This window comes from Streptomyces sp. NPDC020192, from assembly GCF_044388685.1.
Lineage (GTDB): Bacteria > Actinomycetota > Actinomycetes > Streptomycetales > Streptomycetaceae > Streptomyces.
The window spans coordinates 1-57671 of record NZ_JBIRXG010000009.1 but is presented as its reverse complement, the minus strand read 5'-3'; the positions used below and the strand labels follow the sequence as shown (position 1 = coordinate 57671).

General features: G+C 68.6%; 45 protein-coding genes, 1 tRNA gene and 4 pseudogenes (1 of these 50 running past the window's edge). 19 read left to right on the top strand and 31 right to left on the bottom strand.

Going from position 1 to position 57671, the window contains the following annotated elements; all coding sequences use genetic code 11:
* Together ACH47Z_RS18925 and ACH47Z_RS18920 are read right to left on the bottom strand one after the other, a co-directional pair.
* A protein-coding gene (locus ACH47Z_RS18925) for an acyl carrier protein (protein ID WP_399074937.1) crosses the window boundary here: on the bottom strand, nucleotides 1-146 show its 5' portion. It extends 103 nt beyond the left edge of the window; only the first 146 of its 249 coding nucleotides appear in the window; it begins with the start codon at nucleotides 144-146; the stop codon falls past the left edge of the window.
* 56 nt (nucleotides 147-202) lie between these two features.
* Nucleotides 203-376 (bottom strand): hypothetical protein, encoded by a 174-nt coding sequence (locus ACH47Z_RS18920; protein WP_399074935.1) that lies wholly within the window; start codon nucleotides 374-376, stop codon nucleotides 203-205.
* A gap of 257 nt (nucleotides 377-633) precedes the next feature.
* On the opposite strand from ACH47Z_RS18920, the gene ACH47Z_RS18915 reads away from it, so the two are divergent.
* The gene (locus ACH47Z_RS18915; RefSeq protein WP_399074933.1) at nucleotides 634-1581 is read left to right on the top strand and encodes a LuxR C-terminal-related transcriptional regulator; all 948 of its coding nucleotides are present in this window, start codon (nucleotides 634-636) and stop codon (nucleotides 1579-1581) included.
* 87 nt (nucleotides 1582-1668) lie between these two features.
* Here the strand turns inward: ACH47Z_RS18915 and clpB are convergent, their stop codons facing one another.
* On the bottom strand, nucleotides 1669-4266 hold the full coding sequence (gene clpB, locus ACH47Z_RS18910) for an ATP-dependent chaperone ClpB (protein WP_399074931.1): 2598 nt from the start codon (nucleotides 4264-4266) through the stop codon (nucleotides 1669-1671).
* Nucleotides 4267-4396: 130 nt separating this feature from the next.
* Here clpB and ACH47Z_RS18905 point away from each other — a divergent pair, with 130 nt between their 5' ends.
* Nucleotides 4397-4789, top strand: coding sequence for a pyridoxamine 5'-phosphate oxidase family protein (locus ACH47Z_RS18905; protein ID WP_399074929.1), 393 nt, complete (start codon nucleotides 4397-4399; stop codon nucleotides 4787-4789).
* Nucleotides 4790-4936: 147 nt separating this feature from the next.
* On the opposite strand, the gene ACH47Z_RS18900 is transcribed toward ACH47Z_RS18905, so the two are convergent.
* Together ACH47Z_RS18900 and ACH47Z_RS18895 are read right to left on the bottom strand one after the other, a co-directional pair.
* Nucleotides 4937-5272, bottom strand: a complete 336-nt coding sequence (locus ACH47Z_RS18900; protein ID WP_067042109.1) for a hypothetical protein — start codon at nucleotides 5270-5272, stop codon at nucleotides 4937-4939.
* Nucleotides 5269-5535 (bottom strand): hypothetical protein, encoded by a 267-nt coding sequence (locus ACH47Z_RS18895; protein WP_399074927.1) that lies wholly within the window; start codon nucleotides 5533-5535, stop codon nucleotides 5269-5271. The genes ACH47Z_RS18900 and ACH47Z_RS18895 overlap by 4 nt, the downstream gene beginning before the upstream one ends.
* Nucleotides 5536-5717: 182 nt before the next feature.
* On the opposite strand from ACH47Z_RS18895, the gene ACH47Z_RS18890 reads away from it, so the two are divergent.
* Nucleotides 5718-6662 carry a helix-turn-helix transcriptional regulator gene (locus ACH47Z_RS18890; protein WP_399075367.1) on the top strand — a complete coding sequence of 315 codons (945 nt, stop codon included), beginning with the start codon at nucleotides 5718-5720 and terminating at the stop codon, nucleotides 6660-6662.
* On the opposite strand, the gene ACH47Z_RS18885 is transcribed toward ACH47Z_RS18890, so the two are convergent.
* From ACH47Z_RS18885 to ACH47Z_RS18845, 9 genes are all read right to left on the bottom strand, one after another.
* On the bottom strand, nucleotides 6646-7671 hold the full coding sequence (locus tag ACH47Z_RS18885) for a LuxR C-terminal-related transcriptional regulator (RefSeq protein WP_399074925.1): 1026 nt from the start codon (nucleotides 7669-7671) through the stop codon (nucleotides 6646-6648). The genes ACH47Z_RS18890 and ACH47Z_RS18885 overlap by 17 nt on opposite strands.
* A 151-nt stretch (nucleotides 7672-7822) precedes the next feature.
* A complete protein-coding gene (locus ACH47Z_RS18880) occupies nucleotides 7823-8929 on the bottom strand; it encodes a sugar ABC transporter substrate-binding protein (protein WP_399074923.1) in 1107 nt (368 codons plus the stop codon).
* Between the two features lie 265 nt (nucleotides 8930-9194).
* Nucleotides 9195-9644: a heat shock protein transcriptional repressor HspR gene (locus ACH47Z_RS18875; RefSeq protein WP_225097407.1), complete on the bottom strand. Its 450-nt coding sequence runs from the start codon at nucleotides 9642-9644 to the stop codon at nucleotides 9195-9197.
* Between the two features lie 5 nt (nucleotides 9645-9649).
* Nucleotides 9650-10819, bottom strand: coding sequence for a molecular chaperone DnaJ (gene dnaJ, locus ACH47Z_RS18870; protein WP_399074921.1), 1170 nt, complete (start codon nucleotides 10817-10819; stop codon nucleotides 9650-9652).
* Nucleotides 10820-10855: 36 nt separating this feature from the next.
* Entirely contained in the window at nucleotides 10856-11521 is a 666-nt protein-coding gene (gene grpE / locus ACH47Z_RS18865; RefSeq protein ID WP_399074918.1) for a nucleotide exchange factor GrpE, read from the bottom strand.
* Nucleotides 11518-13368: a molecular chaperone DnaK gene (dnaK, locus tag ACH47Z_RS18860; RefSeq protein WP_399074916.1), complete on the bottom strand. Its 1851-nt coding sequence runs from the start codon at nucleotides 13366-13368 to the stop codon at nucleotides 11518-11520. Before dnaK ends, grpE begins: the two co-directional genes overlap by 4 nt.
* Before the next feature lie 94 nt (nucleotides 13369-13462).
* Nucleotides 13463-14542, bottom strand: a complete 1080-nt coding sequence (locus tag ACH47Z_RS18855) for an MraY family glycosyltransferase (RefSeq protein WP_399074914.1) — start codon at nucleotides 14540-14542, stop codon at nucleotides 13463-13465.
* Between the two features lie 101 nt (nucleotides 14543-14643).
* The gene (locus tag ACH47Z_RS18850; protein ID WP_399074912.1) at nucleotides 14644-15219 is read right to left on the bottom strand and encodes a low molecular weight phosphatase family protein; all 576 of its coding nucleotides are present in this window, start codon (nucleotides 15217-15219) and stop codon (nucleotides 14644-14646) included.
* Nucleotides 15216-16817, bottom strand: a complete 1602-nt coding sequence (locus ACH47Z_RS18845; RefSeq protein WP_399075365.1) for a polysaccharide biosynthesis tyrosine autokinase — start codon at nucleotides 16815-16817, stop codon at nucleotides 15216-15218. Before ACH47Z_RS18845 ends, ACH47Z_RS18850 begins: the two co-directional genes overlap by 4 nt.
* A gap of 299 nt (nucleotides 16818-17116) precedes the next feature.
* Between ACH47Z_RS18845 and ACH47Z_RS18840 the strand changes: the two genes are divergently transcribed.
* From ACH47Z_RS18840 to ACH47Z_RS18820, 5 genes are all read left to right on the top strand, one after another.
* Nucleotides 17117-17752, top strand: coding sequence for an LPXTG cell wall anchor domain-containing protein (locus tag ACH47Z_RS18840; protein WP_399074910.1), 636 nt, complete (start codon nucleotides 17117-17119; stop codon nucleotides 17750-17752).
* Nucleotides 17753-17814: 62 nt separating this feature from the next.
* On the top strand, nucleotides 17815-19644 hold the full coding sequence (locus ACH47Z_RS18835; RefSeq protein WP_399074908.1) for a DUF4012 domain-containing protein: 1830 nt from the start codon (nucleotides 17815-17817) through the stop codon (nucleotides 19642-19644).
* A 424-nt stretch (nucleotides 19645-20068) separates the two neighbouring features.
* Nucleotides 20069-22351, top strand: a complete 2283-nt coding sequence (locus ACH47Z_RS18830; protein ID WP_399074906.1) for a (Fe-S)-binding protein — start codon at nucleotides 20069-20071, stop codon at nucleotides 22349-22351.
* A gap of 372 nt (nucleotides 22352-22723) precedes the next feature.
* Nucleotides 22724-24064, top strand: a complete 1341-nt coding sequence (locus tag ACH47Z_RS18825; protein WP_399074904.1) for a sugar transferase — start codon at nucleotides 22724-22726, stop codon at nucleotides 24062-24064.
* A 14-nt stretch (nucleotides 24065-24078) separates the two neighbouring features.
* Nucleotides 24079-25341: a hypothetical protein gene (locus tag ACH47Z_RS18820; protein ID WP_399074902.1), complete on the top strand. Its 1263-nt coding sequence runs from the start codon at nucleotides 24079-24081 to the stop codon at nucleotides 25339-25341.
* On the opposite strand, the gene ACH47Z_RS18815 is transcribed toward ACH47Z_RS18820, so the two are convergent.
* Together ACH47Z_RS18815 and ACH47Z_RS18810 are read right to left on the bottom strand one after the other, a co-directional pair.
* Nucleotides 25320-27227: an asparagine synthetase B family protein gene (locus ACH47Z_RS18815; protein WP_399074900.1), complete on the bottom strand. Its 1908-nt coding sequence runs from the start codon at nucleotides 27225-27227 to the stop codon at nucleotides 25320-25322. The two genes, ACH47Z_RS18820 and ACH47Z_RS18815, sit on opposite strands and share 22 nt — an antisense overlap.
* Nucleotides 27227-29497 carry a bi-domain-containing oxidoreductase gene (locus ACH47Z_RS18810; RefSeq protein ID WP_399074898.1) on the bottom strand — a complete coding sequence of 757 codons (2271 nt, stop codon included), beginning with the start codon at nucleotides 29495-29497 and terminating at the stop codon, nucleotides 27227-27229. The genes ACH47Z_RS18815 and ACH47Z_RS18810 overlap by 1 nt, the downstream gene beginning before the upstream one ends.
* A gap of 262 nt (nucleotides 29498-29759) precedes the next feature.
* On the opposite strand from ACH47Z_RS18810, the gene wecB reads away from it, so the two are divergent.
* Complete coding sequence (gene wecB / locus ACH47Z_RS18805; protein WP_399074896.1) at nucleotides 29760-31088, top strand: non-hydrolyzing UDP-N-acetylglucosamine 2-epimerase; 1329 nt, start codon at nucleotides 29760-29762, stop codon at nucleotides 31086-31088.
* Here wecB and wecC read toward each other — a convergent pair.
* A pseudogene (gene wecC / locus ACH47Z_RS18800) lies at nucleotides 30990-32168 on the bottom strand (UDP-N-acetyl-D-mannosamine dehydrogenase); the annotation flags it as partial. The gene wecB and the pseudogene wecC sit on opposite strands and share 99 nt — an antisense overlap.
* A gap of 32 nt (nucleotides 32169-32200) precedes the next feature.
* Nucleotides 32201-32908 (bottom strand): class I SAM-dependent methyltransferase, encoded by a 708-nt coding sequence (locus ACH47Z_RS18795; RefSeq protein WP_399074894.1) that lies wholly within the window; start codon nucleotides 32906-32908, stop codon nucleotides 32201-32203.
* A 223-nt stretch (nucleotides 32909-33131) separates the two neighbouring features.
* On the opposite strand from ACH47Z_RS18795, the gene ACH47Z_RS18790 reads away from it, so the two are divergent.
* A complete protein-coding gene (locus ACH47Z_RS18790; RefSeq protein WP_399074892.1) occupies nucleotides 33132-34277 on the top strand; it encodes a glycosyltransferase family 4 protein in 1146 nt (381 codons plus the stop codon).
* 15 nt (nucleotides 34278-34292) lie between these two features.
* Here the strand turns inward: ACH47Z_RS18790 and ACH47Z_RS18785 are convergent, their stop codons facing one another.
* The 3 genes from ACH47Z_RS18785 to ACH47Z_RS18775 are packed head-to-tail and all read right to left on the bottom strand — an operon-like array spanning nucleotide 34293 to nucleotide 37586.
* A complete protein-coding gene (locus ACH47Z_RS18785) occupies nucleotides 34293-35051 on the bottom strand; it encodes a glycosyltransferase (RefSeq protein WP_399074890.1) in 759 nt (252 codons plus the stop codon).
* Nucleotides 35052-35068: 17 nt separating this feature from the next.
* Nucleotides 35069-36394, bottom strand: a complete 1326-nt coding sequence (locus ACH47Z_RS18780; protein ID WP_399074888.1) for a hypothetical protein — start codon at nucleotides 36392-36394, stop codon at nucleotides 35069-35071.
* The gene (locus ACH47Z_RS18775; RefSeq protein ID WP_399074886.1) at nucleotides 36387-37586 is read right to left on the bottom strand and encodes a lipopolysaccharide biosynthesis protein; all 1200 of its coding nucleotides are present in this window, start codon (nucleotides 37584-37586) and stop codon (nucleotides 36387-36389) included. Before ACH47Z_RS18775 ends, ACH47Z_RS18780 begins: the two co-directional genes overlap by 8 nt.
* Before the next feature lie 324 nt (nucleotides 37587-37910).
* On the opposite strand from ACH47Z_RS18775, the gene ACH47Z_RS18770 reads away from it, so the two are divergent.
* Together ACH47Z_RS18770 and ACH47Z_RS18765 are read left to right on the top strand one after the other, a co-directional pair.
* Nucleotides 37911-38975 carry a hypothetical protein gene (locus ACH47Z_RS18770; RefSeq protein ID WP_399074884.1) on the top strand — a complete coding sequence of 355 codons (1065 nt, stop codon included), beginning with the start codon at nucleotides 37911-37913 and terminating at the stop codon, nucleotides 38973-38975.
* A 192-nt stretch (nucleotides 38976-39167) separates the two neighbouring features.
* Nucleotides 39168-40085: a glycosyltransferase gene (locus ACH47Z_RS18765; RefSeq protein WP_399074882.1), complete on the top strand. Its 918-nt coding sequence runs from the start codon at nucleotides 39168-39170 to the stop codon at nucleotides 40083-40085.
* A 48-nt stretch (nucleotides 40086-40133) separates the two neighbouring features.
* On the opposite strand, the pseudogene ACH47Z_RS18760 reads toward ACH47Z_RS18765, so the two are convergent.
* The 5 genes and pseudogenes from ACH47Z_RS18760 to ACH47Z_RS18740 form a co-directional block, all read right to left on the bottom strand.
* A pseudogene (locus ACH47Z_RS18760) lies at nucleotides 40134-40883 on the bottom strand (transposase); the annotation flags it as partial.
* A 113-nt stretch (nucleotides 40884-40996) separates the two neighbouring features.
* Entirely contained in the window at nucleotides 40997-41935 is a 939-nt protein-coding gene (locus ACH47Z_RS18755) for a GDP-L-fucose synthase family protein (protein WP_399074880.1), read from the bottom strand.
* Nucleotides 41936-41968: 33 nt separating this feature from the next.
* Nucleotides 41969-43132, bottom strand: coding sequence for a DegT/DnrJ/EryC1/StrS family aminotransferase (locus ACH47Z_RS18750; RefSeq protein ID WP_399074878.1), 1164 nt, complete (start codon nucleotides 43130-43132; stop codon nucleotides 41969-41971).
* 48 nt (nucleotides 43133-43180) lie between these two features.
* On the bottom strand, nucleotides 43181-44221 hold the full coding sequence (gene gmd, locus ACH47Z_RS18745; protein WP_399074876.1) for a GDP-mannose 4,6-dehydratase: 1041 nt from the start codon (nucleotides 44219-44221) through the stop codon (nucleotides 43181-43183).
* 166 nt (nucleotides 44222-44387) lie between these two features.
* Nucleotides 44388-45257, bottom strand: coding sequence for a class I SAM-dependent methyltransferase (locus tag ACH47Z_RS18740; protein WP_399074874.1), 870 nt, complete (start codon nucleotides 45255-45257; stop codon nucleotides 44388-44390).
* A gap of 260 nt (nucleotides 45258-45517) precedes the next feature.
* Here ACH47Z_RS18740 and ACH47Z_RS18735 point away from each other — a divergent pair, with 260 nt between their 5' ends.
* The gene (locus ACH47Z_RS18735) at nucleotides 45518-46606 is read left to right on the top strand and encodes a glycosyltransferase family 4 protein (RefSeq protein ID WP_399074872.1); all 1089 of its coding nucleotides are present in this window, start codon (nucleotides 45518-45520) and stop codon (nucleotides 46604-46606) included.
* Between the two features lie 17 nt (nucleotides 46607-46623).
* Nucleotides 46624-47439: a WecB/TagA/CpsF family glycosyltransferase gene (locus ACH47Z_RS18730; RefSeq protein WP_399074870.1), complete on the top strand. Its 816-nt coding sequence runs from the start codon at nucleotides 46624-46626 to the stop codon at nucleotides 47437-47439.
* A gap of 406 nt (nucleotides 47440-47845) precedes the next feature.
* Here ACH47Z_RS18730 and ACH47Z_RS18725 read toward each other — a convergent pair whose 3' ends face one another.
* Both ACH47Z_RS18725 and ACH47Z_RS18720 read right to left on the bottom strand, forming a co-directional pair.
* Complete coding sequence (locus ACH47Z_RS18725; RefSeq protein ID WP_399074868.1) at nucleotides 47846-49558, bottom strand: sialidase family protein; 1713 nt, start codon at nucleotides 49556-49558, stop codon at nucleotides 47846-47848.
* Nucleotides 49559-49917: 359 nt separating this feature from the next.
* Nucleotides 49918-51291 (bottom strand): annotated as a pseudogene (locus tag ACH47Z_RS18720) (IS1380 family transposase).
* 247 nt (nucleotides 51292-51538) lie between these two features.
* Here ACH47Z_RS18720 and ACH47Z_RS18715 point away from each other — a divergent pair.
* Nucleotides 51539-51829, top strand: a complete 291-nt coding sequence (locus ACH47Z_RS18715; protein ID WP_399074866.1) for a hypothetical protein — start codon at nucleotides 51539-51541, stop codon at nucleotides 51827-51829.
* A 250-nt stretch (nucleotides 51830-52079) separates the two neighbouring features.
* On the opposite strand, the gene ACH47Z_RS18710 is transcribed toward ACH47Z_RS18715, so the two are convergent.
* Entirely contained in the window at nucleotides 52080-52340 is a 261-nt protein-coding gene (locus tag ACH47Z_RS18710; RefSeq protein ID WP_399074864.1) for a hypothetical protein, read from the bottom strand.
* A 73-nt stretch (nucleotides 52341-52413) separates the two neighbouring features.
* Here ACH47Z_RS18710 and ACH47Z_RS18705 point away from each other — a divergent pair, with 73 nt between their 5' ends.
* Together ACH47Z_RS18705 and ACH47Z_RS18700 are read left to right on the top strand one after the other, a co-directional pair.
* Nucleotides 52414-53433 (top strand): Yip1 family protein, encoded by a 1020-nt coding sequence (locus ACH47Z_RS18705; protein ID WP_399075363.1) that lies wholly within the window; start codon nucleotides 52414-52416, stop codon nucleotides 53431-53433.
* A gap of 574 nt (nucleotides 53434-54007) precedes the next feature.
* A complete protein-coding gene (locus tag ACH47Z_RS18700; protein WP_399074862.1) occupies nucleotides 54008-54223 on the top strand; it encodes a hypothetical protein in 216 nt (71 codons plus the stop codon).
* An 18-nt stretch (nucleotides 54224-54241) separates the two neighbouring features.
* On the opposite strand, the gene ACH47Z_RS18695 is transcribed toward ACH47Z_RS18700, so the two are convergent.
* The gene (locus tag ACH47Z_RS18695) at nucleotides 54242-54739 is read right to left on the bottom strand and encodes a phosphoribosyltransferase (protein WP_399074860.1); all 498 of its coding nucleotides are present in this window, start codon (nucleotides 54737-54739) and stop codon (nucleotides 54242-54244) included.
* Between the two features lie 13 nt (nucleotides 54740-54752).
* Complete coding sequence (dcd, locus tag ACH47Z_RS18690) at nucleotides 54753-55328, bottom strand: dCTP deaminase (RefSeq protein WP_399074858.1); 576 nt, start codon at nucleotides 55326-55328, stop codon at nucleotides 54753-54755.
* 589 nt (nucleotides 55329-55917) lie between these two features.
* Between dcd and ACH47Z_RS18685 the strand changes: the two genes are divergently transcribed.
* Nucleotides 55918-55991: transfer RNA gene (locus ACH47Z_RS18685), tRNA-Gly, on the top strand.
* Nucleotides 55992-56506: 515 nt separating this feature from the next.
* Nucleotides 56507-57298, top strand: a pseudogene (locus tag ACH47Z_RS18680) (ATP-binding SpoIIE family protein phosphatase); the annotation flags it as partial.
* Between the last annotated feature and the right edge of the window lie 373 nt (nucleotides 57299-57671).

The window sequence follows — 57671 nt, the reverse complement described above, 5'->3', positions numbered from 1 at the left end:
CGTTCGACGACGAGCACCGCGTGGAAGGAGTCACCGCCCTGGGCGAGGAAACTCGAGTCGTCGGCGATCTCGGTGTCCAGGATGTCGGCGAGGAGGAGCCGGATGCTTTCCGTGCCGATTTCGGAAGTGACGTCGAGTCGGTTCATGTCGCTTTCTCCAGTGATCCGAAATGATCCACGAGCCGGGCCGGGCGATCGGATTCCTAGCTCCATCCGCTGTCGCCGAGCGGACTGACGACGGAGCCCGCCGCCGCGTCCTTTTCGGCCACCGCGGCTGCCGGTGCACCGTGCGACGGGTGCGCGGCGGCGATGCCGGCGCCTCCGGTGATCCCGGCCACAACCAGAAGGAGAAGGGCGGCGAAACTGGACTTACCCATACAGAACAACCCCCGCTTTGAGACTCTGAGTGATCGAAGAGCGATCGAACGACCGCACGAAAGGCCGTTTCACGATGTTGTAATCCCGTCTCCATGGCCGTCCAGGGACACCGGCGCGCATGATGGTGCAGACAGGAAACTGCAGGGGGGAAGAATTGGACAAAATCCTAGAACCCGGCCCTTCTCTGCTTCTTCAGCGACTGGCGCCGGACCACATCCGGCTTTATCACTGGGGAGCGACCCAGCCCTTTTTCACGGTGCCGGAGGCCACGGCGGAACTAGGCATCCCGGAAGCCGCCGTGGACCAGGCGATCGACACGCTGGCGGAATTCCACCTGGTCGACCAGGTGGACGGCGCGGAAAACCTTCAGGGCCTGTGCAATAGCGGTCCCTGGTGGCGAACCGTCCATCCGCATCTGGCCGCCGCCCGTATGGCGAGCACGGAATCACAGCTGCGCAGACGGCTTTTCGAACTGAACACCCGGCGCGATTCCCTGACGGAACTCGCCTCGGTGTACGCGGCCCGCCCTCAGGAGCGCACCGAGGCCGCCGAGACCGTCGAGGTCGTCGACTCGCTCCGCGATGTGATCACCCTGATCGAGCAGGCCAGCGTCGAGTGCGAGCACGAGATGATCACCTGTCAGCCCGGCGGCGGCCGCCCCACCGAGGAGCTGGAACAGGCGGTCGCCCGGGACACCGCGCTGCTGGACCGGGGCCTGCGGATGCGCACGCTCTACCAGCACTCGGCCCGGCACCACGCCCCCACCCAGGCCTACGTCGAACGGGTCGTCGCCGCGGGCGCCGAAGTCCGCACGCTGACCGATCTGTTCGGGCGCATGATCGTCTTCGACCGCCGGATCGCCTTCCTCCCGCACCCCCAGCGCCGGGGCGGGGCGGTGGTGGTGCGCTCCCCCGCCGCCGTCGCGTTCCTGTGCGGCGCGTTCGACCGCACCTGGGACCTCGCCGTCCCGTTCGGCGCGCCCGAGGCGACCTCGGTCGCCGTCGACGACCTGCGGCAGGGCATCCTGCGGCTGCTGAGCCAGGGCCTCAAGGACGAGGTGATCGCCCGCCGCCTGGGCATCTCGCTGCGCACCTGCCGCAAGCACATCGCGGATCTGTTCCAGGAGCTGAACGCCGAGAGCCGCTTCCAGGCGGGCTATCTCGCGGCCACCCGCGACTTACTGCGGGACACCCCCGAGAACTGACCGCACCCGCAGGACGCGAAACGGCCGGGGAGGTGTACGTCAGTCAGTACGCTCCCCGGCCGTCGTCCCACCCACCTCGTCAGCGGCTCACAGCGTCTTTCCGGTCGCCGGTCCCACCAGCAGCCCCTCGCCGAAGCGGTCCACGCGGACCGTGTCGCCGTCCTTGACCTCACCGGAGAGGATCTCCCGGGCGAGCCGGTCGCCGATGGCGGTCTGCACCAGGCGGCGCAGCGGCCGGGCACCGTAGGCCGGGTCGTTGCCCTCCTCGGCGAGCCAGGCCAGCGCCTCGGGCGTGATCTCCAGGGTGAGCCGGCGCTCGGCCAGCCGCCTGCCCAGCCGGTCGATCTGGAGCTGCGCGATCCGCCCCAGCTCGGCCTTGTCGAGGGCCGAGAAGACCACCAGGTCGTCCAGCCGGTTGAGGAACTCCGGCTTGAAGGAGGTCCGGACGACCTCCAGGACCTGCTCCCTCTTCTCCGTCTCACTGGTGATCGGGTCGACCAGGTACTGGCTGCCCAGGTTGGAGGTGAGCACCAGGATGGCGTTGCGGAAGTCGACCGTACGGCCCTGTCCGTCCGTCAGCCGCCCGTCGTCCAGCACCTGGAGCAGGATGTCGAAGACCTCGGGGTGGGCCTTCTCCACCTCGTCCAGCAGCACGACGCTGTACGGCCGCCGCCGCACGGCCTCGGTCAGCTGACCGCCCTCCTCGTACCCGACGTAACCGGGAGGCGCGCCGACCAGCCGGGCCACGCTGTGCTTCTCGCCGTACTCCGACATGTCGATGCGGACCATGGCCCGCTCGTCGTCGAAGAGGAAGTCGGCGAGCGCCTTGGCGAGTTCGGTCTTGCCGACACCGGTCGGGCCGAGGAAGAGGAACGATCCGGTGGGCCGGTCGGGGTCGGCGATACCGGCGCGGGAACGTCGTACGGCGTCGCTGACGGCCCGCACGGCCTCCCCCTGCCCGATGAGCCGCTTGCCGATCTCCTCCTCCATGCGCAGCAGCTTCTGCGTCTCGCCCTCCATCAGGCGCCCGGCGGGGATACCGGTCCAGGCGGCGACGACGTCCGCGATGTCGTCGGAGCCGACCTCCTCCTTGACCATCGTGTCCTTGGCGACTTCCTCCTCGGCCTCGGAGGCGGCCTCCAGCTCCTTCTCCAGCTGCGGGATCTCGCCGTACAGCAGCTTGGCCGCGCGGTCGAAGTCGCCGTCGCGCTGGGCGCGTTCGGCCTGTCCGCGCAAGGAGTCCAGGCGCTCCTTCAGCTCGCCGACCCGGTTGAGGGACTGCTTCTCCTTCTCCCAGCGGGCGGTCAGGCCCCGCAGTTCCTCCTCCTTGTCGGCGAGGTCGCGGCGCAGCTTCTCCAGGCGGGCGACGGAGGCCGGGTCGGTCTCCTTGGCGATCGCGAGCTCCTCCATCTTCAACCGGTCGACGGCGCGCTGGAGTTCGTCGATCTCGACGGGGGACGAGTCGATCTCCATGCGGAGGCGTGAGGCCGCCTCGTCGACGAGGTCGATGGCCTTGTCGGGCAGGAAGCGGGAGGTGATGTACCGGTCGGAGAGGGTCGCGGCGGCCACCAGCGCGCTGTCCGCGATCTGCACCTTGTGGTGGGCCTCGTAACGCCCCTTGAGCCCGCGCAGGATGGCGATGGTGTCCTCGACGGTCGGCTCGGCGACGAGCACCTGCTGGAAGCGGCGCTCCAGGGCGGGGTCCTTCTCGATCCGCTCGCGGTACTCGTCGAGGGTCGTGGCGCCGACCATACGCAGCTCACCGCGGGCGAGCATGGGCTTGAGCATGTTGCCGGCGTCCATGGCGGAGTCGCCCCCGGCGCCCGCGCCCACCACCGTGTGCAGCTCGTCGATGAAGGTGATGATCTGCCCGTCGGATTCCTTGATCTCGGCGAGCACGGCCTTCAGCCGCTCCTCGAACTCGCCCCGGTACTTGGCTCCGGCGACCATCGCGCCGAGGTCGAGCGAGACGAGCCGCTTGTCCTTGAGCGACTCGGGGACGTCACCCTTGACGATCCGCTGGGCGAGCCCCTCGACGACGGCGGTCTTGCCGACCCCGGGCTCACCGATCAGGACGGGGTTGTTCTTCGTCCGCCGGCTGAGCACCTGCACCACGCGCCGGATCTCCTGGTCCCGGCCGATCACCGGATCCAGCCGCCCCTCGCGGGCGGCGGCGGTGAAGTCGGTGCCGAACTTCTCCAGGGCCTTGTACTGACCCTCGGGGTCGGCGGTGGTCACGCGGCGTCCTCCCCTGGCCTTCCTGAAGGCCTCCAGCAGCTTCTTCGCATCGGCGCCCTGCGCCTGGAGCACCTCGGCGACCCGTCCGCCCTTGGCGGCGACGCCGATGAGGAGATGCTCGGTGGACAGGTACTCGTCGCCGAGTTCCTTCGCCCGCTCGCCGGCGTCGGCGATGACGGCCAGCAGCTCACGGTTGGGCTGCGGCGGCGCGACGGTGGACCCGGTCACGCTGGGCAGCGAGGCCAGGATCTTCTCGGCCCCGGAGCGCACGGCGGCCTGGTCGGCGTCGACGGCCGCGAGCAGGTCGGTGATGTTCTCGTTGTCCTGCCCCTGGAGCAGAGCCAGCAGCAGGTGAGCAGCGGTGAGGTCCGGGTGCCCCTCGGTCACGGCCCGGTTGCTGGCCGCGTTGATCGCGTCCCGGCTCCTGTTGGTCAGCTCGGCGTCCACGTGTCCGTTCTCCTCCTGCGCGACGATCTCTTCTGCGATCTCTCCACTGCTGACTTAGCCAGCGTACACAAAGTTGAGTCTATTCCGCTCAAGGGTGGGCGGGAGGGCTTGCGGGCACTAGGTTGCGGGCATGGCGAACCACTCTGAGGATTACCTGACCTTCTGGCGGGAACGGCACCTGTGCACGCTGACCACGCTGCGGCCCGACGGCAGTCCGCATGTGGTGCCGGTCGGGGTGACGTACGACGCGGAGGCCGGCCTGGCCAGGGTGATCACCAACGGGACCAGCGCGAAGGTACGGCATGTGCGCGCGGCCGGCACCGAGGGCGCCCGGGTGGCGGTGTGCCAGGTGGACGGCCGGCGCTGGGCCACGCTGGAGGGGCGGGCGCGGGTGTCGACGGAACCGGAGCGCGTCGCGGAGGCGGTACGGCGCTACGCCGAGCGCTACGAGCGGACACCGGGCCCGAATCCGGCGCGCGTGGTGATCGAGATCGAGGTCGAGCGAGCGCTGGGACATGGCTGAGACGACCGAAAACTTTCAGCCACGGCGGGAGCGCACCCATACCCGGAAATGTCCCCAGAAACTGCAGCGGCGTCACCGTGTTCAGGTCACGGTGACGCCGCTGCGGGGGGAAGCACCTGAGCGATCTTTTACGACGGGGGAATCGCGTCAGGCACTGCGGGGGGTGGCCGAGATGGTTCGCAGGTCGGAGTCCGTCGGCTCGGCAAGCCGGTGGTCCCGCTGGTCCAGGTTCACAAAGATCATTCCGTACCGGATGGCACAGCGCACCGGCTGGGGGGCGCCGCGCGGCTTGCGCAGACACCGGTACGCCCGCACGTCCCCGTCCTCGTCCCGCGTCACGACGACCGGCTCACCGAACACGGTCACCATCAGCGAGTCACCGCTGTGGGGGATGGCGGTGACCAGGTCGATGAAGTGCCAGCCGGAGCGGTAGGCCGTGGCCATTTCACGACGGAAGGAACGGTCGTCGGGTGGGGTGGTCATGACCGCACGACCCAGCTGCTGTCATGCGGCGCGACCCAGGAGCTGTCGTGCGGGGCGACCCAGGAACTGTCACCCGGGGCGACCCAGGAGCTGTCACCCGGGGCCTCCGACGCCACGATCACCCAGCTGCTGTCACCGGTGCCCGCGGCCTTTACGCTCCAACTGCTGTCCTGTGCGACAGCACCCTTCGCCCCCGCGTTGCCGGTCAGCGCCCCGAAGGCCAGTACGGCGGAGAAGGCGGCGACAAGCGCCGAGCGAAGCATTCTCTTATGCATAGTCGGCTTCGTCCTCATGTGAAGGTCACCTCTCCCCCGTCCGAATACGACGATGGCCCATTCCGGCACGTCATGGCCACACAAACGAGGCATCATGTTCCTGCACGTTCAGGACCCTGGGGGGTGGAGATTTGGCGATAAACGAGATTAAACGGACACATCCCCACGGGCTGACCGACCTGTGCGAGGACGGGCGCCGCCTTTACGGGAACGCTCTCCGGACGGGACGCCTAGCCCGTGCGGATGTGGAACCCGCTCCGTGCTTGATGGAGTTTGCCCTCCTTCATCCCGACCCGGACGACCCCAACTGGCTGCGCCCGGTACCCCCTTCCATCGCTCTGGCCCAGCGGCTGGGACCGCTCGAGCACGAGATCAACCAGCGACGGCGACAGTCAATCGAACTGGCCGATGCTTTCGAGCCGTTCATGAGCATCAGTGCCCAGCCCACGGCGACCACGCACTCCATCACCGTGCTCGAGGGCCTCGACCGGATCAACGCGGCACTGGATCTGGCCACGGCCCAGTGCCAGAACGAGATGCTCACCGTGCAGCCGAGCCGCCGCCGGCTCGAGCACACCCTGAACAAGGCACTGGAGCGCGACCGGCCGCTGATCGAGCGCGGCTGCCGCATCCGCACCCTCTACCAGCACCCGGCCCGCTACAGCCCGGAGACGCTGGCGTACGTGGCCCAGTTCACCGACGGCAAGGTGGAGTACCGCACCATCGACGAACTCGTCGAGCGGCTGATCATCTGCGACGAGACCGTGGCCTTCATCCCGACCCGCGACGACGGGGAGGTCGCCCTCGAACTCCGGCATCCGGGGCTCGTCCGCTACCTGATCAAGGTCTTCGAGTTCATGTGGGCCCGTGCGGTCCCGCTGAGCGCCGGCGCCCCCTACGAGACCGCCCCGGACGGCATCACGGAGATCCAGCACTCCATCGCCAAGCTCCTCGTCGAGGGGCACGTCGACGAGGCGATCGCACGGCGCCTCGGCATGAACGTGCGCACCTGCCGGGCCCATATCGCCAAGCTCGCGACCACCCTGGGCAGCGGCAGCCGGGCCCAGCTCGGCTTCCTCATAGCGCAGTCGGGGCTCCTCAAGCAGGAGCCGTGAAGGCCGGCGGGGGCGGCAGGCCGGGGCGGTGGCCGTCGAGGCCCACCTGGGCTATGCGGACGCCGAGCTGGGTGCGGCTGGCCGCGCCCAGGGTCTCCGAGAGGCGGGCGATGTGGGCGCGGCAGGTACGGACGCTGATGCCGAGGCGTTCGGCGATCACCGCGTCCTGGTGGCCCTCCGCCAGCAGTGCCGCGATGGACTGTTCGCGGTGGGAGATGCCCTCGATGCCGGTGTCGGGCAGGGGCGCGGTCAGGGGGATCGCCAGGCGCCAGAGGCGTTCGAACACCGTCAGCAGGTATTCCACCAGCGCCGGGTGACGTAGTTCCAGGGCCATCGTGCGGTCCGCGTTGGCGGGGATGAACGCCACCGTGCGGTCGAAGAGGATCAGCCGGTCGATGACCTCGTCCAGGGTCCTGGCCTCCACCGTGTCGCCCATCAGCTCCAGGTAGTTCAGCAGGCCCTGGCCGTGGCGGGCCACGTGCGTGTACAGGTCGCGCATGCGCACGCCCCGGCCGCGCAGCGCCAGCGCCCGGTGCAGACCCTCCGTCAGTTCCGCCTCCCGGCGGATGCCGCCCGGCTGCACGGTGAGCACCTCGGCCGTACACGCCTCGGTCGCCTCGTCCATGGCCGCCTGGATCCGGGACAGCCCGTCCAGGACGCGGATCGCGCTGCCCTCGGCCGGGGTCGTCAGCGCGTGCAGCTGGCGGCCGAGGCCCGCGTACCACTCGAAGGCCGCCACCGCCGAGCCCATCCGCCGCTGGCTCGCGCTGACCTCGTCGTAGACCCCGCGCAGCAGCCGGGTCATGACCTCCTGCGGGGAGGTCGGCACCAGCCAGTCCATGTCGTCGGGGTCGGGGTGCAGCAGGGCCAGTTCGAGCAGGCAGGGCACCGTCTCGACGTCAGCGCGGGCGACCCGTCCGCGCCGTACGGCCCGGGAATACAACCGGTCGCCGGCCGCGCACAGTCGGTCGGCGCCGTGTGGATGCTGCTCCGTCCCGCGCCCGGCCATCGCCCATTCCACCCCCGGTGTGCTGCCACTTCCGCAGCGCAACTATGCGCGGCGGCGACCGGGTCCGCAACACGGCTCACCCCAACGGGGCCGCCATAAAGGGCCGTTATGCCCGGATATCGCCCACGGGGTCACCCCTGGGGTGTACGCCTTACTTCAGGCCGACCCGCGCGCACGCCGCCTTGTACGCCGAGGTGCAGATGTCGCCCACCGTGTAGATGCCGTCCGAGATGACCGTGGACCTGATGTTGGTCTTGGTCAGCGCGACCGGCTGGATCAGCCTGGCCGGGATGCTCTTGGTGGTCGGGCTGTCGACCTTGTCCTGGGTGAGGGCGTCGAACTGGATGTCCTTGCCCTGGATCTTGGCGACGGCCATCTGGGCGGCGGCCTGGGCCTCGTCCGGGTAGGACTTGTAGACGCTCATGTACTGCTCGTCGGCCACGACCCGCTGCACGCCCTCCAGTGAGGCGTCCTGACCGGTGATCGGCGGCAGGGTGGTGACGCCGGCCGCCTCCAGGGCCTTGATGACGCCTCCGGCCATGTCGTCGTTGGCCGAGTAGACCGCGGCGATGTTGTTCTTGCCGATCTGGGCGATCGCCTGGGCCATGTTGGCCTGGGCGTTCTCCGGCTTCCATTTGACGGTGTCGTACGACGCCGCGATCGTCACCTTGCCGTTCAGCTCGGAGAGCGCGCCCTCCTTGAACTGCTTGGCGTTGGGGTCGGTGGGCGAGCCGTTCATCATGACGATCTTGTCGGAGGTGTCGGCGTGCGAGCCGAGCGCCTCCAGCAGGGAGCGGCCCTGCACCTCGCCGACCAGCTCGTTGTCGAAGGAGACGTACGCGTCGATGGGGCCCTCGGCGAGCCGGTCGTAGGCGATGACCGGGATGCCCGCGTCCTTGGCCTTCTTCACCTCGCCGGAGATTGCGTGCGCGTCGACCGGGTCGATCAGGATGATGTCGACCTTGTCGTCGATCATCTTCTGCATCTGCGCGTTCTGCTGGGAGACGTCCGCGTCGGCGTTGGCGTACTCGACCTTGCCCCGCTTCTGGGTGAGTTCGGCGACCTGGGACTTGATGATGGGGTAGTCGAACTTGTCGTAGCGGGTGTTCGCCTTCTCCGGCAGCAGCAGACCCACCGTGATGTCGTTGCCCTTGCTCGGGCTCGCGCTCGCGCTGTCCCCCGTCGCTCCCAGTACGCCGCAGCCGGCGAGCGAGAGGGTCATCGTGGTTGCGGCCACGGATATGGCGATACGACGCATGCGAGGGCTCACTTCAGGTGCGTTCCGGACGTGGGGGCTGCTATACGACCCAGGTGTCTGAAAAGCCAACGCGGACGCCGCACCCGGCGTCAAGCGGAACTACTTAACGAGTCCGCAACACCACGCTCAGCTGACCCTGTGAAGGATGAGCGGAATCCCCTTCAAACGCCCTTTACGGACCCTCCATTCAAGGGGAGTCCATGAGGAGGCAAAGAAAGGGGCCCGGAATCCGGACCCCTTTCGGACGTGCCTGCGTACGGCCGGGTCAGTCGTTGTGCTGCCGCTTCGGCCGCCACACCACCAGCGCGCTGGTCTGCTGCACCTCCTGGTACGGCACCAGGTCACGGCGGTACGACGCGTGCACCGCCGCTTCCCGCTGCTGCATCGCCGCGGCCGCCCCGTCCAGCGCGGCCTCCAGCTCCGCGACGCGGGACTGGAGCGCGGCGACCTGGTTCTCCAGCTCGATGATGCGCTTGATTCCGGCCAGGTTGATACCCTCGTCCTGCGACAACTGCTGGACGGTACGCAGCAGTTCGATGTCGCGTGCCGAGTAACGGCGGCCCCGCCCGGCCGTGCGGTCCGGGGAGACCAGGCCCAGGCGGTCGTACTGGCGCAGCGTCTGCGGGTGGAGTCCGGAGAGCTGGGCCGCCACCGAGATGACGTAGACCGGGGTCTCCTCGGTCAGTTCATACGGGTTACGCCGACGGCCGTCCATCACTCTCAGTCTCCCTTCGCGGCCTCGAACAGCTCCGCCCGCGGGTCCTCGTCCGCGGTCGCCTCGCGATACGCCTCGAGCGCGTCACGAGCCTTCCCCGACACGTCCTTCGGGACACGCACCTCGACGGTGACCAGGAGGTCGCCCCGGGTGCCGTCCTTGCGGACCGCGCCCTTGCCCCGGGCGCGCATCGTGCGGCCGTTGGGCGTGCCGGGCGGCAGCTTCAGGGTGACGGGCGGACCGCCGAGCGTCGGCACCCGCACCTCGCCGCCGAGGGCCGCCTCGGCGAACGTGACCGGCACGGTGACCGTCAGGTTGTCGTCCTTGCGGCCGAACACCGGGTGCGCGCCGACGTGCACGACCACGTACAGGTCGCCCGCCGGTCCGCCCCGCTCGCCGGGCGCGCCCTTGCCGCGCAGCCGGATCCGCTGCCCGTCGGTGACGCCCGCCGGGATGCGGACCTGCATCGTGCGCGACGACTTCGCGCGGCCGCTGCCCTTGCACTCCAGGCAGGGGTGCTCGGCGATCAGGCCGCGGCCCTTGCAGTCGGGGCAGGGGTCGGTGAGCGAGAAGCCGCCGCCCGAGCCCCGCGCGACCTGGCCGGTGCCGACACAGGTCGGGCACACGCGCGGTGTGCCGTTCTTGTCGCCGGTGCCCGAACAGGCCTTGCAGGGCGCCTGGGAGGACATCCGCAGGGGCACCGTGGCGCCCTCGATGGCCTCCGTGAAGCTCAGCGTGACCTCGGTGTCGATGTCCTGGCCGCGGCGCGGCTGGGTACGTGTCGTCCCCGTGCCGCCGCGGTTGAACAGGCCCCCGAAGACGTCACCGAGTCCGCCGCCGAAGCCTCCGCCCTGGGTGGTTCCGCCGCCTCCGAAGAGGTCGCCCAGGTCGAAGTTGAAGTTGCCGCCGGCGCCCGGCCCGGGGCGGAAGCCGCCGTTGCCGAACAGGGCGCGCGCCTCGTCGTACTCCTTGCGCTTCTTGGGGTCGCCGAGTATGTCGTTCGCCTCGGAGATCTCCTTGAAGCGCTCCTCGGCCTTGGCGTTGCCCTTGTTGGCGTCCGGGTGGAACTCGCGGGCGAGCTTCCGGTACGCCTTCTTGATCTCGGCCTCGGTGGCGTCCTTGGGGACGCCGAGGACCTTGTAGTAGTCCTTCTCGATGAAGTCCTTGGTGCTCATCCCCGACGTCCCTCCTTCCCCTTGGGTGTCCTCACGTCAGCCCTCGTCCGGGCCACCGCTCTCCTTGTCGTCAGCCTTCTTCGCCTCGGTCTTGTCCTCGGCGCTCTCGGCCTTGACGGTCTGCGCGCCGGGCTGCGGCTCGGCGACGGCCACCCGCGCGGGGCGGATGGTGCGCTCGCCGATGCGATACCCGGGCTGCAGGATCGCCACGCAGGTCGTCTCGGTGACGTCCGGCGCGTAGCTGTGCATCAGGGCCTCGTGGATCGTCGGGTCGAAGGGCTCGCCCTCCTTGCCGAACTGCTGCAGGCCCATCTTGGCCGCGACGGTCTCCAGCGACTCGGCCACCGACTTGAAGCCGCCGACCAGCTCGCCGTGTTCCCTTGCGCGGCCGATGTCGTCGAGCACGGGCAGGAGCTCGGTCAGGAGGTTCGCGACGGCGATCTCCTTGACCGTGACCCGGTCCCGCTCGACCCGGCGGCGGTAGTTCTGGTACTCGGCCTGGAGGCGCTGGAGGTCCGCCGTGCGCTCGTTCAGCGCGGTGCGCACCTGGTCCAGCTGGGCGACCAGACCGGCACTTTCGGTCGCGTCCCCGGCCGGGGCCGCCCCCTCCTTCGAGGAGGCGGCCTTCGGCTCGGCGTCGTCGGAGGTGGCGCCGGAGGGGACGTCGGGCTTCTCCTCGAAGCCCGGGGTCTCCTCCGTCACGCGGCACCGTCCTTGCGCTCGTCGTCCACGATCTCGGCGTCCACGACGTCGTCGTCAGCGGCCTTGGCGCCGCCCGCGGCGGCACCCTCCGGACCGCCGGCGGCCTGCGCGGCCTGGGCGTCGGCGTACATGGCCTGGCCCAGCTTCTGCGAGACGGCGGCGACCTTCTCGGTGGCGGTACGGATCTCGGCGGTGTCCTCGCCCTTGAGCTTCTCCTTCAGCTCGGCGACGGCGGACTCCACCTCGGTCTTGATCTCGCCCGGGACCTTGTCCTCGTTGTCCTTGAGGAACTTCTCGGTCTGGTAGACCAGCTGCTCGCCCTGGTTGCGGGTCTCGGCGGCCTCGCGGCGGCGGTGGTCCTCCTCCGCGTACTGCTCGGCCTCCTGGCGCATCCGGTCGACCTCGTCCTTCGGCAGCGAGGAGCCGCCGGTGACGGTCATCTTCTGCTCCTTGCCCGTGCCAAGGTCCTTGGCCGTGACGTGCATGATGCCGTTGGCGTCGATGTCGAAGGAGACCTCGATCTGCGGGACACCGCGCGGGGCCGGCGGCAGACCGGTCAGCTCGAACATGCCGAGCTTCTTGTTGTACGCCGCGATCTCGCGCTCGCCCTGGTAGACCTGGATCTGCACGGACGGCTGGTTGTCCTCGGCCGTGGTGAAGATCTCGGAGCGCTTGGTCGGGATGGTCGTGTTGCGCTCGATCAGCTTGGTCATGATGCCGCCCTTGGTCTCGATACCGAGGGACAGCGGGGTGACGTCGAGGAGCAGGACGTCCTTGACCTCACCCTTGAGGACACCGGCCTGGAGCGAGGCGCCGATGGCGACGACCTCGTCCGGGTTCACACCCTTGTTGGCCTCCTTGCCGCCGGTCAGCTCCTTGACGAGCTCGGCGACGGCGGGCATACGGGTGGAGCCACCGACGAGCACCACGTGGTCGATCTCGGAGAGGGCGATGCCCGCGTCCTTGATGACGTTGTGGAACGGGGTCTTGGTGCGCTCGAGCAGGTCGGCCGTCAGCTGCTGGAACTGGGCCCGGGTGAGCTTCTCGTCCAGGTGCAGCGGGCCCTCGGCGGACGCCGTGATGTACGGCAGGTTGATCGAGGTCTCGGTGGACGAGGACAGCTCGATCTTCGCCTTCTCGGCAGCCTCACGCAGACGCTGCAGAGCCATCTTGTCCTTGGACAGGTCCACGCCGTGGCCGGACTGGAACTGCTTGACCAGGAAGTCGACGATGCGCTGGTCCCAGTCGTCACCACCGAGGTGGTTGTCACCGTTGGTGGCCTTCACCTCGACGACGCCGTCGCCGATCTCCAGCAGGGACACGTCGAAGGTGCCGCCACCGAGGTCGAAGACGAGGATCGTCTGGTCGTCCTTGTCGAGGCCGTAGGCCAGCGCGGCGGCGGTCGGCTCGTTGACGATGCGCAGGACGTTCAGACCGGCGATCTCACCGGCCTCCTTGGTCGCCTGACGCTCGGAGTCGTTGAAGTACGCCGGGACGGTGATGACCGCGTCGGTCACCTTCTCGCCCAGGTACGCCTCGGCGTCCCGCTTCAGCTTCTGCAGGATGAACGCGGACATCTGCTGCGGGTTGAAGACCTTGCCGTCGAGCTCGATCTTCCAGTCGGTGCCCATGTGGCGCTTCACCGAGCGGATGGTCCGGTCCACGTTCGTGACCGCCTGGCGCTTGGCGACCTCGCCGACGAGCACCTCGCCGTTCTTGGCGAAGGCGACGACGGACGGCGTGGTCCTGGCACCCTCGGCGTTGGTGATGACGGTGGGCTCGCCGCCCTCCAGAACGCTGACGACGGAGTTAGTCGTGCCCAGGTCGATGCCGACCGCACGTGCCATGGTTGATTCCTCCAGCTGACTTGAGTGGAACGGACTCAAGTGTGCACGACGGCTCCCGCTGGGTCAACAGACCTGAGTCGAGTCGACTCAGGTCTTATGCGTTCCTTACATGCGAATGTGTTCTGACCTGCGAAGACGACGTGGGCCGTCGTGGCGGCCGCACGCGGATCTCGGGTTGCCGTCGCGGCCCGTAGACCTGCGCCCGCCGGGACCCGTACGCCGAAATCCGCAGCAGTCCGAGTACGACGGCAAGGGCCCCGCCGACCACCCACACCAGGGCGTTCCGGCCGGCCCAGCCGGTGTGCACGAGGACCCCGACGAGCACTGCGCCGAACGCCCCCGCGCCGAGCACGACCGTCGCGCCCGGCGAGGTGAGCCCGAGGCGCCGCAGCCGGTGGGCGAGATGATCCGGACCCCGCCGCCGCAGCGGGCGTCCGGCCAGCCGCCGCGACAGAAGGACGAGGACGGCGTCGGCGACCGGCACCGCCCCGAGCGCGAACAGCACGCCCGCACTGGAGGCCAGGTCGTACCCAGTGCGGCTGAACACGGCGGCGGATGCCAGCACGAAACCGGTGAAGAGGGAGCCGCAGGAGCCCAGCGCGATCCGCGCGGGATGCCAGTTGTGCATGAGGAAGCCGGTGAGCGCGGCGGCGAGCACGCTCAGCAGTACCGCGAGCCCGTCCATCACCTCGGCCGCCGCACACCCCGCCACCCCGAAAGCGGTCAGCACCCCGACAGTGCCCGCGAGCCCGTCGGCATGGTCGAGCCCCCTGAAGGCCGCGGCGACGAGGGCGATCCAGAGGACAGCGAGGATCCCCGCCGGAACTCCGGTCTCGTCGTACGGCACGACACAGGCCGCCGCGACCGCCGCACCGGCCACCAGAAACCGTGTCTTCAGCCGCCAGACGTCCCCGACCAGCCCGAGCGCGGCCACGGCGACCCCGGCGAGCAGCAGCTCCCCGACCCCCGAACCGAGCGGCGCGGCGCCCGTCCAGTCCCCCGCCCCCGCGACGAGGCAGACGGCGGCCACGACGGCCACGCCGCCGACCACCGGCACGGGTCGCGCCCGCCGCCGCTGGACAAGCCCGAGCCGCAGGGCGGGCGTCCTGAGCAGCGCCGCGAGCACGGCGGCGAGGAGGAGGGCGGTGGTGGCGGCTGTGATCCCGTAAAGCACGACCCCAAGCTAAGCAGAATGTCACGATTTGCGATGAACAGCGGCTGTACTTCGGCGTGCCGTCGCACCGCACCCGGTCACGTCTGGCTCGGCGACGCGGATCACCGGACGGGGCCGGGATCCAACAGCCGGGCGAGCCTGCTCACCTCTGCGTCGATCTCACGAGCACACCCGTACAGCACGTGCTGGGGCATCCCCAAGGGGTCCGCGATGTCGTCCTCGTCCGGCGGGACGGCGGTGACGGCACCCCGGCGGGCGGCCACGGCCATCACCACGCCGTCGAGACCGCCCGCACCCCTCGGTCTCCCGCCGTCCGGCGTGCCCTCGGCTTCCCCTGCGGCGAGACGCACGAACTCCTTCAGCGTGAAGCAGCGCCGCATCGCCGACGGCGCGAGGCGCACGGCCGCTTCCCGGTGCTCGCACGCCAGCCCGAGGACCAGCGCGGCGTCGGCGACGAGCCGCGCGGTGAGCGGGCGCGACACGAAGCCGGAGCCGTCGGCGCCCAGTTCCTCCAGCACCGCTCTGGTGGAACCGTCCACGCCGGAGCCGTGCCACGCCTCTGTTCCGGCGCTCTCCGGCCGCACGGCCGAGCCGGGCGGAAGCCTGGCGGACAGCAGCCGCTCGGCGAAGACCGAGCGGTGCACGTTGCCCGTACAGACGAAAAGGACGCCGGTCATTTCTCGCCCGCTGGTCGCGTCACCGCGGGCGCGACCGCCTCCTCCCGCCGGAGCGCCGTACGAGGAGCGGGCAGTTCGCCGTACTGCCCGTAGGCGCCGTAGCGGCCGTAGCGGCCGTAGCGGCCGTAGCGACCGCCCGTGGAAACCGGAGCCATGCTGAAGACGGTGCCGAGGATGCGGGCGCCCACGCGCTCCAGTGATTCACTGGCGGTGCGTACTTGGTCCCGGCTGGGCTTCGCGGCGCGTACGACGAGCAGCGTGCCCTGAGCGAGCGACGCCAGTCCGAGAGTGTCGGCGACCGGCAGCAGCGGCGCGGTGTCGACGATCACGGTCTCGTAGGTGTCCGCCAGCTCGCGCAGTACCTCTTCCATGCGTGCCGAGGCGAGCAGCTCCGTGGGGTTCGGCGGTACGGCACCGCCGGCGAGTACCGAGAGCCCTCCGGCGACCTGCTGCACCACGTCCTTGATGCGGGCGTGCCCGATGAGCACCGTGGTCAGACCGGCGTCCTGGACCAGGCCGAACGTCGGGGCCACGCACGGGCGGCGCAGGTCGGCGTCCACCAGACAGGTGGAGACACCCGCCTCGGCAAGCGAGAGCGCGAGGTTCACCGCGGTGTTGGTCTTGCCCTCACCGGGCAGCGAACTCGTCACCACGATGATCCGCGGCGGGTCGTCGACCTGGGAGAACTGGAGGTTGGTCCGCAGCTTGCGGAAGGCCTCGGCGCGCCTGGAATGGCCGTCGGCGCTGACGAGCGGCTGCTTGGGGGCGTTCCTGTCGTAGGGGATGGTGCCGAGACCCGGCAGCGCGGTGAACTCGCCCAGTACCTCGCTGGCCTTGAAGGTGGTGTCGAGGGTCTCACGAAGGGCGACGAGCCCGGCACCGAGGAACAGGCCGCCGAGAACTCCCACGGCCAGGTTGAGCATCGGGCGCGGCGAGACCGGAACCGTGGGGGCGACGGCCTCCTGCGTGACCCCCAGGGAGACGGGAGAGATGGTCGCGCCGTTGTCGCCCGTGCGGTTCCCCCTGGACCGCTTCGAGGGGTCCTGCTTGGGCGTCTCCAGTCGCTCGACGACCGAACTGAACCGTTCCGCGACGGCGTTGGCGATGCGCGCCGCACGCCGGGGCACGGTGTCCTTGACCGTGATGTTGATGAGCACGGTGTTGAGCGGGGCAACGGCCTTGATCTGAGAGGCCAGTTTCTCCGGTGTGGTGTGCAGCCCCAGCTCCTTCACCACGGGAGCGGTGACCTGGCGGGTCGTCACGATCTCGGCGTACGACTGCACGCGCGCCTGCGAGAAGCTCTGGCCCTGGTTCATCTGGGCGGTGTCCTCGGCGGTGCGGGTGGCGACGAAGAGCTGTGCTCTTGCCTCGTACATAGGAGTGCTCAAACTCGTCATGGCGACCGCCGCACCGACGGCGAGGACCAGACAGGCCACGACAGTCGGCCAGCGTCTGGCAAGAGCCTTCAGGAATCCGTGGAGATCCAAGCTGCACCCCTCATAGAACGGAGGGAACGGCCCGAAATGGGATGTTCCGTTCCCTATACGTGCAGCTGAAGATAGGGACTCGCACGCCTCAACCGGGGGAGCCACCCTCATGTCGGCCCGCCGAACGACCCTTGCGTCGTACACCGCCCGGCCACTTCGCCGGGGTGACGCCCTGCTCCATCGAAGGCGACCGCTACACCATCCGATGGCTTCTGGGCAACTTCAGGCGATTTGGTGTCGGTATTCCCCATATATTCGATGTATTCCTGATCTTGATTACGGCTGACGCTGCAGCCCGGCCCGGACCGAAGTCGAGGAGAGTGAAGAAGATGACAGCATCGCCCAGGTGGCGAACTGCTCTGGCAGCGGCAGGATCAGCTGCCGTACTTGTCGCCGCACCACTGGTGGGGATGTCGACCGCCCACGCGGATCCCTACCCGCCGACGCCATGCCCGGCGTACCCGCCGCAGCCCCCGCATGTCAAGGTCCACCCCAAGAAGGTGCGCGCCGGAGGCGACCTGGAATTCGAAGGCACCTGCTTCTCCCCCGACCAGAAGGTCATCGCGGAGCTGGACAACAGGCATGAGATCTTCCTGGGCAAGTTCAGGGCGGACGACAACGGAACCGTCAAGGGCCGCGTGGAGATCCCCAAGCGCACCGAGCCCGGGGAGCACGTCTTCGAGCTGGAAGGCAAGGACCCCAGGCTGGAGGCATCCACCGAAATCACGGTGACGCGCAAGGAGGGCCACCACGACGGCGACGACGACGGCGACCACAAGGGCGACCACGACAACGACCACAAGGGCGACCACAGGGGAGACCACGACGGCGACCACAAGGGCGACCACAAGAGCGACCACGACGGCGACCAGAAGGGAGACAAGGGAGACAAGGGAGACAAGGAACACGGCGGACACGACCAGCACCGCCCGAGCCTCGCGAAGACCGGCAACGAGAAGGCCCTGGCGCTGGGCGGCACCGCAGCGGGGCTGCTCGCGGCGGGCACCGGCGCGATGATGGCCGTGCGCCGTCGCCGCAATTCATGACGGAGCGGGACCTGACTACGGCGGTATCACGGCGTCCCGGTCCTGACCGGGACGCCGTCCCCGTGCCCGGCCGCCCCCGCCGCTCCGGCGGCCGGGCGCCGGGCCGCCGTCGTGTGCTCAGGTACGCCCTGCTGGCCGCCGCGGCGCTCCCGCTGGCCGGCGCCGCCTGGATCGGTGTCACCGGACTGCTCGCCCGTTCAGAGCTGATGGCGGCCCAGCGGGACCTCGACGCGCTACGGCAGTCGACGGCGCCCGCGTCGACGCCCGGCTCCGCCGCCGGGGCGCCGCCCCCCGCCACCAGATCCTGGGAACAGGCGGTGCGTTCCGCCGCCGCCCACTCCGCACGGGCGCACCGCCTCACCACCGGCCCGGCCTGGTACTCCGCCGCCGCCCTGCCCTTCCTCGGGGAGCCGGTCAGGACCGTGCGCGGCGCCGCCTACGCGGCGGACCGCCTGGCCGGCGAGGTGTTGGCCCCGCTGGCGCGCGCCTTGCCCCAGACCAGGCCGGACGGCCATGGCGCGGGGATGTCCGAGGCCCTCACGGCGTTGGGGCAGCACGCGCCGGACGTCGCCCGGGCCGCGCGCGTGGCAGCCGAGGTACGGGCCGACGTGCACGGGCTGCCCCGGTCCACGTGGCTGCCGTCGGCCGACCGGGCCCGTGCCGGGCTCGCGAAGCAGCTCGACCGCCTCGCCCCGGTGATGACCGACGCGTCCGTGGCGGCTCGTGTCCTGCCGCCGATGCTCGGCGCAGAGGGGGAACGGCATTACTTCCTCGCCTTCCAGAACCTCGCCGAGGCACGCGGCACCGGCGGCCTGCCGGGGGCCTTCGCCGTGCTGCGGGCCCGGCACGGCCATCTGTCCTTCGAGCGGTTCGGCAACAACACCGAGATGGCCACGGCGAAGGCGGACATCGACCTGGGAGCCGACTTCGACGCCCGCTACCAGCGCGACGATCCGACCCGTACGTGGCCCAACTCCAACATGAGCCCGCACTTCCCCTACGCGGCCCGTATCTGGGCCGCGTACTGGCGCGAGCACACCGGCGAGCGCGTGGACGGCGCGATCGCCATCGACCCCGTGACACTGAGCCGTTTCCTGCGGGTCACCGGCCCGGCCCGGATGGCCGACGGCACCCAGCTCACCGCCGACAACGTCGTGGATCTCACCGAACGGGCCAGCTACGCGATCTACGACGACGTCGCCCGGCGCAAGGCGTTCTTCGTCGACGCGGCCCGCGCCGCCGCCGGGCCCCTGCTCGCGGCTGCCGACGACACACGCCGCCTGCCCCCGCTGCTCGCCGCTGTGAACGACGCCCAGCGGGAGGGACGGCTGAAGGTGTGGAGCGCCCACGCGCAAGAGCAGCGCCTCCTGGAGTCGCGCCCCTACTCGGGCACGCTCCCGGACTCCCCCGGCCCCTTCGCGGGGCTCGTGGTGAACAACGCGGCGGGCTCCAAGCTGGACTACTACCTCGACCGGCGCCTGGTCTGGGAAGCGGGCGGCTGCACCGGCGGCGGCCGCCCCGTCACCGTGACCGTGACCCTGACCAACCGGGCCCCGGCCTCCGGCCTGCCCGGTTACGTCACGCTGCGGGAGGACCACCCGCCCTACCGCACCAGGCCGGGTGACAACCGACTGCTGGTGTCGTACTACGCCGGGGCCGGGGCCACCCTCACCGGCGCCACTCTGGATGGCCGCACGGCGCTGCCCACGTCCGACGAGGAACGCGGCCACCCCGTGTACACGCTGGACCTGGAGCTGCCCGCTGGCTCCAGCCGGACGCTGGTGCTGCACCTTCTGGAACGGCACGCGAACGGCACCCCCACCCTGCTGCAGCAACCCCTGGTGACGCCGCTGCGGGCCACGCTGAAACCCGGAGGCACCTGCCGGGCCTAGAAGGCTCACCAAGATCTTCATGAGCCTTCTAGGCCGTACGGGTCATGACCGGGTGCGTACGCCGCTCGGGGGCGGACGCGCCTGAGCGGGAGGCACGGTGTCCGGGCGACGACGGACTCGTCCCCCGGTCGGCGCTGCACGGCATCGCGGCCCACCCGGAACGGGCCGATTCCGGGTCACCAGGGCGTTCTGGCCAAAATGTATCGTGTGGTATTCGTACTGGCCGGCGCAGTCGAGCGGCTGCGCCGGCCGAGCCGCGAGGACGCCCCCAACAGCGACGCAGATCACCGCTTGCGCCACTACAGTGCGGCGGCATAAGTCGGTAATCTCAGACGCACCGCATAAGTTACCGTCTAGTAATCACACCTTCGTAGTACACCGGAAGTACAACGGAGCAAACCTCGCAGGCCCGAGGAGCCCCCAAATGCAACTCGCCGCGATCATCGTGTCGCTGGTCCTGACCGTGGTCGGCGTTGCGCTGTTCGCACGCGCCATCGGCCAGTTCGTCCGGTATTTCAGGCTCGGCCAGCCCGTGCCCGCCGGCAGCCGGACCGACAACCCCTACCAGCGCAGCGTGACCCTGGTACGGGAGTTCCTCGGCCACACGCGGATGAACCGGTGGGGCATCGTGGGCATCGCCCACTGGTTCGTCGCCATCGGCTTCCTGACGCTGCCGCCGACGATCATCAACGCCTACGGCCAGCTGTTCGAGGCCGACTGGACGCTGCCGATCGTGGGCGACTTCCTGCCGTACGAGATGTACATCGAGTTCATCGGCTCGATGACCACCCTCGGCATCGCCACGCTCATGATCATCCGCCTGCTGAGCCTGCCCTCGTGGCCGGGCCGCAAGTCGCGGTTCGCCGGCTCGAAAATGGGCCAGGCGTACTTCGTCGAGTACGTCATCCTCATCATCGGCCTGGCCATCTACGTCCTGCGCGGCCTGGAAGGCGCCCTGCACCACGTGGGCCACTACGAGGCCGGGTACTTCGCCTCGTACCCGCTGATCCTGGCGTTCAAGGGCCTCAGCCTCTCCACGCTGCAGAACCTCACCTACCTGGCCGCAATGATCAAACTGGGCACGACCATGATCTGGATGATCACGGTCTCGCTCAACACCAACATGGGTGTGGCCTGGCACCGCTTCCTGGCTTTCCCGAACATCTGGTTCAAGCGCAACGCCACCGGCGGGACCGCGCTGGGCGCGCTGCAGCCGATGACGTCCGGCGGCAAGCCGATCGACTTCACCGACCCCGGTGACGACGACGTGTTCGGCGTCTCGCAGGTCGAGCAGTTCTCCTGGAAGGGCCTGCTGGACTTCTCCACCTGCACCGAGTGCGGCCGCTGCCAGTCGCAGTGCCCGGCCTGGAACACGGGCAAGCCCCTGTCCCCCAAGCTGCTCATCATGTCCCTGCGGGACCACGCCCACGCCAAGGCGCCGTACCTACTGGCCGGCGGCGGCAAGACGGCGGAGGGCGAGGAGAAGGCGTCCGAGGAGCAGCTCGCCTCGGTGCCTGCCTCGGCTCTGGCCGAGGTGGAGCGACCGCTGATCGGCACCGCCGAGGAGAACGGCGTCATCGACCCGGACGTGCTGTGGTCCTGTACCACCTGCGGCGCCTGCGTCGAGCAGTGCCCGGTGGACATCGAGCACGTCGACCACATCGTCGACATGCGCCGCTACCAGGTCATGATCGAGTCCGCGTTCCCGTCCGAGGCGGGCACGATGCTCAAGAACCTGGAGAAGAAGGGCAACCCCTGGGGCCTGGCCAAGAAGCAGCGCCTGGAGTGGACCAAGGAGGTCGACTTCGAGATCCCTGTCGTCGGCAAGGACATCGAGGACCTCTCCGAGGTCGAGTACCTGTACTGGGTCGGCTGCGCCGGCGCCCTGGAGGACCGCGCGAAGAAGACCACCAAGGCCTTCGCCGAACTCCTCCACATCGCGGGCGTGAAGTTCGCCATCATGGGCGGCGACGAGAAGTGCACCGGCGACTCGGCGCGGCGGCTGGGCAACGAGCCGCTGTTCCAGGAGCTCGGCATGGAGAACGTGGCCGCGCTGAACATGGCCTTCGGCGAGGAGACCGACGAGGACGGCAACGTCACGCCGGAGTCCAAGAAGCCGAAGTCGGCCAAGAAGATCGTCGCCACCTGCCCGCACTGCCTCAACACCCTCGGCAACGAGTACCCCCAGCTCGGCGGCGACTACGAGGTCATCCACCACACCCAGCTGCTCCAGCACCTGGTCGACGAGGGCAAGCTCGTCCCCGTCACCCCGGTCGAGGGCATCATCACCTACCACGACCCCTGCTACCTCGGCCGCCACAACAAGATCTACACGCCCCCGCGCGAGATCATCGGCAAGGTCCCCGGCCTGCGCAACGAGGAGATGCACCGCCACAAGGAACGCGGCTTCTGCTGCGGCGCCGGCGGCGCGCGGATGTGGATGGAAGAGCGCATCGGCAAGCGCATCAACAACGAACGCGTCGACGAGGCCCTCTCCGTCAACCCGGACATCGTGTCGACGGCCTGTCCGTTCTGCCTGGTCATGCTGACCGACTCGGTCAACGGCAAGAAGAACGAGGGCAAGGCCAAGGAGTCCATCCAGGTCGTGGACGTGGCCCAGCTCCTCCTCGACTCCGTCAAGACCCCGGTCGACCCGGCTGGCGAGGCCGAGACGGAGAGCGAGCCGGAGCCAGAGCCCGTGAAGTAACCGGCGCTCGTACGCCGTCGAGGGGCCGGAGTCGCAGGGTGCGACCCCGGCCCCTCGACTGTGCATCGGCCCCTCCGATTCCGCGTGCTTCGTATATGCGCGGGTCATGAAGCTCTGCTCATCGGGTGAGAGTTGACTCGCGGTCCAGCGTCGCGACGCGCTCCCCCGCGGTCTGCCAGACACACTCAATTAGTCCTTTTTGACCAGCTTGGAGGACTAATGTCGCTGCCTGGGGAGACCATGCCCCACGTACCAGTACCAAGACCGGCGCAGACACAGGTCGTCCGAGAGCGGCGACCAGCCGGGCGCCGCACCGGCAAACCTCCCTGGTACGGGCTTGTATCCGTCCTTGGCGACGGGGCCGGCGCCCTGGTGCCGGTCTATCTGGCCTTCGCGATGTCCGGGAGCACGCGTGCCGTCACCTACGCGTCGGTGGCGGCTGCGGCGTGGATCCTCGTGCGCGGCGCACGAGGACGATATGCCGAACGCCGTCTCGGTGAGCGCAACAACCTCGGCCCCGCGCTGCAGGACTGGCTGGTGCTGGTCGGACTGCTCGCTGTCGTGCGGGCGGCGACAGGCGAGGAGTCACCCTTCCTCTTCGCGTTGGCCGCCCTGGTGCCCTGCGCCCCGACGAGTGCCATCGTGCACGCACTGATCCACCGTCACCTGGTGGCCCGCCGCCGCGACGGCCGGGCCGTCCGCCGGGCCCTGGTGATCGGCGAGGCGAACGCCATCGACGGTCTGGTGAGGCACCTCGCCAAGCGCACCGACCACGAGTTCGTCGTCGTCGGAGTGTGCCCTATCGGCGACGAGGACCCGCAGGCGCCGGCCCTGGCCGCCGCCCGCCTCGACCGACAGGCGCCACCGCACATGGCGGCCGACTCGGCCCCGGTGCTCGATGCGGCCCGCCGGCTCGACGTGGAGGTCGTCCTCGTCATGACGGGGCCGTGCATGACCGGACCGCGCCTGAGGCGGCTGTCGTGGGCCCTGCACAGCGAGGAGTGCCCGCTCGTGGTCGTACCGGGCCTCACCGAGGTGGCCCGGCGCCGGGTGGGCGTCTCTTCGGTGGCCGGGCTCACGCTGCTGGACGTGGCCCCGCCCCTGAGGCGGGGATGCGCGACGCTGCTGAAGTCGGCGACCGACCGGCTGGGCGCCGTACTGCTGATCGCGCTGCTCGCCCCGGTGTTCACAGCCGTGGCCCTCGCCGTGTGGCTGGACTCCCCGGGCCCCGTCGTGCACCGGCAGACGCGCATCGGCCGCGGTGGGAAGCCCTTCACCATGGCGAAGTTCCGCACCATGGTCGCGGACGCGGAGCGGATGAGGCACCAGCTCGCCGCTGCCAACGAGCAGGGCGGCCAGATGTTCAAGATCCGCCACGACCCCCGGATCACCCACGTCGGCCGGGTGCTGCGCCGCTACTCCCTGGACGAGCTGCCCCAGCTGTTCAACGTGGTCCAGGGACACATGTCCCTGGTGGGCCCGCGGCCACCCCTGCCCGAAGAGGTCGCCGGCTACGACGAGGTGGAGCTGCGCAGGCTGGCCGTCAAGCCCGGCCTGACCGGCCTGTGGCAGGTCAGCGGCCGCTCCGACCTCTCCTGGGACGAGACCATCGCTCTGGACCTGCGGTACGTGGACAACTGGTCGCCGTCCGTTGACCTCGAGGTGCTGATGCGGACGGTGCGGGCCGTCTTCGCGGGCACCGGTGCCTACTGATCGCCGGAGGACCCATGCTGTCGAGAAGCACCCCCACCGCCCCCTCGCCCCAGGACCGCTCCGAACCGGACCGCCGCACGGCTGGGGACCCCCTCTGCGAGCCCCGCGACACCGCGGACGTGCTCGCCCTGGCGGACAGGCTCTTCCGCTGGGCCGACGCCCGCGACTGGGCCGGCCCCGACCCGTACGACGGGCTCACCGGCCCGGCGGGACGGCTGGCCGTGCACCGCGTGCTCCGCCAGGCGGTCCTGCAGACCGTCAAACGCAGCCGGATCGACCTGCGGGGAATCCTGGGCATCCGCCCGCTGCGCACCGCCACGGCCGCCGGAACCGCGGCCGGCGCCTGCGCCCGGCTCTCCGCCTCCCCGGTGTGGCAGGAGCGCGCCGCACGGCTGGGCCGGTGGACGGCCGGCGAGCAGATGTCCGGACGCTACGCCGGACTGTGGCGCTACGAGTTCGACGTGCAGACCCGCTGGGCGTACTACCCCGCCTCCGTCCCGAACCTGGTGGCCACCACCTTCTGCGCGGACGGTTGTCTGGACACCGGGACGCTCGACGTCGAGGCCGTGCGGTCACTCGCCCACGGACTGCTGGAGCACCTCCACAACGGCGTGTTCTTCACCTACACCCCGACCAGCGGCACCCTCGTGCACAACGCCAACCTCATGGGTGCCGCGCTCGCCGCCCGCCTGGCCCGCACCGGGACCCTGCCCGGCGCCCTGGCGGACCGGCTGGCCGATGCCGCCCGGGGTGCGGTCGAGGTGAGCCTGGAGGATCAGCGTCCCGCCGGCTCGTGGCCGTACGGGCGGGGCCCACGACTGGACTGGGTGGACGGCTTCCACACCGGATACGTACTGCTGCGCCTCGCCCAGGCGGGAGCGCTGCTCGGCCTGGACGTCCGGACCCCTCTCGAACGCGGGACGGACTACTACCTGCGGCACCTGTTCGACGGCCCCCTGCCCCGCTACTTCGCGGACGGCCGGACCAGACGGGACCCGAACAACGACGCGACTGCGGTGCGCATGGCGGCGTGGGCGGCCGGGCAGGGCTTCGTCGGGGCCGACTTCGCCCGCTCCGTCCTGGCGGCCGTCGTGGACCGCTACCCCGGCCTCGGCACTGGGACACGGGCAGGCGGCTCCCACGGGAACAGAGCCCTGTGGGAGTCGCCCCGATGGAGCGCCGCCCCCCTGCTGGACGCGCTGACCGCACTCGGCGCCGCGCTGCCGGGCGGCCCCGGGTCCGCGGACCCGGCCGGTCAGCGGGCCGCGGCCGCCTGATAGCCCGCCAGAACGTCAGCCGTCCGCCCGAAGCCTCCCGCCGTGTTCCGCTCCCACCACACGGCCGCGCAGAGCAGCCCGAACACCGCGAGACCCCGGTCCCGCCGCCCCTGCACGTGTTGGGCGACGAGGCGGTCGGCAGTCCGCCGGTCGAAGAGGTCGTCGAACAACGGGGCGCGTCGTACCTCGGCCCACAGCCGGTCACCGTGCTCGCGCAGCAGCGACCGCACCGGCGCTCCGAACCCCGTCTTGGGGCGCCGGACGACGAACTCCGGTACGCCGGAGGCCAGCGCGGCCGCGCGGAAGCACGCCTTGCCGTCGCCCAGCCGCAACTGCTCCTCGGCAACGGCGCCGAGGGCGGTGGCCACCACCGACTCCCCGAGGAACGGCACCCGCAACTCCACGCCGGCACGCATCGACGCGCGGTCGCCGTACAGCAGGTTGAGGCCCGGCAGGAACAGCCGCCGGTCGCACTCCGCCAGCGCCGCGAGGGGAGTCCCGCCGGCGTCGAGCACCGCGTCCGCCACCTCCCGATGCCGCTCGGTGACCGCGCCCAGCCCGACGAGCGGCGACAGCGTGGCCCACTCCTGCCCGGAGTAGTACGCCTGCGTCGCCCACGACCAGTCGCGGGCACCCAGCTGGAGCAGCCGCCCGAACTTGTCCGCGCGGCCCCGGTAGCGCCGGGGTGGCGGAACGAGGACGGTGGCGCCGAGGGCGGGGCGCACCCACGCGGGGAGCCGCTGCAGCAGCAACACGGCCTGGTAACGCTCGTAGCCGAGGAACAACTCCTCGACGCCGAGCCCCGACAGCAGCACGGTGGCCTTGCCGCGGGCGGCGTGCGAAAGCTGCATGAGGGCGATGGCGGCCGGGTCCCCGAAGGGCAGCTCCATGGTGGTGACCAGATCCGGGATCCGGCGCAGCACGTCGACATCCAGGTCGACCCAGGTAAGCGGCAGGTCCAGCCGCCGGGCGACCCGGGCGCTGTAGGGAGCGTCGTCCTCGAACGGCTCCGCAGTGGCCGCACCGCCCCCCGGTCGAGCGGCGAAGGCGGGTCCGGCGAAGCCCCCCCTGTGCAGTTCCACGCCCAGCCAGGTGCTGTCCAGACCTCCGCTCAGCAGCAGGCCCACCGTCACGTCCGCACGCACCTGCCGGGCCACCGACTCACGGACCGCGGCGCCGATGTCCTCGGCGGGCTGAGCGGCACCGGCCCGCCACCAGGGTGAGGGCCGGCCGTACTCGGGGGCGCGCCGGGACAGCACCGTGCCTGCCGGAACCGTACGAACGCGCTGCCAGCCGGTCCGCGGCGGGGGCGTCCACAGGAACATGGCGCCCTGCGCCACCGCGACCGGGTCGGCGTCGCCGGCCAGCCCGGCGGCGCGCAGCGGTTCGATCTCACTGGCGAGCCCGACCAGCCGGCCCGCCCCGTCCGACGCCGCGTACAGCGGTTTGATGCCCAGCCGGTCACGCCCGTAGCGCAGTTCGCCGTCGGGCAGGACGAGGGCGAAGGCGAACATACCGTCCAGTTGGTCCAGCAGCCGCGGCGCGTCCGGCTGCAGCAGCAGTTCGTAGAGGACCTCGGTGTCGCCCTCGGTCGTGAACATCACGTGCCGCTTCCGCAGCACCTCACGCAGGTACGGGGTGTTGTAGATCTCGCCGTTGTAGACCATCACGCCCCGCTCGGGGGACCCGAACGGCTGGTCGCTCCTGGGGTCGAGGTCCACGACGGCCAGGCGGCGGAAGTGCAGCGCCGCGTGCCAGGTGCCCCCGTCGAGATCCAGGTGTCCGCTCGCGTCGGGGCCACGGTGCGCGATCGCCGCACAGGGGTCCGGGTGCGAGGACGGTCGGCCCCGCCCGGCCCCGTTCAGCAGGACGACGAAGCCGCACATCAGAGCGCTGCCGTGACCGAGGCCGAACCAGGAGCCTGCCGACCCGGTTCGGGCACGGCGGCCGCGGGCGCGCATCCCAGAGCCCTGACCAGAGCGGGTGTGGAGGGGGCGGTCTCCATGACACGGTCCTCCGCGAGTGAGCGGGCCGCGCGGCATGCGACCAGAGAACTCCACAGCGCCGCGCCGAAGTCGGCGGCGGCCGCGGTCGCCGCGTCCAACTGCTCGCCGCGGACGAGGCGGACCAGGGCGCGCATCTCGGCCGCGTGCCCCTTGGGCGCGCCGCGGTACTTCGTCGTGGCCGCCCTGCCGCCCCTCCACACGGTGAGCGAACCGAAGTCGTCGATCCTGGCCGCCACCCCGTCGGCGGCCACTTCCAGAAGTTCCTTCGGCGCGCCGGGCGGTGTCAGCCCCCCGTACACGACGGAGGCGGCCGACCCGTCGTCGTACGTGACCTGGAGGGTGACGCTCTGGGCGGTGGCCGGGTCCCTGCCGTCCACGCCCACGGCCCGCACGGCGACCGGTCTGCCGGGGACCAGGAAGCCCGCGGTGTCGATGAAGTGGCACACCTCACCGAGCAGCCGGCCGCCCTGCCCGGGGTCGAAGTACCAGTGCTCGGCCGGGAGCCGGCCCGCAAACACCCGGTAGACGACCTGGAGGGGCGCTCCGGCAGGGAGTGCGGCGCGCAGGTCCCGCAGCGCGGGGGCGAACCGCCGGTTGAACCCCGCCATCGCCGGGGCGCCGGAGAGCAGCCACGCGTCGGCGAGGTCCTCCAGTTCCGTCTCCGTGAGGCCCAGGGGCTTCTCGCAGTACAGGGCGGCGCCGCCCTTCAGCACCCGAGCCGCGTACCGGCCGTGGCTGTCGTGGCGGCTGAGCACCATCACGCAGTCCGCGTCGCCCGAGGCGAGGCCGGTGTCGACGCTCTGCTCGACGGTACGGAAGCCCCACCGCCGGCCCTGGTGCGCGGCGGACAGTCCCCGTCCCCCGGCCACCCACGAGAACGCGACGTTGGGCTCTCGCGCCAACTCGGGAAAGAGCGTCCGCGTCGCGAAGTTGCCCGCTCCGATCGCCGCGACCCGAATGGTTCCCCGCGGAGTGCTCCACCTGCGGGTGCCGGGCGGGGGAACCGGCGGCGACACGAGCTGCGCGGTGCCGGGGTAGCGCAGGAGGAGGGCGACGCTCCGTCCGGTCCCGGACGGCTTCAGGGCCTCGTACGCGTCGGCCGCGTCCTCCATGGGGAAGACCCGCGGCTTGAGCCGTGCGAAGTCCACAGCGCCCGTCGCCAGCAGCCGCAGCACCTCGGCGAGGTTGCGGCGTTCCGTCCACGGGACGTAGCCCTCGGGATACCCCTGGCCCCCTTCTTCGAAACGCGGGTCGTACCGGCCCGGGCCGTAGGACCGCGCGTACCGGATCGACAGTTCCTTGTGGTAGTACGACGATCGCGGTGGCGCCACGTTCACGTCGCCGACGACCACCACTGTCGCACGGTCACGGGCGAGGCGGCCGGCGAACTCAACGGGGTCGGAGCTGGACGTGGCGGCGGTGATGAGGACCGCGTCCGCACCGGCACCGGCCCAGCGCCGGGAGAGCACACCGGGCAGACCGTCGGCGTCACGCGGGAAGGCCGTGAGGCCCGCAGACTCGGCGAGCGCCACCATGGCCGGGTCGGGGTCGACGCCCAGCCCGTCGTACCCGTAGGCGCGCAGCAGATGCAGTGTGATCTGACCGACCAGGCCCAGGCCGATGACGGCGATCCGGGAGCCCGGTACCGCCTCGGCCTGGTGAATGCCCTGAAGCGCGATCGCGCCGACCGTGCCGAAGGCGGCCCACTGGGTGTCCACGCCGTCCGGCACGGGCACCACGAGGTTGCGGGGCACGGCCACGATCTCCGCGTGCGACGCGTAGCGGGCCCCGGCGGCGGCGACCCGCATCCCGGGGCGGATGTCGCCGACTCCCTCGCCCGTCCGCAGGACCGTGCCCGCACAGGAGTATCCGAGCTGCACCGGACGGTCCAGACGGTCCTGGACCGTCCGGTAGGTCTCGGCGAGGCCCGTCCGCTTCACGCTGTCGAGTACCTGCGCCACCTGCTCGGGCCGCTGCCGCGCCTTGCCGATCAGGCTCTGCCCGCCGGTCGAGACGGTGGCCCGCTCCGTTCCCGCGCTGATGAGCGACCAGTCGTTGCGGATCACCACCTGCCCGGGGACTGCTTCGGGGGCGGGGACTTCTCCCACCGTGACGGTACCGGTACGCGGGGACAGAAGCACTGTTTTCATTTCGTGCCTTACAGGATGGGGGACGCGAAACCACGGCGCACTGTAGGCAGGGCAATCCACAGGAACTCGCGCCTGGCCTGCGGAGCGGACCAGACGGCCGAAAATCTCCATACGGAGGGGTGAACACGCCTTTGGCCTGGCGGGCATTGTCGCGGAATACCGCTTCGCTGGTGCCCGGAGAGCGCTTATTCCGCTCCGAGGAATACGACCACCGGTGGGGCCCACCCGGCCGCGGTCCGGCGCCGCTCGGAAGGAGACTCGGGTGAAGCGATTGATGGTCATTTACGGGACGAGACCGGAGGCCATCAAAATGGCCCCGGTCATCAAGGCACTCAGCCAGTCCCGGATGTTCCGTCCGACGGTTACGGTAACGGCCCAGCACCGCGGCCTGCTCGACCAGGTGCACGCGTTGTTCGGCATCCGTGCCGACCATGACCTGGACATCCTCAGCCGGCACCAGTCCCTCGCCGACATCACCGTCCGCGTCCTCGATGGGCTGTGCCCCCTGCTTCGGCACGAGCACCCGGACGCAGTGCTCGTCCAGGGCGACACCACGACCGCGTTCGCCGGGGCCCTCGCCGCCTTCTACAACCGGATCCCCGTGGTCCACCTGGAGGCCGGACTGCGCACCGACGACCGGTACTCGCCCTTCCCCGAGGAGGTCAACCGCCGACTCGCGACCCAACTGGCGTCCCTGCACCTGGCGCCCACCTGGCACGCGCGGGACAACCTGCTCCGGAGCGGCGTCTCGAAATCGTCCGTGGTGGTCACCGGGAACACGGTCATCGACGCCCTGCGCTGGGCGGTGGGACGGAAGGCGCACTACGGAGATCCGGCACTGGCCGACCTCGACGACACCGCTCGCCGGGTCCTGCTGGTGACAGCTCACCGCCGTGAGTCGTGGGGCAGCGGAATCGAGTCCATCGGCGGTGCCCTCGCCGACCTGGCCCGCACCGAGCCCGAACTCCTCATCGTGCTCCCGCTGCACCCCAATCCGGTGGTGCGGGCGGCGATCCTGCCCCAGATCACCCACCTCGACAACATCCGCCTGACGGAACCACTGGCCTACGGGGCGTTCGCCAGGCTGATGAACCGCGCGCACCTCATCCTGACCGACAGCGGCGGCATCCAGGAGGAGGGGCCGGGCCTGGGCAAGCCCGTGCTGGTCATGCGGGACACCACGGAACGTCCGGAAGCCGTCCGGGCCGGCACGAGCCAGTTGGTGGGAACCGACCGCGAGCACATCGTGAAGCAGGTACGCCTGCTGCTGCACGACCGGGAGCTGTACGCCGCGATGGCGAAGGCCGTCAACCCGTACGGCGACGGTCGTGCCGCGGACCGTACCGTACGGGCGATCGGGCACTGGATGGGGCTGTGCGAACGCCCCGCAGAGTTCGGTGCCGTGCCACGGACCGCGGACGAGTCGGCCTCAGCGCCAGAGGCCGCGGGTGTCGAACACGGCCTTGCCACGCAGCGCGGTCCGCTTGACGCCGCGGAAGGCGTCGTGGTCCACCAGCAGCACGACGATGTCGGCGTCCCGCACGGCGGTGACGACGTCGACGAGTGCGACCTCGCCCGGGCGTGCCAGTGACTTCGGCAGCTCTCCGATGTGCGGCTCCACGACCAACAGCCGGCCGACCCGCCGTTCGGCCAGTTGCGTGACGATGTGCAGGGCGGGGCTCTCCCTCAGGTCGTCGATGTTCGCCTTGAAGGCCAGGCCGAGGCAGGCGATCACGGGGTCCTTGAACCGTTCGGCGGTCCGGACGACCTCACCGAGCACATAGCCGGGCCGCTCGTCGTTGACCTCACGGGCGAGCCGGATCAACCGCGACTGCTGCGGGGCGGTGGACACGATGAACCATGGGTCCACGGCGATGCAGTGCCCACCCACGCCCGGCCCGGGGCGCAGGATGTCGACGCGGGGATGGCGGCTGGCCAGGGCGATGACGTCGCCTGCGTCGATGCCGAGGTGGTCGCAGACCATGGACAGTTCGTTGGCGAAGGCGATGTTGACGTCCCGGAAGGCGTTCTCGCTGAGCTTGGCCATCTCCGCCGTGGTGGCGTCGGTGAGCAGACACTCGCCCTTGGTGAACACCTCGTAGAGCGTGCGCGCCCGCTGCGCGCAGCCCTCCCCCACCCCGCCGACGACCCTGTCGTTGGTCACGATCTCGATCATCGTCCGCCCCGGCAGGACACGCTCGGGACAGTGGGCGACCCGCACGTCGGGCGCGTCGCTCACCTCGTGGGGGAAGGCCAGATCCGGCCGGTGCTTGCCCAGCCACCTGGACAGTTCCACGGTGGTCCCGGGCGGCGAGGTGGACTCGAGGATGACGAGGTCGCCCGCCTTGAGCACCGGGGCCACCGAGGCCGCGGCACTGCGCACGTACGACAGGTCCGCGGTGCGGTCCTCATGGAGCGGCGTGGGCACGGCGATGATGAAGGCGTCGGCGGACTCGGGCGCCCCCGTCGCCCGCAACCGCCCCATGGCCACGGCACCGCTGACGGCCACCGCGAGGTCGGGTTCGACGAAGGGGGCGCGGCCGGCGTTGATCAGTTCGACGGTGGCGGGGTTGACGTCGACGCCGATGACGTCAACCCCGTTGGTGGCGAGGGCCGCGGCGGTGGGCAGACCGATGTAGCCGAGCCCTACGACACAGACACTGGAGAACACCAGGAGATTTCCTTTCCGGACGTGCGTACCCCTCAGGCTCCTTCGGGGATGGACTGGCAGACCAGGACCTGCCCCTCGGAAAAGGCAGGCCGCAGATGGGCGGCGATGCGGGAAACGGCGTCGTAGCAGCGAGCCCTGGGGCTGTTGCCGGAGTCGACGTGATAGAAGAACCACTGTTTCGGGCGCAGCCCGCAGTCAGAGACGAGGCGCGCCAGCGACGCAGGCGTGAAGACATAGACATGGTCCGGATGGATGATCTCCAGACCCGCCAGCGTGTTGATCAGGTTCTTGGCAGCCAAACCATTGGGAGTCGAGAGGATCAGCTCGACACCGTCGCCCGCTTCCCGCATCAGGCTCACAATGCCGCGCAGGAACGAGGCGGCGTCCCGCACGTGTTCGATGACATCACCGGCCAGTACGATTTCAGGCCTGAATTTCACCAGGTCGCCTCTGTCCTTCGGATCTGCGACATCGGCCACCGAATATTCACCACCCAGGCGGTCACGCAGGAGCTCGACGCCGGCAAGGTCGACGTCCACACCGTGCACTTCAGATGCCACTCGCAAGAGCTTGGCGTGCAGAAGTGATCCTTTCTCCAGCCTCTCGGCGGTCAACGGGGAATCCGCGCAGCCAACGTGGAGGACGCGACGTCCAGCACAGAGGTTCAGCAGCAGAGCATCCCGATCCCCCCTCACCGGCGCGCTGACAAGCTGCTGGGAAAAGAACCCGGACTTCGACATGACACCTCTCCTTCTTAACCCACCCACTCTTTATCCGGAGAGTATCCTTGATTCCTCGGAACGTTGAGGAATGACACACCACGGGGTCACGGCACCGATGATATTAATACTCGGCACAGCCCCGACCAAGTGGCCGACTCTCCGAGCGAGCCACATTGAAACGAGCACCGAAGTCACAAATAATGATCGGGCCGGTGGTACCTCGCCTGACCTGGGGAGAGAAATGCCTCGTCGCCGAATCGCCATTGTACAGCCGTACATTTCACAATACCGCACCGCATTCTTTCAGCGCCTTGCCATCGATCTCTCAGATCGCGGAGTAGAACTCGTGGTGGCCCATGGGGATGCCCACGGCGAGCAAGCAGTACGCGCCGACACCGCATTTCTGGAAACCGCCGTTCACTTGCGACAGCGGACATTCCGAATCGGCTCTCGAACTCTGATCCATCGCGATCTCGGTGAGCTGGCGAGGGATTGTGACGCATTGGTACTGGAACAGGCACTCCACAATTTGGAGCTCTATACGACCCTACTTAATCCCCGACACACGCCGGCCATTGCTCTGTGGGGGCACACGTACACACACCTGAGAACCGCAGGCTGGGTCCGGAAGGTCGCGACGGGCGCACTCACCCGTCGCGCCCACTGGTTTTTTGCATTCACCCAGGCAGGGGCGGATCACGAAGTATCCCAGGGGTTCCCGGCCGAGCGCATCACGATGGTGCATCACTCCATCGACACCTCGGCGCTGAGGGAAGCACGGGCAAGGGTCGCGGAAGATCGCCTGCAAGCGTTCCGGGAACGCCATCGCCTCATCCCCGGCCGCACTGCGGTTTATCTCGGCGGGCTCGACACGATCAAACGCACTGGTTTTCTTCTCACGGCGGCAGCTTCGGTCGCCCGGCGACTGCCGGGATTTCGACTGTTGGTGGCGGGCGACGGCACAGAGCGACACCTGGTTGAGCAGGCCGATGCTCGGGGGGCAGAAACGGTGTACCTGGGCAACGTGTTCGATGACGAGAAACGGGCGCTGCTCGGGCAGGCAGCTGATCTGATGCTGGCGCCGGGAGCCGTAGGGCTGTGCGCGGTCGTCTCATTCGCTTTGCAGACTCCCGTAGTGACCGTTCCTCAGCCCGGCCACGGTCCGGAGTTCGAGTATCTGGAAAACGGGCGAAACTGTTTGATCGCACCGGACGACGAGGAATCCTTCGCCCAGACGGTAGCGGATGCACTCTGCGATCCCATCCTGTTGGCACGTCTGAAGAAGGGATGCGAGGCCGACGCCGGCTTTTACACCTTGGAGCGGTTCAGCGGCAGTTTCGCGGACGGTGTCGTGCACATGCTCGAGATGGATGGACGCTGTCCCTGAACGGCGTTACCGGGCTCACCGACCCGCGACCTTCGCCGACGCTCGGTGGAGAACGTCGGTTGCCGGCCGCCAGACCGGTCTCGTCCGGCGCAGCCAGTCCGGCATCTGCCGACTGAGCGCGAGCTCGGCTTCGCGCTGTGACTCGGAGAGCCTACGGACCGTCAATGAGTCCGGGTGATAGCGGATTTCGCCGAGGACCGAGGCGACATAGCGCAGCCCTCCGAAGGCCGCGAGCCTCCGATGGAAATCGACATCGAAGGCAAGACGAAAGCTGTCGTCCAGTCCTCCGATTGCCTCCACCGCGGTACGTCGGTAAAGGCAACCGGGTTGATACACCATGTTGTACCCCAGGCGCAACATCAGCGAACCCACCCGTCCAGGGCGCATGATTTTGAAGGCTTTTCCACCGCCATCGATGTAGCGCACCTGACCGTATGCCATCGCGGCGTCAGGTTGGCGCTCAAGGGCACGTAGCGCTTGGGTGATCGACCCCGGGGGCAGCCGATCGTCGTCGCCCAGCCAACCCAAGACGTCCACGCCGTCACCGAAGTATTTCCAGCCCGTCATGACCGCATCCACAATGCCAGAGCCGCTCTGCGGGAGCACAGTGGTACCGGGAGAAGTGGTTTGCTCCACGGCAGTCAGCGCACCGGGAGTCGACACGACAACCAGGCGAGGCGCCGTGTATGTCTGCCCGGTCAGCGAATTCAGACACTCCCTCAGCAGTTCGGGACGATCGCCGAGCGTGGGTACCACCATTCCGACGCGCACCATCTTGGCCTCCTGGCTTGTCACGGCATACGGAATTCGCGGGGCCAGACAGAAGTCCCACGAAAAAGCAGGGCGGCCGCCGCAGCGGTGCCGAGATAGAGACCCTCGAGCCTCATCCATGGAGAGAAAACGAGGTCCCAGCCGAGTTGCGCAAAAAGGAATGCGAAGAGCAGAGCATACGGCCCGGATCCGTTTCTGATCGCAACAACCAGGGACAGCAGGACGAGCAGTACGGGAAGCAGAACTCCAGGAAGCACCGCAATGCCGTTCTCCGCCCAGAGTTGAAACAGAACCGAGTGGAGGAAAAGTCCTCTGCCGAAATAGTAATTCTCTCGACGCTCGTTGAAATCGACATCGCCGGCCCGCAGCTTCCCCAGAAACTCACTCCGGGTCTCGCGGCTCACCTGAGGCGTCAGTCCCCTGCCGATCAACGGGGACTCCTTGATGATTACATAGGATGCCAGGATTTCCGGACGGGCCCCCACCAGTACCCCGCCCTGCACCTCGCTCTGACCCTCCCATCTGTACTCCTGCTCCGCCCCTAGAGCCCCCTTGGAGGCCAGGTAGCCATAAAGGGTCGGGACGGAGCCGGCAAACAGGATCAAGCCAACCGTGATGAAGATGGCTCTTTTCCAACTGAGCCTTGCTTCACGACGCCCGGCGAGCACCGCCACGGCACCCGCCGAGCAAACGATCATAAACTCGGAGCGGAACCCCAGAAAGAGACTGACGAGAGCCACCGCGATCACCACGACGGCTGCGCTGACACGCATCCGACGGGAAAGCAGCGCGAACGCGACAAGAATCGCCGCCAGGCTGACCACCGGCCCGTATCCGTACTTCCACGCATCGATACTCGGGTTACTCCGGAGGAAAATCGCGATATTGCATGTCAGTCCCGCAACGAATGACACAACGTACACGCGAACAACAGCCGGCCGGCCCTGGAGGGCCCACATCCCACCGCAGAAACTCACAAGAACGGCGAGCGGACGGGACAGGACCAGGGCTGTGTCATGAATCGAGTTGTCCACCACAGCTTCGGTCAGGGCGGCCCCGAGCAGCCACACAAGCAAGAGGAGAACGTTCCAACGCGCCATCTTCCAACGCCATGCAGTGGCGAGGACCACAGGCGTGATCATCAGTACGATAACGTGTCCGATGGTGAGACCTGACTGTGTATAAGGTCCCCATGCATTGCCCAGGCCGACAGCCGCAGCCACAACCAGACGGCCGCCCTGCCCCCGCGACGAGCGCACTGGCTGCGGCTGCCTGACGGGCAGCTCTTGCACAATGATGCGGCTTTTCCCCGTGCTTGTCCGGGAGGGCATCTTCGTGTCAAGCATGGGACATGGACCTCCGGAGGTTGGGGAGGAAGAGACAGGTCATGACGGCGACGACCGATCCGATGACGGGGCCGCTCGCACCGAGATGACGCGCCAGGACGATCGAGAGGGCCAGATTCACCAACGCCATCACTCCGGCTCTTTGCGCTTGGTACTTCAGACCGGCGGCGTCGGTCAGCCACATGCTGGCCGGATAGGAAGCGGACTGGACCAGCAGCAGGGCCGCGAAGGCAGCCATGAGTCCCGTCCCGACCTCAACCTTTCCGTGCAACATCCAGGAGGCGACCGCCGGACCGAAGAAGATCAGCCCCGCGCCGAGGATTGCGCCTCCGACCGCGAAGTACAGGGTCAGGCGCGCAACATGGCGCGCAACATGACGTGCGTGCGGCCGACCCGAGGTGCCGCGTTGCCGGGCGAAGACGGTCCACAGGGGCAGACCGGTGGCGCTGGCCAGAGCTACAGCGGGTGCGAAAAGACGCGCACCGGCCGAGTACGCGGCGACGGCATCGGAATCGACGGTATGGACGAGGACCAGCCGATCGGTCGAATAGGCCACGGCCAAAGCGGCGTTGATGACAGCCATGGGCCCGGCGAGGTGCCAGATGCGTGTGGGAGTGTGCCGGGTGTCGAGGCTTCCCAGGACCATCCCGAGCAGCGGCAGACCGAGAATTCGCCCGGCCCACAGCAGGCAGGCTGCGCCCACCAGACACTGCGCAGCGAAGCCCGACACGATGAAGGCCGTGGACGGCGCATGTACGACCCCCGACAGCACGACGAGCCCCAAGGTGAGGACACTGCCCAGCATTTGGAAAAGCAGGGCAATGTGGGTTCGGTTCAACGCGATCAACACGGAATTTCCCAGGTTCAGCGGCAGGCTGCACCCGAAGAGCGTGAAGGCGACGGCGACCGAAACCTCACCAGACCGCTGAGCCCCAGAATTGAGCACGGTGCTCCACACGCCAAAACACGCAGGAACGATACCCACAAGGGCACTCAAGATGCCCGCGCAACTGAGCAGGCGCGCACTTGTGATAATCGTTCCGTGCAGGTCCCGATGGTCGTCGGCGCTCCTCTTTCCCATCGCTTCCACGATGGCCGCACCGGTACCGAGATCATTGAGCGGCAACAGCAGCGGAAGCGTTGTGACGAGCGCGAAGAAGGCAAAGCCGGTCGGACCCAGGGCATCAACCACGGTCCGTGTCGCAAGAAGGGTGGAAACCGCGGTAACGGGAAGACTCACGGCCTTGACCCCGAGTGAACGTCCGGCGGCCCGCAGATGGGGGGCGAGGACGCTTTGCTGAGGTTCGATCCGCTCCTGTGCCGACTGTGCTCGCTGCGGCGGAGGTCCTGTCCGAAAAGGCGACCGGACCGATACTTCTTCCCGGGCTTCGCCGGGCGGCCTTCCTTTGGTCACGACGCGGCCGGCCCTACTGAACTGTGAGCGTGGAGAACCACGTGTGGACGTCCCTTCCTGGCGAAGTGTGTCAGCATGCTACGGCAGCATCACAGGAAATCGATGTATATTCGTCGCCTGCCGGAAAAACAAAGGGAATTCGGACACGTGATCGTTTCGCTGCGAGGAGTCCGCGGAGGGGCAATGACTGCCGTTGGATCCCGTGATCGCCCCACCACTGAACTGCGCGTGGCGGTCCCGCTACATGAGGAACATCCCTCGCACTATGCGGTGAGGGATCTGGTCGCCGAATTCATCGGACAGGGCGCCCATGGCGTGGAGGTCGGGACCCCGCCTTTGATCGGTCGGACTCTTGCCAGATCCCACCTCTCCCTCCCTCATCGGCGGCGCCGCCGCAAAGGACCGGTCATCGTCCCCATGATGGGAGCACGGTTCGGCCAGCTCTACGCGGCCGGCCTCACGGGAGATGTCGTCCCGTACTGCTGGGACGTGTGGGAGCCGACCTGGGAGTTGTGGGCCCGTCGGCTGCGGCCCCTACGGCCCCCGGCCGTTTTCGTCACGGCCCTCCAGTCGGCACGATTCCTCGCTGAGGCGTTGCCTCAGTCCCAGGTCATCCATCTCCCCGAGGCGACACGGGTCGCTCGGCACGATTCCGGCACCTGCCTGGATGCGAGGATGGTCGGCATCCTGGAGCTCGGACGTCGGCACGCGGACTGGCACAAAGCAATCACTGAGGCCGTGCGGCTGCATTCTCCCCTTCCCCACCTGTACGAGAACGAACCGGGCCGACTGGTGTATGCAGATGAACACGCTCTGCGGCGCGGCCTGTCGGATACGGTGATCTCGGTCTGCTTCCCGTCCTCGCTCACGCATCCACAGCGCTCCGGCAACGTGGAGACGATGACTCAGCGATATCTCGAAAGCATGGCGTCAGGGTGTCTCGTGCTCGGGCATGCACCTTCGGAATTGGTGACCCTCATGGGTTTCAATCCTGTCGTCGAGGTCGATTGGAACAATCCGGCTCAACAGGTGCTGGACATCCTGGCCTCACCCGGCAGCTGGCAGCCGGTCGTCGACCGGGCACTGAACCGGCTGAGTGAGGTGGGTGATTGGAGCGTACGAATCCGTACCGCCCGGGAGAGACTGCTGGAAATCGGACTCCTGTGATGCATCGGCTGGCGTGCCCCGGACGAGTGAGATTCCTGCGGCCGTGAAAGGTCCGCGCTCCATGTCCGGAGTTGTCACAGCTAGGCTCTCCGTCCGAACGCGGGAATAATTCCGCTACCCCGACCGGATTTGACGGCGGCCACTACTCCGCTCTTCCGGAACACAGACAGGCAATCGCCTCCTATGCCCAGCATGCTGAAGTCCGTTCTCATCGCGGTGCCGACCACAGGTGCGCGCCCGCTGCGTCCTTTGCTCGACGACCTCGTTCAGCAGGCTCGCGTCACCGAGAGCGGTGGTCCGCGCACGGTGTCGATCCTGATCCTGGACAACTCGGCGGCCGGGTCGAAGTCGGCCCGTGAGGCTGCGGCCGTCTGCGGCGTCGCTTACCTGCGCGTCGAGAAGCGCGGTTACTCCCAGGTCCGCAACGCGGCAATCGACGCCGCCCGGCAGTACGATGCGCTGGTTTTCATCGACGACGACGAGCGGCCGGTTCCGGAATGGCTCGGCGCCCTGGTCGCCAGTGCCGAGAACAACGACGCCGACGTCGTCGTGGGTCCTGTCGTGATCCGTCTGCCTCAGGGGGCACCCCGATGGCTCGACGAGGGGCGGCTGATTCGCCAGGTGAGGACCCAGGATGACGGGCCGCTGGAAGGGCCTGCCCAATCCGGGAACACACTCGTCCGAATGTCCGCGGTCTGTCGCACGGGTCTGCGTTTCAACTCGGCGTTCGACAGGACGGGCGGCGAGGACTCCGTCTTCTTCCATGAGATGACCCAGCGCGGAGCGCGGATGTTCTTCACCCGCACCGCACTTGTCTTCGAAACCCCCGACCAGGACAGGATGACGTTGTCGGGGGTTGTACGCCGTGCCTTCTGTGGGGGCCGGACCTCGGCCGTGGTGGAGGCCGAGATCAGTGATATGCCGATGTCCCGTCGACTGATTCGGAGAGCGGGCAAACTCAGTCGTGCGCTTTGCCGGGTCCTTTTCGGTACGGTGTGCGGCCGGTCTGTGGACTGTGTGCTGGGCATGCAGGATATTTCCTTCGTGTGTGGCTGGGGTGTGGCGCTCATCACGGGACGCTCGGGAAGCGCGGTCAGCCTGAGTGAGTGAACGCTTCTCACGAGCACGTTTCCTGGCTCATCTACGCCCGAAGACGCCTCACGATGCCAGGGCGTCAAGCTGCTCGTCGCACAGCTTGCGGTGCTGGAGGCAGTGGTGGAGCCGGCCGATCACGCGGTTGAAGAGGTTTCTCTGGGCGGCAGCGTGCCAGTCGCCGTGCTCGCGTCGGCGACGGTAGTGGGCGTTCGCCCCGGCGGAGGCCCGCAGGGAAACGAAGGCCCACACGTGTCCGGCGTGGTGCAGACGGTCGTTCTTCACCCACCGCCGGGTGTTGGACGAGTGATGGGTGAGGAACCGGCGTATGCCTTCAGGCCGCGGGCGTCGGCGGAGCGGGTGCGGTCGTCCTCGATCTCAGCCAGGACCCGGGCGCCGAGGTGGACGCCGAGTCCGGGGAGACTCAGCAGGACCTCGGCGTCCGGGTGCTGAGGGAACGCCTCTTCCACCGCCTCGGCGAGGTCGTCAGCGGCGGTGCGGGCGGCCTCCGATTGCAGGACAAGAGCGGGCATCTGCGTTGCCGAGTGCGTCTTCGACGAGCAGTGGCTGGTAAGCCCGGTCGGCGCGGAATACCTCGCGGAGGCGGTCGGCCTCCGCCTCGATGCCGCGCTTGCGGCCGGCGCGTTTGAGTGCGGCCCGGAGCTGGGCGCGGGTCAGCTGCGCGGCCTTGGTGGGGGCCGGTGCGCCCTTGAGGAGTTCGCGGGCCTCGGGTCGGCACAGGCCATTGGCCCGGGTCGGGAAGGCGTCCGAGGCAGATGGGCAGTACGCGCGGAGTAGGGAGCGGAGCTGGTTGGCACCAGGCTCTGCCCGGCCGCACCCACTACCACGGGCGAGACCTTCCCGAGAAGTACGCCCGGGTCAACCGCGATCATGCCCGGCTGCGAGCGAAAGGGGTTCAGCGGCATCCGTCATGAAGGGGGGACCAGATTGGTCAGGAACCAGTCGTACGTCCGCCTCAGTCCTTCGTCGAGCCCGGTGCGGTGACTCCAGCCGAGCTCGTGCAACCTGGTGACATCCAGTAGCTTTCTCGGCATCCCGTCCGGCTTTGTGCGGTCGAACGAGAATTGTCCTTCGTAGCCGACCACTTTGCCGATGTGCTCGGCCAACTCCAGGATGGAGACGTCCTCGCCCGTTCCGACGTTCAGGAACTGCTTCTTCTTGTAGTTGAACAGCAGCCACACCACGGCATCGGCCAAGTCGTCCACATACAGGAACTCGCGCCGGCTCGATCCGGTACCCCAGATCGTCACCTCGGAACAGCCCGTCGCCTTTGCCTGATGGATCCTGCGGAGAAGAGACGGGATCACATGAGAGGTCTCGGGATCGAAGTTGTCGTTCTCGCCGTAGATGTTGGTCGGCATACAGGAAATGAAGTTCATCCCGAACTCGGCGTAGATGTACTCGCACAGCTTCATCCCTGCGATCTTCGCGTAGGAGTAGGCCTCGTTGGTGGGTTCCGGCCTGCCCGTCATGAGGTACTCCTCCTTCATGGGCTGGGGACAGGCGCGGGGGTAGATACAGGAGCTGCCGAGGAAGAGAAAAGTCTGCACCCCCGCCTCCTTGGCCGACCAGATCAGGTTGTTCTGGATCTGGAGGTTCTCGTACAGGAAGTCCGCGGGATGGCTCATGTTCGCCTTGATGCCGCCCACCCGCGCGGCACTGTCGACGACGTACTGGGGCCGCTCGGTCATGACGAAGTCCCGCACGGAACGTTGGTCGGTGAGGTCGAGTTCGGCCCGCGTGGCCAGAACCAGGTTCTCGTACCCTTCGGAGCGCAGTCGCCGCACGATCGCCTGGCCCACCATCCCGGTGTGCCCGGCGACATAGATCTTCGCTTGCTGGTTCATCCCGCTTGCCCCTTACTCCGTACTCTTCACTCGTCAGCCGGCGAGCAAGTCGCACAGGGTCGTCAGCTCTTCCTCGTTCATCTCGGGGTTGTTGCCGAAGTAGAAGCCGTTGGTGTGGACGAGCCGCGCGTTCGGCCGTTCGGCCGTGTCCTGGACGTATTTGCGGTAGAAGGGCTGTTGCGTGATGTCACCCGCGATGACAGGACGGATCTCCACCCCGGCCGCCTCGAACTCGGAGCGGTACTTCCGGGCCAGCTCGGGGGTCCTGCAGACGACCGGCATGGCGAAGTTCGACACGGTGTCCATATGACTGAGGTCGCAGTGGAGTACATCCGCATTGCCGGCCATGGCCCGCTGGAAGCGCTCGAAGTTGGCCACCCGCGCGCCGACGATCTCGTCCCAGTACCGGATCTGCTGGTTCCCGATGAAGCCGTTGATCTCTGTGGGCCGGAAGTTCGACGCCAGGTCGTAGAAGGTGTACCTGGCCTGGAAGTCGTCCACGCAGGCCTCGGCACGCACCCTCTCCCGCGTGGCCGGAGGCAGGTTACGGTCCCAGCCGTGGGCACGGGAGATGACCAGCTGTTCGTACAGCTCCTCGTCGTCGGTGCACACCATGCCGCCCTCGATGGTCGACAGGTGGTGACCGACGAAGAACGAGAACGTCGAGGCCACACCGAAGTTGCCGAGCAAGGTGTGGTTCGTTCTCGACCCCAGAGCCTCGCAGTTGTCCTCGATCAGGAGGACACCGCGGTCGTCACACATGTGCCGCAGCGCCGGAAGATCGTCGCAGAACCCCAGGACGTTGGTCAGGAACAGCGCCTGGCAGCCGGCGATGTGTGCGTCGAAGGCCTCGGGCGAGACGTTCAGCGTGTCCAGCTCGCAGTCGATCGCGACCGGCTCCAGACCCAGCTGGATCAGGGGCATCACGTTGGTTGGCCAGGTCAGTGCGCAGAAGCCGACACGCCCGCCACGCTGAAGTCTGCCCTGGTTCAGCAGGGCCTGGATCAGGAGCAGATTGGCCACGCTTCCGTTGGCGACGAAGACCGCATACGTCCGCTCCTGCTTCTCGGCGAAAGCCGTCTCGAACGCCCGGCACTGCTCGCTCATGCTGAGGACGTCCTGGCTCAGGACGAACTCGGCCACGGCACGCTTGGTCTCGGCTTCACGATGGAAGCTGGACTTGATCAGTTTGATCACGTGGACAACCTCTGTGGGACGGGTGGCGTGTCCGGCCACCGGAACGGGTCAGAGCCGGGCGAGCGGGTGAGCGGGCAGAGGGACGGCCGGCACCGGGCCTCCTCCCTTCCCAGGGAGTGCCTCGAGTTCCGCATCGACCATCAGGCCCGCCAGCTCGGGCGCGCGCACAGTCGGCCGCCAGCCGAGGATCCGTGCCGCCTTCGACGCGTCACCGACCAGGTCGTCAACCTCGGCGGGGCGCAGGTATCTCTCGTCGAAGCGCACGTGGTCGCGCCAGTCGAGGCCCACATGGGCGAAGCAGTGCTCGACGAAATCCTGAACGCTGTAGCTGGTGCCCGTGGCGACGACGTAGTCGTCCGGGGCGTCCTGCTGCAGCATCAGCCACATGGCCTCGACGTACTCCGCTGCGTAGCCCCAGTCGCGGCGCGCCTCGAGGTTGCCGAGGTACAGCGCGTCCTGGAGGCCCGCCTTGATCCGAGCCGCCGCCATGGCCACCTTGCGAGTGACGAACGTGGGCCCCCGGCGCGGTGACTCGTGGTTGAAGAGGATGCCGTTGGCCGCGTAGAGCCCGTACGCCTCACGGTAGTTGCGGGTGATCCAGTACGCGTAGACCTTGGCTACTCCGTACGGGGAGCGAGGGTGGAAAGGAGTCGTCTCGTGCTGCGGCGGGGGCGACGCACCGAACATCTCGGAGCTCGACGCCTGGTAGAAGCGGCAGGGCAGGCCCGTGGTCCGGATGGCCTCGAGCAGCCGTGTGGTGCCCAGTGCCGTCGTGTCCCCGGTGAACAAGGGCTCGTCGAAGGAAACGCGCACATGCGACTGGGCGGCGAGGTTGTACACCTCGTCCGGCCGTACGCGTTCGAGCAGACCGGCGACCCTGCTGGCATCCGTCAGATCGCCGTAGTGCAGGAACAGCCGGGTTTCGGGATCGTGCGGGTCCTGGTAGAGGTGATCGATACGGCTGGTGGTGAACGTGGAAGCACGCCGGATGATCCCGTGGACGGTGTAGCCCTTGTCCAGGAGCAACTCGGCGAGATAGGAGCCGTCCTGGCCGGTGATTCCGGTGATGAGCGCCGTTCTTGCTGTCACACGCACTCCTTGTGCTGAAGCTGACGAATGGACGGCCGGCCGTTTTTTCTGTTTCTGTGCGGCCGGTTCCTTCCTCCCCGGCGACAGCGTAGGAAACAGTCCCTGAATCACCCAGGGTCGCGGCCGAATGTTCCCCCCGTGCGGCGCATTCGTAAACGGTTTCCCATCAACGGGCGCTCGGCGTCATACGCACCCACAGATGCCAGCCCAGCACTTTCCCACTGCCGCGTCCGTGAACAGGTAGCAGCGGGGCGTGCAGGAAATGCTTCTCGGCGTGACGGACGTCGAAATCGGGGAAGTCCCGCCGCACGCGCCGGACGTCGTAGACCCGCGAAAACGGGTTGTGGGGGCCATCGGTGTTGCTGTGGATGAATTTTGGCATCCTCAGGTATCGTGCGAGCCCGATCCTGCGGGCGTTGTCCAGGTGGGCACCGAGGAGCCCTTGGGGCGCGGGAAGCGCGCCCAGCCGCACCAGCGGATGGGTCGCCAGGAGCGCGGCTCGGCGCAGCAGCCCGATGGACACGAGGTAGTTGAGTGACCAGCGGGCGTACAGCATGACCACCAGCTCTCCGCCGGGCTTCAGTACCCGACGGATCTCCCGCTGGGCCCGGTGGATGTCCGGGACGTGGTGCAGCACCCCGTGGCTGAAGACGACGTCGAAGGACCCGTCCGGGAACGGCAGGTCCAGAACGCTGGCCTGGTGCAGCCCGTCGTACGGCAGTTCACGCAGGGCGAGCCGCGTTCCCGTCCTCCTGACCGCCGTCTCGGTCAGGTCGACCCCCGTCCACCGGGCACCTCGCCTGATCAACTGCTCGGCCTCCGAGCCCTGTCCGAGTCCGATCTCGAGAAGGCGCCGCCCGGCGCAGTCCAGTCTCTCCAGGCACGCCGGAATGTGGTGTTCGAGCCGGTACTTCGCGGCGTCGTACCGCGAGAAGAACTCCTCGTAGTCCTGTCGCTCGTCTCCGTCCGGCGCCCCGAAGACGTTGTCACCGCACGGGTGGGCGGACCAGAAATCCTTGATATCCGGTTCAAGCACGAGAATCTCCTGCCGTTTTCGCACATGACCCTGGGTCGCAGAAGCTCTTCTATCACGGCGGACGCGAAGCACCGAGTTACCGTCCCGTGAGTCCCCTATTTTTCTGCATCGACATATCCTATGAATAAAAAGAAGCCAACGTGTCGCACTGGACTCTGCGACCCCGGGCATGATGCCGTGAAACCCCAGATAAGATCTCGATAAATTGTTTGGAGGGAGACGTCATGTTCCCGTTCCACCCGAGAGATACACAGCTCTTGGTGCCGACCGTCCTCGCGCTGAGGCACAGTACGGGCCTCGGGGGCATGGGCAGGGCCGCCGAATTCTTCACCCCGGTGCTGCGGCGCCTGTGTGATGTAGTGGGTGTCATCTCCCTTTCCGCGGAACGCGTGTCCGACCGCTTCGAGCCGCCGTGGCTCGCCAAGGCCGGCGCCACGGGCTCGGCCATGCGGCGTTTCGCCCGGGTGCTGGTCGCAAAACGTCCGGACGCCGTCTACCTGCCGATCTCCCAGTGGGGTCTTCCCCTGCTGCGGGACGCCCTCATCGTCGCCCTCGCCAAGGCCGGCCGGTCCACGCCGGTGCTGCACCTCCACGGCGCCCAGTTGCCGGCCCGGCTCTCCGCGGCCCCGCTTCTGCGGAAGGCACTGGGCGGAGCCCACTGGATCGTCCTGAGCGAGGACGTGGCCGCGGAACTGCGTGCCAGTGGCTGCGGTACGAGGTCGGTGACGGTGATCCGGAACCCGGCACCGGAGACGCCCCGCCAAGCCAGTGCTTTTCCCACGCGGAACCGCACACAGCCGGCGGACCCCGGTGCCGTGCGGCCTTTGCGCGTCGCCTGGCTCGGCACGATGTGCCGGGCCAAGGGCTTCGACGTGCTGTGCGATGCGGTGGACCGGATGAAACGGTCGGGCACCGCCGTGGACTTCTCCGTCGCCGGGATGCGGCGGGACGTGCCGGAATCCCGGATGGGTTGTGTGGACCGGGACCTCGGTGTGCTCCAGCCGGCCGACGTCCCCGGGTTCTGGTCCGCTGCCGACGTGTTCGTCCTCCCGGCCCGTTGGGCCGAAGGACTCCCCTTCGTACTGCTCGAGGCGTTGCAGGCGGGCTGCGCCGTCGCAGGGACCCCGTCCGCCGGCTGCGCCGAACTCTTCCGCCACGGATGCGTGGACGCCGTCGAACCCACGGTCGCCTCGGTCACCGCTTTCCTCGAGGCCTGCCGGACCGACCTGGACGGTGTCCGGGACCGCCAGCAGGAGGCGTGGCATCGGCTGCGGCCGCTGTACGCGCGCGATCGTGTCGAGGAGTCGTTCGCGCGCTTCTGGGAGACATCGATTCTCGGACAAGGTTGAATGCTTTGGAGGCACAGGTGCACACACCGCCTACGCCGGGGCTGCCCGACGAGACCGCGGCAACCGGGAGGGCGGGCCCGTGTCGGCCCGTGATGGTGTGCGAACTGCCCGTCCACCCGCTCACCCTGGAGGAGTCGGTGGCGGCCGCCGAGGCGCTGATCGCGGACGGCGGCCCTCACCAGCACGTCGTGCTGAACGCCTCGAAGATCGTCCAGGCCCATGACGACCCGGCACTGGCGCGGATCATCCGCTCGTGCTCGCTCGTCAACGCCGACGGGCAGTCGGTCGTATGGGCGGCCCGCCTCCTCGGCAACCCGCTGCCCGAACGGGTCGCGGGCATCGACTTCATACTGGCGCTGTGGCGTACGGCGGCACTCCGCGGGTACCGCGTCTACCTCCTGGGCGCCGAACCCCGGGTGGTCGAGGAAACCGCGCGCATCGCCGCCGGGCAGGGAGTGAAGATCGTCGGACACCGGGACGGTTACTGGGACGAGACCTCCGAGCCCCAGGTGGTTGCTGCTGTCCGTGAAGCCCGTCCGGACATCCTGTTCCTCGCCGTGCCGAGTCCACGCAAGGAGTACTTTCTCGCGCGTCGGCAGCAGGACCTGGGCTGCGCCCTGGTGGTCGGCGTCGGCGGATCCTTCGACGTGGTGGCGGGAGTGCGCAGCAGGGCACCGCGGTGGATGCAGCGGGCCGGCCTCGAATGGTTCCACCGCCTGGTCCAGGAGCCCCGCCGCATGTTCCTTCGCTACGCGGTGGGCAACACCCGGTTCGTCGCCCTCGTCGCCGTCTGCTGGGCACGTCGGCCGGCCGGCCGCGGGGGCGGAGCGTAAGGCGGGCGACCACGCCTCGTACCACCGCGGGCCCGGGCCATCCGGCTCGGGCCCGCGGTGGTACGCCTGGAACACGGTGACGTGCCAGGTGTGGGAGGTGGCTTCCACGTGGTTCGCCGTGCCGTACGCGGCGGCCGGTACGGCGTCGCTTCGAACGCGACCGCACGCCCCCGCAGGAACAGCAGGCGCCGCAGGGCCGCGCGAGCCGGAGCACTTCGAGTGACGCCTGCGGTTTCGTCCACCGTTCGCCACGCACCCGGCCCGGCCGGGGAACGCGCGCTTCCGGCGAGGACCTCGCCCCGGCGCTCACCGCCCAGGAACCAGGGCACCACAGCCAACGCCGAAGGGCCGAGAAGACGATTGTCCTCAACGGCCCCCCGGCGACCCCGAACTGCTCAGCCAAGTCCTACCTGTGGTGCCGGTGAGGCTCCGGCTTCTCCTCGTGGTGCGGCTTGGGATGGGGCTTGGGGTGGGGCTTGGGCGGATCCGCAATCACGTGCACCGTGCCGACGTTCGCGTCACCGAGGCTGTTGTCTCCCCAGGCGGCGATCGCACCCGGATACGTGCCGAGCCTGTCCGTGGCGATGGAGATGTAGTCGCCCATGTAGTGCGGGGGCGGCACCTGATCCATAAAGGTCGGGAAGAACCGGGAGCTCACGGGTGCCCTCTTCCAGCTGCTTCCCCCGTCGGAGGACTGGGCGACCACGGCCTGGATGTTGAAGTTCCTCGCGACGCCCCGGTAGATGCCCTGCCGGTCGTAGTAGAGACTGTAGAGCTTTCCGTGTGAGTCCACGTCCAGAGCCGGCTGGAACCAGTCGACCTGTTCCCCGACGGGGCCGTCGTTCACCCGGGTCGGGGCACTCCATGTGGCACCGCCGTCCGTCGACCTGGAGAACAGCACGCTGGAGAAGCAGTACTTCTTGACGTTCTCGCAGTTGCTGTTGGGGTCGGGCTGCTGCGCGTAACGGCCGTCGTTCCATGTCACGTACAAGGCCTTGTTCGACGGTGCGACCGCCAGGCCCTGCAGATCCACGAAGTTGCGGAACAAACCCTGCAGCAACGTACCGTCGCCGGTGGGCACCACCGGACTGATCAAGTGGTCCCCGCCGAAGCTCGCGCCGTCGTCGACCGACCGGCGGACATGGATGGACCGGTGCTGGAAGTCGGGGTCGTAGCGCTCCCAGGCGACGTAGACGTTGCCGCCCTTGCCCGTTTTCACCAGAGACCCGAACACGGTGGCTGTAAGGCCGCAGTCCTGGTCGATCACCTGTGGTGCCGTCCAGGTCGCCCCGCCGTCGGTCGACTTGACGTACTCGATCGCCGTGCGGAAGGCGCCGCCACAGAATGTTCCGGAGCCGTCGAAGTGGGTGTACGTCACGTGGATGATGTCGTCGGACGGGGAAGCGGTCGGCCCCGGCTCGACGGTGATCATCGGCTTGTCGAGGAAATGCATGCCGAGGTCCCCGCTGGCCGCCAGGGCACCGTGGTGGAAGCTCGTGCCGCCGTCCGTGGAACGGGCCACCGAGATACCGCTCTTGATGGTGCCGTCGGTCTGGAACGACATGGACGTCGACCCGAAGTAGAAGTTGTTGCTGGTCGAGCAGCCCAGCGTCGGGTCACCGGTCAGGTCCCGGCGGGTCACGCCGGGCGGGGGCGGATCGGCGATCAGGGCGCCCATGTCGGTGTACGACGGCTGCTTCTTGTCCGCGTCGGTGGTGCGGGACCACCCAAGGAGGCTGATGGCGCCGCTCGGCGGGGGGTTGACAATCGTCGACATGAAGCTTCCGGTGTCGTTGTAGCCGATGACCGCCGTCTTGCCGCACCAGGCCGTGCTCGGCTCGCTCTGCGTGTTGCCGGCGAACCGGGAGATGAAGTCTTCCGGGGCGTTCGGGTCGTTGGCGTAGCCCTGAGGCGCCGGCCGTGGCGTCAGCGGCAGTTGCCTGGGCCGGACCTTCAGCAACTTTTTGTTGTTCGCCAGATTGAGCAGAAACTGGCCTGATCCCGACAGGAGCCGCTGATGTTGGGCGGGGATGCTGTGCTTCAGCTTTTCTCCCGCCGCATAGAGCTGGTTGAGGGGAGACGGAGGCTGCGGCTGGGCGATCGCCGGCGTTGCGGCCACACCGACCACGGTGACGAACGCGGCGAGCAGGCCCCGGGCTGCTACGCGACGTCTCCGTGGGCGCCTTTCGGGGCCCGAAAGGAAGTTCAACGCGGTCACTCCTTTACTAGGACTGCGTTACCACTGCTTTATCCCTTTCATATCTCGGTATCGTCGCTGCAGAAGTGAATGGCCATCACTCCCCGAGTGGATGGCACCCGTTCGGCCGACCAGGATTTGCCCCGGAGCCACTCCTGGCTCAACCTCGATCGTTCATGGGAGTGCGGGCAGGTTGAGATCCTGTCTGTCGCGCCGGGGTGTGCGCCGGATTCCATAGTTCCGGTGAGCTGGTACTGCTCCCAGGGATGGGAAAGCACTGGTCAACCGGGGTTCGGGAGGGCGTGGAGCCGGTCCGGGGCTTCGATGGTCGCGTCGGTCCAGGGCCAGTGCTCGGCGAGGCGGGGGTAGCGGCGGCGGCCAGTGGTGATGAGCTGGGCTGCGGTGGAGAACAGCCGTAGCCGCAGACGGCGGGGCTCCCAGAGCCGGGCTTTGCCGGTCAGTGCGAGCAGGGGCATCCAGGCGAGCAGGTCGAGAGCGATCTGGACGGTCTCCAGCCAGATCTGTTTCCGCGCGGTGTCGTGAAGGGGGGAGGTTGCGCAGACCGGTGTCGCGGGCGGTGTGGATGCGGTCCTCGGCCCGGGCTCGCTGACGGTGGCGCAGTTCCAGGTCCGCGACGGGTGCGCCGGTGGTGTTGGTGGCGAAGCAGGTCAGTCGCATGCCGTCGGTGTCGGTCAAGCGCAACTGGGCACCGGGGGGCGGCCGTTCCTTGCGGACCATCAGCCGGAGTCCTTTGGGCCGGCCGGTCAGGCGGCCGCCGGCGGGTCCGGCGGCCCAGGCACCGTCGCGGATATCACCGTCAGGTTCCACGGCCGGTGTCCAAGCCGAGGCCGGGACCTTCAGGACGGCCTGGTGGACGGCGTCGGTGATGGTCATGCCGACCGAGTACGACAGCCACGTTCCGCGCTTCGCGAGCCGACGACGAACTCACGGGTGCCGCCGCCGGAACCGCAACGGATCAGCGTCTGCCGTCCCCGCCGGAGGTGTTTCGGCAGCTGGCCAGGGCCGGCCAGGTGGCGACGATGTGGTCGGCGGCGGTGCCGGAGCCGGCGTCGCCGGGCCGCAACAGGCCCACGACCGGCTCGCCGGCCCGGCGCGGCCATGGTCGACGAACCCCGTCAGCGGATGGTGGCCACACGACTTCTTCCAGGTCGCGGCGGCGTCCTGCTTCTCGGAGTGCGCCAGGACGAGGACGCTGTCGATGTCCACGATCACCTGCCCGCCCGCGTCCGGCGCCGCATCACCGGCCAACCGTCACACGTGTTCGCGTACTTCAGCACGGGCGGTGCGCAGCGCGGCCAGGACCCGCTGCCCGCCCCGGCGCCGGCTTACTGATCAACCGGGAGACCCGGGGCCGGAGGCCACCGACCCGAACAGGGCCGACTCGGTCCGCAACGTGCCCACATCGGCCAGGCAGTCCCCGCCCAGCGCCACCGCGAGCGCCACATCCAGCAGGATCTTGCCCGGATCGTGTACCGCCCGCGGCTTGCGCCACGGCGCAAGCGCCGCCGATATCGCCGCATCCAGGCCGGATTCACGGACCGTCTCGACCAGCAGCACCGCATCAGCCGGCGACACGATCCCGCGGCCATCGTCCTCGACGCGACACGCGGACAGCACCCGATACGCACCTTCACCCGGAAAGTGCCTCCGACGGCGGCGAGAACAAGGACCTCAGAAATCCCCATTCTCCCTGGTCAGAGGCACTTTCTGCTTTCTTGATCACGAGCCGGACAGCCCGCCTCGCGAAAGCGCGAGGTTAGGTCGAAAGAGCGGAGCACGTCACCCCCCTCGCGATCATTACCATATGGAGTCGCACGCGCGCATAAAGTGATACGCGCTGGGAGTCGAGTAGCGGCTCCCACTTGAGCAGGGGAGAAAGACATGCCATCCATTGCCCGGACTCTTGGGGCGGTCGGTGTCGGTGCCGTGCTTGCGCTCGGCGTCACACAGTCCGCGTCCGCAGCGCAAGGAAAGCTGATCATCGGCGGCACGACGTACAACAACCCCAGCGGCTGCTACATGGTGGGGAGTCTTCCGACTCAGGTGCAGAATCAGACCAATGGCATCGCGTACATCTTCAGCGGCACCAGTTGCACCGGGTTCGTGATTCAGACTCTGACGCCCGGCTCGAGCGCCGTCGACAGCTACGGATACAGCGTGTACGTGGGGTAGGCCCCGCCTGCTCGCCGTGAACCGCTCGAGTCTGGCCTCCACCAGCAACACGGTCCCGGCTCGGGAGACCACCGAACAGCCGCCGCCCTCGATGTGGACACGCGGGTGGGACCCGATACGCTTCTCCGTCTGGAAAGTGCTTCTTCCCTCGCAGCCAACAGGACCCTCAGCGAGTCCTACCGTTGCAGGTCAGGAGCACTTTCCGGCATTTTGGACCAGCCCTCGCCCGGCCACCTCACGAAGGCGCGGGTCAGGGCAGCGCCGCAGGGGATCCCAGCACGGGTGACGGCACGCCGATCCCGGGCTCCCCCGAGGCAGGCCGGGCGTGGATCCGGACGAACCGCAGCCATCTGGGCTCCGCCGCGAAGTCCGGTGTCACCTGGGCCAAGGCGAGACAGACGAGCTCGGAGTCCGTCGACCGCGGAGGCCGAGCCAGCCATCCGGTATCTCCGATCTCGTCGTCGATCTTCACGTACAGTGCGGTGAGCAGGGTGTCCAGGTCGCTTGTCACAGAACGATCTCTGACACCCTGTCCGCGTTCCGAACGCGGCGTCAACAACGTCATGACCCGCAACGTCCAGGGGATGTCACAGGTCGGCCGCAAAGCCGGGCCCGGACGCCCGGGCCCGGCACGTCACTCTCCGAGACCAGGTACGTTCGACGACGTGGCTGGATTCAGGATCGGACGCGGGGGCCGGGACAACCGCACCCCCCAAGGACAGCAGGCACCGCAGGGACCGTCGTACGGCCGCCCCGCACCGCAGCACGGGCAGCCGGGGTCGTCGTACGGACCGGCGGGACCGTCGTACGGCTTCCCGCAGGCACCGCAGCGGTCGTACCCGCAGCCGGGGCAGTCGTACGGATACCCGGGCCCGGGCAGCGACGGGCCGGAGTACTTCGGGGACGACGGCGGCCACCCGGGCGGCGGCGCTCCCGGCCATGACCCGTACGCGGCCAACAACCCGGGCCACACCCAGGCGTTCTCGATCGACGAGGCCGCCGGCTACACGCAGGGCGCGACCTACCAGGCCGGCTCGGCCACCGCACCCACCGCACCGCTGGGCCCGCCCCTGCACTGGAAGGAGCTGCTGAAGGGGGTCATCCTCTCCCCCGGCCAGACCTTCCTGCGCATGCGGGACTACACGATGTGGGCCCCGGCCCTCATCACCACGTTCCTATACGGCCTGCTGGCCGTCTTCGGCTTCGACGGCGCCCGCAAGGACGCGATCGGCGCCACGCTCTCCAACGCGGCGCCGATCGTGCTGATCACGGCGGTCGTGATGGTGCTCGGCCTGTTCGTCCTGGGCGTGGTCACCCACACCCTGGCCCGCCAGCTCGGCGGTGACGGCGCCTGGCAGCCGACGGTCGGCCTGTCCATGCTGATCACGGCCCTCACGGACGCGCCGCGGCTGCTGGTCGCCATGTTCGCCGGCGGCGACGCCGGATTCGTGCAGCTGCTCGGCTGGGTCACCTGGATCGGCGCGGGCGCTCTGCTGACCCTGATGGTCTCCCGCTCCCACGACCTGCCCTGGCCGAAGGCGCTGGGGGCGTCGGCGATCCAGCTGATCGCGCTGCTGTCGATAGTGAAGCTGGGGACGTTCTAGAACCCCCAGCCTGTACTCCCGGTCGGGGCCGGTGTCGCGGAGAGGCGCATGGCCCCTGCCCACCCGTCCTTGATCGTGGACGTGGCGGCCCGGTCGCATCCGGTGTTCTTGGGGTCGAGCCCGTCGCATCCGGCGCCGGAACAACCGGGCGTGGCCAACGCGGTCTCGGCGGCCCACGGCTGTCCACACGGCAGTCGGCCCCGGTCCTCCGGTACCGCCCCCGGCGTCGCCACCGCCGATCGCGCTGGTCAGCAGCACGGAGAGCAACGGTCCCGGCGGAGGAATGGCGCCTTCGCTTCCGGCGGCTGCTCGCCGCCCACCCTCGACCTCGCGGAGGAGCTGCGCCGTGTCCTGGCCGAAGACCTGACTCCGGCGCTGCCGGCAAAGCCGCCGGGCAACTCCACCGTCTTCAACGCGACGGCGACCGGCAACGACCGTGTCTACCCGTCGGCCGGGGACCGGACGATCAGCGAGCACAGCACTACGCACCCCGCCGCTCCCTCAGGCCGGCGCCGGCCTGGACCGCGGTCGGGGCGACGCTGATCGCACTCGGCGCGGCCGCCGGCGTGGACCTGTGGGACCGGCACAGGTCGGCGAACGCGGATGCGCAGACGACGGTGACGGGCGCCACGACGGCGGCGCGGACATCGTCATCACCGAGCCCGTGAGCCCACTGGAGCACGGTCAGCTGTACCAGGTGTGCGTCTCGGTGCAGGAGCAGGACGGCCCCAAGCCCGTCGTCGCGAGCCGGAACGTCAAGGGCCGCGAGCTGGGGATCATCTACACCTGACCCCCTCCTGACCCCCTCCTACGCGTCGAGGACCTGCCCGGCCCGCTGCACCACGGGCGGCTCGACGCTCCATGGGAAGTTGATCCAGTCGTCGGTCCGCTTCCACACGTACTCGCACTGCACGAGCGAGTGGGACTTCTCGTAGATCACCGCGGAGCGCACCTCGGCGACGGTGTCGAGGCAGAAGTCGCGCACCAGCTTCAGGGTCTTGCCGGTGTCCGCGACGTCGTCGGTGATCAGCACCTTCTTGTCCGAGAAGTCGATGACGTTGGGGACGGGCGCCAGCATGACCGGCATCTCCAGGGTCGTCCCCACGCCCGTGTAGAACTCCACGTTCACGAGATGGATGTTCTTGCAGTCGAGGGCGTACGCGAGCCCGCCGGCGACGAACACCCCGCCCCGGGCGATGCTGAGCACGATGTCGGGCTCGTACCCGTCGTCGGCGATGGTCTGCGCGAGCTCGCGGACGGCGGCGCCGAACCGCTCGTAGGTCAGGTTCTCCCGAACATCACTCATGTCTGCGGCTGCCTCACACCTGGGTCCGATGGAAGTTGACGTAGGACCGCGAGGCGGTCGGCCCGCGCTGCCCCTGGTACCGGGAGCCGTAGCGTTCGCTGCCGTACGGGAACTCGGCGGGCGAGGTCAGCCGGAACATGCACAGCTGGCCGATCTTCATACCGGGCCAGAGCTTGATCGGCAGGGTGGCGAGATTGGACAGCTCGAGGGTGACGTGCCCGCTGAAGCCGGGGTCGATGAACCCGGCGGTGGAGTGGGTGACCAGCCCGAGCCGCCCCAGCGAGCTCTTCCCCTCGAGCCGAGAGGCAAGATCATCGGGCAGCGAGATGACCTCGTACGTGGAGGCCAGCACGAACTCCCCGGGGTGCAGGATGAACGGCTCGTCCCCCTCGGGCTCGACCAGCCGGGTCAGGTCGGGCTGCTCGACGGAGGGGTCGATGTGCGGGTACCGGTGGTTCTCGAACACCCGGAAATAGCGGTCCAGCCGCACGTCAACGCTCGACGGCTGCACCATGGAATCGTCATAGGGATCGATCCGTACCCGCCCGGCGTCGATCTCGGCCCGGATGTCCTTGTCTGAGAGAAGCACGTAGCGAGGATACGCAAGGCGCGCGGAGCCGTGACAATCGTGACGACTTCGCGCGCCAGGGTTACTGTCCGTGCCGCTCCCGCGACCGCGTGACTACCGCTTCACTCTGCGCTACCGCTTCGCGGATTCGCCCTTCACTCCGGCCTCGCTACCGCTTCTCCAGAGCGACCGGCACCGCACTGCGGAGCCGGGCACACCGGGGACACCTCACGAGCCGGCCCGGGCCGAGCCGCTCGGCCTGCTGCATCGGGAACGAAGCGGTGCTGAAGACGTGCCCGTCCGCGCAGCGGACGACGGTGCGTTCCATCAAGTCCCTTAAGTCCCTTCCCCAAAGAGCCTCATCGGGCGTACCGCCCTGACGACAAAAGCCACATTACGGGATCAAAGAGACGACGCTCCAGGCGGCACTCCGGCCTCACCCGCCCCCTCCTCCGGGCCCCCACGGTACGCCCCAACTCCCCCCACCCGCAGCCGGATCGCACCCCTGAAACAGACCCAAACCCCTGGGGCTTGGACACCAGGGGTCTTCCATGCTGTACAGTGAGCAACGTCCGGACCTCGACTCCCCGAGCCAATAGGTCCGACTTACGCGGGTGTAGTTTAATGGTAGAACATCAGCTTCCCAAGCTGAGAGCGCGAGTTCGATTCTCGTCACCCGCTCCAGAGAGAAACCCCAGGTCAGCGGCCTGGGGTTTGCTTGTTATCTAGGCCAATTCGGGGGTGGCGTGCCCTCCGTGTGCCCTAAGTCGAGGTGAAGTGATCTCCAGACGGGTGCGCGGCCGCCGATTTCAGTGACCCGCCCTCGCGCGTCTCAAATAGCGAGACGCATTTCCTGCGACTTGCGCCACAAGTCCTGCAGATGGCAGTGAAGTCGCTTACGCCAAGGCCGACTTGGGGGCTGATGCGCAGCTGTCGCCTATCCGGACTGCACTTCGGATGCTGATGTTCGGGTCGCCGGCGAGCACCAAAGGAATCCGTACGGCGCGAGCTTTGTCGCTCAGCGCCAGTGCTCACTGCAGCGACGGGTGGCCGTCCAGCTCCATCGGCCGACGAGGAGCGCGTTCACGCCACGGCGGCGTTATCGCTGGGCACCTATGGGCCACGCTGTTCTTCGACTGATCACGCAGGGCGCGGCACCCCAGGGCTTCAACCGTTGCCCTAGGCGGGCACCAGGTCTCCGGCTGTGCACGGCGGTACGCACCCTGGCCGACGTGGACCTGGCACCCGACGAACTGCTCACCCACCTCGACGACCTCGTGCTGCGCATGGACCGCGAGGAGGCCACCGGCCGCGACGGCCACCCTGACCACCCCTCGGGGGAAGTCGGGGCCACCTGCCTGTACGCGGTGTACGACCCCGTCTCCGGTCGCTGCGCCATGGCCAGAGCCGGCCACCCGCCGCCGGTCCTGGCCACCCCCGACGGCACGGTCCGCTTCCTGGAGCTGCCGGCCGGGCCGCCTCTGGGACTGGGCGGCATACCCTTCGAGGCCGCCGAGTTCCACGTCCCCGAAAACAGCGTCCTGGCCCTGTACACGGACGGACTGATCGAGTCCCAGGTCCGCGACCTGGACGAAGCCTGCGAGCTGCTGCGCACGGGGCTCGCCGAACCCGGCCGCCCACGGGAGGAGACCTGCGACCGGATCCTGCACAACCTGCTCCCCCAGCCCCAGACGGACGACGTCGCTCTCCTTCTGACCCGGACCAGGACCCTTGGCACCAGCCAGGTCGCCACCTGGGAACTGGTCACCCACGCCATCCGCTACGGCTCCCCACCGATCCACCTGCGGCTCATCCGTGACACGGCGTTGATCTGCGAGGTCAGCGACGCCAGCAGCACAGCCCCGCATCTGCGACGCGCCCGCCTCTCCGACGAAGGCGGCCGGGGCCTCCTCATCGTCGCTCAGCTCTCCCAGCGGTGGGGCAGCCGTCACACCCGCGTCGGCAAGACGATCTGGGCCGAAAAAAATCTGTGGCTCTTCGCGGCAACCTTTTCGGCCTCTCGGACCACTCAGTGTTGTCCGGCCAAGCGGACCGGTCAGAGCAACAGCGGAAAGAGAGCACAGGCGTGTCCCTGGAACGAGAGCACAGACATGTCCCCGGCCCACCCACGTCATCGGTGGCGTCCCGCGCCGGCGGCCACCGTGCCGACGGCGGCGCGCGCGGTGGTCGCCCGAAGCATCGTGGCCGTCGGTTGCTCGCGCGTCGGGGTCTCTGGGCGGGTCTCTCCATGGTGGTCGTGGCCGGCTCGGCTGTCGTGGTCAGCCAGGCTTCGGCGGAGCAAAAAACCCTGGATCTGAAGAAGTGGTACGTGCTGGTCAACCGCAACAGCGGCAAGGTGCTGGA

What these genes read in the sequence shown, in the direction of transcription:
- ACH47Z_RS18920 (WP_399074935.1), bottom strand. Translation starts at nt 376, where the DNA reads ATGGGTAAGTCCAGTTTCGCCGCCCTTCTCCTTCTGGTTGTGGCCGGG.
- ACH47Z_RS18905 (WP_399074929.1), top strand. Translation starts at nt 4,397, where the DNA reads ATGGCGAACCACTCTGAGGATTACCTGACCTTCTGGCGGGAACGGCAC.
- ACH47Z_RS18900 (WP_067042109.1), bottom strand. Translation starts at nt 5,272, where the DNA reads ATGACCACCCCACCCGACGACCGTTCCTTCCGTCGTGAAATGGCCACG.
- ACH47Z_RS18895 (WP_399074927.1), bottom strand. Translation starts at nt 5,535, where the DNA reads ATGCTTCGCTCGGCGCTTGTCGCCGCCTTCTCCGCCGTACTGGCCTTC.
- ACH47Z_RS18885 (WP_399074925.1), bottom strand. Translation starts at nt 7,671, where the DNA reads ATGGCCGGGCGCGGGACGGAGCAGCATCCACACGGCGCCGACCGACTG.
- ACH47Z_RS18880 (WP_399074923.1), bottom strand. Translation starts at nt 8,929, where the DNA reads ATGCGTCGTATCGCCATATCCGTGGCCGCAACCACGATGACCCTCTCG.
- ACH47Z_RS18875 (WP_225097407.1), bottom strand. Translation starts at nt 9,644, where the DNA reads ATGGACGGCCGTCGGCGTAACCCGTATGAACTGACCGAGGAGACCCCG.
- dnaJ (WP_399074921.1), bottom strand. Translation starts at nt 10,819, where the DNA reads ATGAGCACCAAGGACTTCATCGAGAAGGACTACTACAAGGTCCTCGGC.
- dnaK (WP_399074916.1), bottom strand. Translation starts at nt 13,368, where the DNA reads ATGGCACGTGCGGTCGGCATCGACCTGGGCACGACTAACTCCGTCGTC.
- ACH47Z_RS18850 (WP_399074912.1), bottom strand. Translation starts at nt 15,219, where the DNA reads ATGACCGGCGTCCTTTTCGTCTGTACGGGCAACGTGCACCGCTCGGTC.
- ACH47Z_RS18845 (WP_399075365.1), bottom strand. Translation starts at nt 16,817, where the DNA reads ATGAGGGTGGCTCCCCCGGTTGAGGCGTGCGAGTCCCTATCTTCAGCT.
- ACH47Z_RS18840 (WP_399074910.1), top strand. Translation starts at nt 17,117, where the DNA reads ATGTCGACCGCCCACGCGGATCCCTACCCGCCGACGCCATGCCCGGCG.
- ACH47Z_RS18830 (WP_399074906.1), top strand. Translation starts at nt 20,069, where the DNA reads ATGCAACTCGCCGCGATCATCGTGTCGCTGGTCCTGACCGTGGTCGGC.
- ACH47Z_RS18820 (WP_399074902.1), top strand. Translation starts at nt 24,079, where the DNA reads ATGCTGTCGAGAAGCACCCCCACCGCCCCCTCGCCCCAGGACCGCTCC.
- ACH47Z_RS18815 (WP_399074900.1), bottom strand. Translation starts at nt 27,227, where the DNA reads ATGTGCGGCTTCGTCGTCCTGCTGAACGGGGCCGGGCGGGGCCGACCG.
- ACH47Z_RS18810 (WP_399074898.1), bottom strand. Translation starts at nt 29,497, where the DNA reads ATGAAAACAGTGCTTCTGTCCCCGCGTACCGGTACCGTCACGGTGGGA.
- ACH47Z_RS18795 (WP_399074894.1), bottom strand. Translation starts at nt 32,908, where the DNA reads ATGTCGAAGTCCGGGTTCTTTTCCCAGCAGCTTGTCAGCGCGCCGGTG.
- ACH47Z_RS18790 (WP_399074892.1), top strand. Translation starts at nt 33,132, where the DNA reads ATGCCTCGTCGCCGAATCGCCATTGTACAGCCGTACATTTCACAATAC.
- ACH47Z_RS18785 (WP_399074890.1), bottom strand. Translation starts at nt 35,051, where the DNA reads ATGGTGCGCGTCGGAATGGTGGTACCCACGCTCGGCGATCGTCCCGAA.
- ACH47Z_RS18780 (WP_399074888.1), bottom strand. Translation starts at nt 36,394, where the DNA reads ATGCTTGACACGAAGATGCCCTCCCGGACAAGCACGGGGAAAAGCCGC.
- ACH47Z_RS18770 (WP_399074884.1), top strand. Translation starts at nt 37,911, where the DNA reads ATGTATATTCGTCGCCTGCCGGAAAAACAAAGGGAATTCGGACACGTG.
- ACH47Z_RS18765 (WP_399074882.1), top strand. Translation starts at nt 39,168, where the DNA reads ATGCTGAAGTCCGTTCTCATCGCGGTGCCGACCACAGGTGCGCGCCCG.
- ACH47Z_RS18755 (WP_399074880.1), bottom strand. Translation starts at nt 41,935, where the DNA reads ATGAACCAGCAAGCGAAGATCTATGTCGCCGGGCACACCGGGATGGTG.
- ACH47Z_RS18715 (WP_399074866.1), top strand. Translation starts at nt 51,539, where the DNA reads ATGCCATCCATTGCCCGGACTCTTGGGGCGGTCGGTGTCGGTGCCGTG.
- ACH47Z_RS18705 (WP_399075363.1), top strand. Translation starts at nt 52,414, where the DNA reads ATGTCACAGGTCGGCCGCAAAGCCGGGCCCGGACGCCCGGGCCCGGCA.
- ACH47Z_RS18695 (WP_399074860.1), bottom strand. Translation starts at nt 54,739, where the DNA reads ATGAGTGATGTTCGGGAGAACCTGACCTACGAGCGGTTCGGCGCCGCC.